Consider the following 43,201-nt stretch of genomic DNA (forward strand, 5'->3'; position numbering starts at 1 on the left):
CCGGCTGGTCTTCAAGCTGCCCCGCGACGAAGCCGCCGAGGCCCTGGACAAGTGGGTCGGATGGGCCCGCCGCAGCCGAATCCCGTCGTTCGTGAAACTTCAACGCTCCATCGTCAAGCACCGGGCCGCGATCCTTGCATCGATCGAGCACGGCCTCTCCAACGGCCGGATCGAGTCCGTCAACACCAAGATCCGGCTCCTTACCCGAATCGCCTTCGGCTTCAAATCACCCGACGCCCTCATCGCCCTCGCCATGCTCAGCCTCGGCGGCCACAAACCCGCACTCCCCGGCCGGGATTAACCCACAGAAGCAGCAGGAGAGCCGAGATTTTGCCCAAATCGGCACTGAATGGGCCAAGAGAGCNTTGCCCAAATCGGCACTGAATGGGCCAAGAGAGCGGTTACACGCGAAAATCTCCGTCGAATTGGTTTGATACCGGGTGCGGCGGGCCCAACGCAGGGTGTGGGTGTGGGTGTGGGTGTGGGTGTGAATGTGGCGGTGGCCGTGCGGTTGGTAGAGCATTGAGAGTCGGCGCGCAGGGCATCGTATTCTGTTATTTGAATCAAGCCCGGCTCAACATGCCTGCGGCGGCATTCGTCGTCGATCCGCTGCGTTTGCCCGGTCACCCCGTCGCAGGGGGCATGGCAGGAGTCCGCAGTGAGGTGCCTCGCGCAGCCTCACCGGAGTGCATACTTGATTTGCGTTCACAATTGTGACCGTGCACATGCCAACAAGGTCTTCCTGTGACTATCGATCTGCCCAAGGGGCGTGCCCCGAGCATCCGTGATGTGGCGCGCCTCGCGGGGGTCTCGCATCAGACCGTTTCGCGCGTGCTCAACGACCACCCCAGCATCCGTGATTCCACCAAGGCGAAGGTGTTGCAGGTCATGGAAGACCTGCAGTACCGGCCGAACCGGGCGGCCCGCGCACTGTCGCGCGGGCGTTCGCGCACCATCGGCCTGCTCTCGGCGGAGAGTGCCTACGGGCCGGCGAGCAGCATCGCCGCCATCCAGGACGCCGCCCAGGAAGCCGGCTATTACGTCAACACCGCGAACCTCACATCCGTCGACACGGAGTCGATCGAGGCGGCGCTGGAGCACCTGATGAACCAGTCCGTGGAGGGCATCGTCGTGATCGCGCCGCAGGTGCGGGTCTTCGACGCCCTGGAACAGCTGTCCATCGATGTGCCGTTCGTCACCCTGCAGTCCACCGGCCGCCTCGACAATTCCCTGTCCGTCGACCAGATGACCGGTGCCAGACAGGCCACGCGGCACCTGATCGACCTCGGCCATCGGAGTATCTACCACCTTGCCGGACCCCAGGACTGGATTGAGGCCGAGGCCCGAATGCGCGGCTTCCTCGACGAGATGTGGGAAATGGATGTGCCGACCATGGCGCCGATTCTGGGCGACTGGACCGCCGACTTCGGATACCGTGCCGGACGAGAACTGCTCCGGAGGCGGGACTTCACGGCCATCTTCGCGTCGAATGATCTGATGGCGCTCGGGTTCATGCACGCCTGCCGCGAGGCGGGCCTCGACCTGCCGCGCGACATGAGTATCGTCGGCTACGACGATATTCCCGAAGCGGCACACTTCTGGCCACCGCTCACGACAGTGCGCCAGGACTTTGCCGAACTCGGGCGGCGGTGCATCGCCCTTCTGCTCAGCAACCTCAGCGGCGGGGTACCGATCGAGCGGAGCGACCCGATCATTCCCGAGCTCATCGTGCGCGGCTCGACCGCACCGCCCGCGTTCTGAGTTCGGCACATGCGCGACCTCGCCTCGATCACCCGTGAAGGGTTCGCTCTCCCCCGCGACTCTCTCCGGAGTTCCTTGAGCGCATTGTCGAGCAGTTCCCTGTTTCCGCACAGCACTAAAGAAGTGGTAAGCCGCCCCGCCGGGACCGTCCGTGAGCCGGCTGGGCTCGGCGGAATGTCCTGACCTCAGACCCCGCTCAGGGGAGCAACAGCCTGTTACGCAAGCGTGACAAAACGAAACTTGACACCGGGACTATCACCGGGTCTATAGTGTCAATGTGATCGGTCACATGGACTCGATCTCCAGCACTTTTTTCCAAACGCATGACATTGAGGTCAAGCTTGTGAGCACACTTTTCCACCTGCCCGGCAGCTCCGCTGCCGCCCTGCTGAGCGGGAGCGGGATGATCCTTCGCGCGTCCATTCCGTTGTCGGTATGGGATACCTGTAGTGGCCCCCGGGCGTGAGGAGTCCAACGATGTCCACTGACCACGTAATCCTTGAGATGCGGTCCATCACCAAGGAGTTTCCCGGGGTCAAGGCCCTGTCGGACGTCTCCATCACGGTGAATCGCGGCGAGATCCACGCGATCTGCGGCGAGAACGGTGCCGGCAAGTCCACCCTGATGAAAGTGCTCTCCGGGGTCTACCCCTCCGGCACATACACGGGCGACATCATCTACCAGGGTCAGAACGTGCACTTCAAGGACATCCGCTCGAGCGAAGAAGCGGGCATCGTCATCATCCACCAGGAACTTGCGCTCATCCCGGAACTCTCCATCACCGAGAACATCTTCCTCGGCAACGAGCCGACCAAGTGGGGTGCAATCGACTGGATCACCGCCAAGAAGACGGCCCTCGAGTTGCTGGCGCGCGTCGGGCTGCGGGACGACCCCGACACCCTGATCAAGAACATCGGCGTCGGCAAGCAGCAGCTGGTCGAGATCGCCAAGGCCCTCAACAAGTCGGTCAAGGTGCTCATCCTCGATGAGCCGACCGCGGCCCTGAACGAGTCGGACTCCATGCATCTGCTGGACCTGATCCGCGGGCTGAAGGGCAGGGGAATCAGCTCGATCATGATCTCCCACAAGCTCAACGAGATCGAACAGGTCGCAGACTCGATCACGATCATCCGCGACGGCAAGACGATCGAAACCCTGAATGTCGTGGCCGACGGAGTCAACGAAGACCGGATCATCCGGGGCATGGTCGGGCGCAGCCTGGAGAGCCGTTTCCCGGACCGCACACCGCACATCGGCGAGGTCTTCTTCGAGGTTCGTGACTGGACCGTGCAGCACCCGCAGGTCGCCGAGCGCATGGTCGTGAAGGGTTCCAGCCTGAACGTGCGCAAGGGTGAGATCGTGGGCATCGCCGGCCTGATGGGCGCCGGGCGCACCGAACTGGCGATGAGCATCTTCGGGCGCTCCTACGGCAACTTCCTTTCCGGCCACCTCTATAAGGACGGAAAGGAAATCGTCCTGAAAAGCGTGGCCGACGCGATCGACCACGGCCTCGCCTACGTGAGCGAGGACCGCAAGGCACTCGGCCTGAACCTGCTCGACGACATCAAGCGTTCCGTCGTCTCGGCCAAGCTCTCGAAGATCTCGGCCGGGCAGGTCGTGAACGACTCCAAAGAATTCGGAATCGCCGAGCAATACCGCAAAAGCCTGCGGATCAAGACACCCAGCGTCAATGCGGGCGTCTCCAAACTCTCCGGCGGCAACCAGCAGAAGGTCGTTCTGGCCAAGTGGATGTTCACGGACCCTGACCTGCTGATCCTGGACGAGCCGACCCGTGGCATCGACGTCGGCGCGAAATACGAGATTTACGGCATCATCCAGCAGCTCGCCGAACAGGGCAAGGGAGTCATCCTGATCTCTTCTGAGCTCCCAGAGCTCCTCGGCCTCGCCGACCGGATCTACACGGTCTTCGAGGGTGCGATCACCGACTGCATCCCGGCGGAGTCCGCCGATCCCGAAACCCTGATGAAAAGTATGACCTCCGCACGGAAGAAGGTTCAGAGCATATGAGTGAAGACACGAGTACCCGCAGAGGCGCTCTTGGTGATCTGAAGAAGATCTTCGGCAGCGGCAGCTCGAACCTGCGGCAGTTCGGCATCCTCTTCAGCCTGATCGCCATCATTCTGCTCTTCCAGTACCTGACCGACGGACTGACGCTGTCGTCCGGCAACTTGATCAACCTGGTCAGCCAGTACTCCTATATCCTCATCCTCGCCATCGGCATGGTCATGGTGATCATCGCCGGCCACATCGACCTGTCGGTCGGATCCGTTGCCGCTTTCGTCGGCATCGTGGTGGCCACCGCGATGCGGGACTGGAACTTCCCGTGGCCGCTGGCCATCCTGCTCGGGCTGTTTGTGGGAATGCTGATCGGCGCCTGGCAAGGTGCGTGGGTTGCCTACGTCGGGGTTCCCGCCTTCATCGTCACCCTGGCCGGCATGCTCATCTTCCGCGGCGGTAACCAGGTCATCGGTAACGCCAACACGGTCCCCGTTCCTGACGGCTTCACGATCATCGGCTCCGGCTACCTTCCTGAGGTCGGCCCGAACACGGGCTACAACAACCTGACCCTGCTTCTGGGGCTCATCATCGTGGTCGCGGTCGTCTACTCCGAATGGCGTGCCCGCCGGGTTCAGAAGATCATGGGTTCGACGCCCGCACCGCTGTGGGTGAGCATCGTGAAAGTCGCCCTTCTCTGTGCCGTCATCGTCTACGCATCCGTCCTCTTCGCCGGTGGCCGCGTCGGCACAAGCTTCCCGGTCTCCGGAATCATCCTCGGAGTGCTCGTTCTCTTCTACGCGTTCGTCACTCGTAACACGATCTTCGGCCGTCACGTCTACGCGGTCGGCGGCAACAAGCTCGCCGCCGAACTCTCGGGGGTCAAGTCCCGTCGGGTGAACTTCCTCGTCATGATGAACATGTCGATCCTCTCGGCCCTGGCCGGCATGATCTTCGTGGCCCGCTCGGTGGCCTCCGGCCCGCAGGACGGCCTCAGCTGGGAGCTCGATGCGATCGCCGCCGTGTTCATCGGTGGCGCTGCCGTGTCCGGCGGAATCGGAACCGTCGTCGGCTCCATCATCGGTGGTCTCGTCATGGCGGTGCTGAACAACGGCCTGCAGCTGCTGGGTGTCGGCTCCGACTGGGTTCAGATCATCAAGGGCATGGTGCTCCTGGTGGCCGTGGGTGTCGACGTGTGGAACAAGAGCCAGGGTCGTCCATCGATCATCGGCCTCCTGACCCAGAAGAAGAAGACTGCCGAATTCCCGGCGGAGCCACCCCTGGTCGTGCCCGACACGGGCACCCCGGAGAGCGCGCGGCCGCAGGCCACGCGGCCCAACTAGCCCAGATTTTTCCCTTCACCAAACCACAACGAACAGAAAGAAATCGACAATGCGAAAGATTCTTGCGACAACTGCGATCGCCGCAGTGGCCTTGATGGCACTCTCAGGTTGCTCCACCCGCACGGACACCGCCGGCGAAGACGGCGCTGCTGCCGGCTTCGCCCAGGATTCGGTCATCGGCGTCGCCCTCCCCTCAAAGACCTCTGAGAACTGGGTTCTCGCCGGCGGGCTCTTCGAAGACGGCCTCAAGGAGGCCGGCTACAAGGGCGACGTGCAGTACGCCGGTGCCTCGACCACGGTCAAGGACCAGCAGGACCAGATCTCGGCCATGGTCACCAACGGTGCCAAGGTCATCATCATCGGTGCCGCTGACGGTGGCCAGCTCGCCACCCAGGTGCAGTCGGCCCGCGACGCCGGCGCCATCGTGATCGCCTACGACCGCCTCATCCTGAACACCGAGGCCGTGGACTACTACGTCGCCTACGACAACTTCAATGTCGGCGAACTCCAGGGCCAGGCGCTCCTGGACGGACTGGCCACGAAGAAGCCGGAAGGCCCGTACAACATCGAGCTGTTCTCCGGTTCCTCGGATGACGCCAACTCCGCCGTCTTCTTCGGCGGCGCGATGAGCGTGCTGCAGCCGAAGATCGACGACGGAACCCTCGTCGTCGCCTCCGGCCAGACCGACATCAAGCAGACGGCGACCGCCGGCTGGAAGGCTGAGAACGCTCAGAGCCGCATGGACGCGCTGCTTACCAGCACGTACGGCGACAAGACGCTCGATGGCGTTCTTTCCCCGAACGACACCCTCGCTCGTGCGATCATCACCTCGGTGAAGGCCGCCGGCAAGGACATCCCGGTCGTCACCGGGCAGGACTCCGAGGTCGAGTCGGTCAAGTCGATCATGGCCGGCGAGCAGTACTCCACCATCAACAAGGACACCCGCGTGCTCGTTGACAAGGCCATCGAGATGGTCAACGTTCTCCAGAAGGGCGACACCCCCGAGGTCAACGACACCGAGTCCTACGACAACGGCAAGATCGTCGTCCCGGCCTACCTGCTGCCCCCGGTCATCGTGACCAAGGAAAACGCGTCCGAGGCATACGCGAACGACCCGAACCTCGCCCCGCTGACCGAGTAACAAACCGGCAGTACACCTGCATCACAGCATCTCGACACCAGGGCCGGCTCCTCACGGGGGCCGGCCCTCTCGCGTGTCCGGCTCGCTGCCGCCGCCCGCAGGGTGAGGTGAGACCAAACTCCCCGACATCGTCAGCGCCCGCTTCGACGGGCTCGTCACCTATGCCGCGCTCCGGGAACGCGGCCTCAACTCACACGCCGTCGACGCCCTGATCCGCCGCGGTGAACTCGTGCGCACGCGCCGCGGCATCTACGTTTCGGGGGAGTTGCGGCGTTCCGCCGATCCCGATCAGCGCTACCGCCCGTTTGTGCTTTCGACGGTCGCGGCCGCGGGCCGGCCGCTCGTGCTGTCGCACGCGTCCGCGGCGAGCACGAGCTTTCTCGTGAGCGTCGCCATGATCGACCATGCCCTGCAGCTTCGACCGCTGGGATTGGGCGACCGCGTTCGCGGCGCGCCTCAGGGCGAGCGACACGCCGACAGGGTTTCTACAGGCTCGAGTTCTGCCTCTGCGCTGCCTGTGGATAACTTTGCCGCATTCCGCGTGATTTGGCTCGAATCGCATCCGTGGGGCTGTGCACAACCGGTGGAATGTCGGTGGATAACTACATACTTGTAACTACTGTATGTAGTGGCCATTCCTTTCGAGCATCACTAGATGTAGTATTGAAGTTCAACACACAGCGCGCCTTGAACTTCAGATTTCACATGAAAACCGATTTTGAGCACTGATGTTTGAACCGATTTTGAATACTGATCCCTGAACGACGAGAAAGGCCCTCCATGGCAATCACGGTCTACACCAAGCCCTCCTGCGTGCAGTGCACTGCGACCTACCGCGCCCTGGACAACAAGGGCATCGAATACGAAATCCTCGACCTCTCGCTCGACGAGAACGCCCTGGAAGCCGTCAAGGCCCTGGGCTACCTGCAGGCTCCCGTCGTTATCACCGACGAAGATCACTGGTCGGGCTTCCGCCCCGACAAGATCAACGAACTCGCGCAGCGCCTCGCGTAGCACCGCGGCGCCAGGGGGTGGCGTCGCAACAGTCCGTAAAAAAGCGTCGTTTGGCGTGCCGACTTCTCAGCAACAGGAGGTGTTCCATGACCGATATCGTGTATTTCTCCAGCACCTCGGGCAACACGCACCGCTTCATTGAGAAGTTGGGTCGCCCGGCCGCTCGCATCCCGATCTACGCGCGCGATGAGCCGCTCCAGGTCAGCGAACCTTACGTGCTGGTCGTGCCGACGTATGGCGGCGGCGACAGCAAGGGAGCGGTGCCCAAACAGGTCATCACGTTCCTGAACGACGAGCAGAACCGCTCGCTCATCCGCGGCGTCATCGGCGCGGGCAACACGAATTTCGGCACCGGCTACTGCCTCGCCGGGGACATCATCGCCCAGAAGTGCAAGGTGCCCCACATGTTTCGCTTTGAAGTATTTGGAACTCCGGATGATGTGCGCATCGTCCACGACGGATTGGAATCATTTTGGAAGCAACAGCCGTGAAGACCATGGCTCACCCGGCTCCCGGCCTGGCGATGGATTATCACTCCCTCAACGCCATGCTCAACCTGTACGGCCCGAACGGGGAAATCCAGTTCGAGAAGGACCGCGAGGCTGCGCGGGAGTTCTTCCTGCAGCACGTCAACCAGAACACGGTGTTCTTCCACACGTTGCGCGAACGCCTCGACTACCTCGTCGAGAAGGAATACTACGAGCAGGCCGTGCTCGACCAGTACTCGTTCGAGTTCATCACCGACCTCAACAAGCTGGCGTACTCGAAGAAATTCCGCTTCCAGACCTTTCTCGGCGCGTTCAAGTACTACACCTCGTACACGCTGAAGACGTTTGACGGAAAACGGTACCTCGAGCGTTTCGAAGACCGAGTCGTGATGACCGCGCTGGGCCTCGCTCAGGGTGACGAGCAGCTCGCGATCTCCCTCGTCGAGGAGATCATCGCGGGGCGTTTCCAACCCGCCACCCCCACCTTCCTGAACTCCGGGAAGGCGCAGCGCGGGGAGCTCGTCTCCTGCTTCCTGCTCCGTATCGAAGACAACATGGAGTCGATCTCCCGCGGCATCAACTCGTCGCTGCAGCTGTCGAAGCGCGGCGGCGGCGTCGCGTTGCTGCTCAGCAACATCCGTGAGTCCGGTGCACCGATCAAGCAGATCGAGAACCAGTCCAGCGGCATCATCCCGGTGATGAAGCTGCTCGAAGACTCCTTCAGCTACGCCAACCAGCTCGGTGCCCGTCAGGGTGCCGGCGCGGTCTACCTGCACGCGCACCACCCCGACATCATGCGCTTCCTCGATACCAAGCGTGAGAACGCCGACGAGAAGGTGCGCATCAAGACGCTGTCCCTCGGCGTGGTCGTGCCCGACATCACGTTCGAGCTGGCGAAGAAAGACGAGGACATGTACCTGTTCTCGCCCTACGACGTCGAGCGCGTCTACGGGGTGCCGTTCGCCGACATCTCCGTCAGCGAGAAGTACCACGAGATGGTTGACGACCCGCGCATCAAGAAGTCCAAGATGAAAGCCCGCGACTTCTTCCAGACGCTCGCCGAGATCCAGTTCGAGTCCGGCTACCCGTACATCATGTTCGAGGACACCGTCAACGCGGCGAACCCGATCAAGGGTCGCGTCAACATGTCGAACCTCTGCTCGGAGATCCTCCAGGTCAATACCCCGACCACCTACAACGAGGACCTGTCGTACGACCAGATCGGCAAGGACATCTCCTGCAACCTCGGGTCGATGAACATCGCCCTGTCCATGGACTCGCCCGACTTCGGCAAGACCGTCGAGACCGCCATCCGCGGCCTCAGCTCGGTGTCGGAGCAGAGCCACATCTCCTCCGTGCGCTCGATCGAAGACGGCAACGACAAGTCGCACGCCATCGGCCTGGGCCAGATGAACCTGCACGGTTACCTCGCCCGGGAGCGTATCTACTACGGCAGCGAGGAGGGCATCGACTTCACCAACATCTACTTCTACACGGTGCTGTTCCACGCCCTCCGCGCCTCGAACAAGTTGGCCATCGAGCGCGGCAATGCGTTCGTCGGCTTCGAAGACTCCACCTACGCCTCCGGCACGTTCTTCGACAAGTACACCGACCAGATCTGGGAGCCGGCCACCGCGCGCGGCGCCGAGCTGTTCGCGCAGGCCGACGTGCACATTCCCACGCAGGCAGAGTGGGCCGAGCTCAAGGCATCCGTTGTGGAGCACGGCATCTACAACCAGAACCTGCAGGCCGTGCCGCCGACCGGGTCGATCTCCTACATCAACAACTCGACCGCATCGATCCACCCGATCGCGTCGAAGATCGAGATCCGCAAGGAAGGCAAGCTCGGCCGCGTCTACTACCCGGCGCCGTTCATGACGAACGACAACACCGGGTTCTACCAGGATGCCTACGAGATCGGCTACGAGAAGGTCATCGACACCTACGCCGCTGCCACGCAGCACGTCGACCAGGGCCTGTCGCTGACGCTGTTCTTCAAGGACACCGCCACCACCCGCGACATCAACCGCGCGCAGATCTACGCGTGGAAAAAGGGCATCAAGACCATCTACTACATCCGTCTGCGCCAGATGGCCCTCGAGGGCACCGAGGTCGAGGGTTGTGTTTCCTGCGCTCTCTGAGTGAGTTTGCCCCGAGCTCCCCGAACCCGAGCTCTCCGAACGCTGAATCGCCTATGCACCGCCGACTAAGGAACAACCAATGATTGACAAGCTCAAGCTCGTCTCCCACGTTGACGCGATCAACTGGAACAAGATCGAAGACGAAAAAGACGTCGAGGTCTGGAACCGCCTCACGAACAACTTCTGGCTGCCGGAGAAGGTCCCGCTGTCAAACGACGTGCAGTCCTGGGCCACGCTCACCCCGGCGGAGCAGCAGCTCACCCTGCGCGTGTTCACGGGGCTGACCCTGCTCGACACGATCCAGGGCACTGTGGGTGCCGTGTCGCTGATTCCGGATGCGATCACGCCCCATGAAGAGGCCGTCTACACGAACATCGCGTTCATGGAGTCCGTGCACGCCAAGAGCTACTCCTCGATCTTCTCGACCCTCGCGTCGACGAAGGAGATCGACGAGGCGTTCCGCTGGTCGACGGAGAACGTCAACCTGCAGCGCAAGGCCGAGATCGTGATGAAGTACTACCAGGGCGACGACCCGCTCAAGCGCAAGGTCGCCTCGGTTCTGCTCGAGTCGTTCCTGTTCTACTCGGGCTTCTACCTGCCGATGTACTTCTCGAGCCGCGCCCGCCTCACCAACACGGCCGACCTCATCCGTTTGATCATCCGGGACGAAGCCGTACACGGTTACTACATCGGTTACAAGTTCCAGAAGGGGCTCGAGGCGTCGTCGCAGGAGCGCCGCGATGAGATCAAGGATTACACCTTCAATCTCATGTTCGAGCTTTACGAGAACGAGATCCAGTACACGCAGGACCTCTACGACGAGCACGGCCTGACCGAGGACGTCAAGAAATTCCTGCACTACAACGCCAACAAGGCGCTGATGAACCTCGGCTACGAGGCCATGTTCCCGAAGACCGTCACCGACGTGAACCCGGCCATCCTGGCCGCGCTCTCGCCGAACGCCGACGAGAACCACGACTTCTTCTCCGGGTCGGGCTCCTCCTACGTCATCGGCAAGGCCGTCAACACGGAAGACGCCGACTGGGACTTCTAGTCCCGATCGTGTGACCGCACCGCCGACGTCGACAGTTCCGGTCGAGGTCGCCCGCTATGCCGGGCGAACTCGACCGGAACTGTCTGTTTCGACGGGGTGCGGGCCGGCCACCTACTCCGTGGCCGCCGCCGGCGCGGGGTCGTCGCCCCGGGACCAGGCGATCGCGACCAGCCGACGCAGAACACCGAGGTCGATGTCGTCGAGCTTCTTCACGTAGACGCACCCCGCCCCCTCCGTGTACGCGCCGAGCCGCGGGAGGAGCGCGGCGCCCTCGGGGAGGTCTTTGAGCCAGTAGATCGACAGTTGCGCCTTGCGCGGAGAGAACCCCGTCTTCGGCCAGTCTCCGCGGTTGCGCGGGTTCGCGGGCGACACGTAGCGAAAGCTGCCGTAGCCCACGATCGATGGACCCCAGAGGACAGGGTCGGCGCCCGTCACCTCGCGGAAGAGCGCGTCGAGGGCCTTGCCGTCCGCGCGGCGGCGGGCGGGCGTCGCGGCATCCAGGAAGTCCTCGACGGAGGCATCCGTCGGCTGCGTCTTGATTTCGGCCATGGCGCCATTATGGCGCGGGCACCCCTGACCGGGCATGTGTGCCGAGGTTCTGACGCGTTTAGGGATTCAAACGGTCCTGGGACCATGCGTTTAGCTGTTTGAACGCCCCCGCCGTTCCCGAGGATCCGGCGCAGACATACCTTCGTGGGAGGGATGGCCCACCCGAGGGTCTTCCCGCCGAGCGCAGGGGCAGCCACCATGAAACGAATATTGAAGCGAACGGGTATCGCAACGACGATCACCGCCATCACGGCGGTGAGCGTCCTGGCCTTCGGTGGGGTTGCCTACGCGGACATCATTCAGGACAGCATCGAGGGTTCGGCCAGTGTCACCCTCGTTGCGGGATCGGAAACGGCCGGAAGCGCCACGATGAGGCTCAACGCCAACGGCAAGAGTGACGGCGACATCGGATGCAACATCGATGCGGGTGATAGCCCGCTGAAACTCACCGTGGTCGCACCCTCCGGCGTCACGGCCAGCCCCAACCCCGTGGTCATCACGAACTGCACCGACGATTTCCCGGTCAGTTTCACAGCGGGCACCGCTGCCCAGAGCGGTACCGTGACGGTCCTCATCCTGGCGCAGCCGGCCGGCGGCGGAGAATTCAAGAACCAGGTCGGTATCCCCATTATCATCACCCAGCCGGTTCCGACGAACACCGCGCCTTCGGTCTCGGTCAACGGGGTGAGCAACGGGGCCAGCTATGAAATCGGTACCGTGCCGACCGCCACCTGCCTGGTGGTCGACGCCGAAGACGTCAACCCCACGGCCGCCTCCGTGACCACCGGGGCGCTGCTGAATGGCCTCGGCACCCAGACCACGACCTGCGACTACACCGACGCCGGCGGGCTCAACGCCCCAACGGCGACGGTGACCTACACGGTCGTCGACACGGTCGACCCGACCATCGGGTACACGCTCAACCCGGTAGACCCCGACGGTACCAATGGCTGGTACACGACGGACTCGGGCGTCCTGGTCCACTTCGCGTGTGAAGACGTCGGAGGATCCGGCATCGCCACGTGCCCGGCCGACGTGATCCTGATGGACGGTGCGGACCAGTCGGTGACGGGTACCGCGACCGATAATGCCGGTAATACCGCGTCCGTGACAGTGTCCGGGATCACCGTCGACACCGTCGACCCGACGATTTCGTACACGCTCGACCCGGCCGACGCGAACGCCAACGGCTGGTACACGAGCTTCGTCACAGTCGACTTCACCTGCACGGATGTCGGCGGGTCCGGCATCGCCGCCTGCCCGGCCGACATCACCCTGACCGACGGTGTGAACAACGTGACCGGCACCGCGACGGACAACGCCGGTAACACCGCCGACGCGACCGCAGCGGTGGTCAACATCGACACCGTCGACCCGACCATTTCGTACACTCTCAACCCGGTCGCCCCCGAGGGCAACGACGGCTGGTACACAACGGACGCGGGCGTCATCGTCCACTTCACGTGTGAGGACGTGGGAGGGTCCGGAATCGCCACGTGCCCGGGCGACACAACCCTGCACGACGGCGCGAACCGGTCGGTGACGGGAACCGTGACCGACAAGGCCGGCAACACGACGACCGTGACGACGACCGGGATCAACATCGACTCCGTCGACCCGACCATCTCGTCCACCCTCGACCCGGCCGCTCCCAACGCCGCCGGCTGGTACGCGGCGGACGTCGTCGTCGGCTTCACCTGCCGTGATGCGGGATCCGGCATCGCCACCTGTGCGGGCGACGTGACCCTGGTCGAGGGGGCGGGCCAGTCAGTGACGGGCGCCGCGACCGACCGGGCCGGCAACACCGCGACCGCGAGCGTGTCGGGGATCGACATCGACACGACCGCACCCACCGTTGCTCTCCTGGGCGGCCCCACCGGTAGTTACCAGTACGGAAGCAACCCGGCCGCGCCCAGCTGTTACGCGACCGACGCCCTGTCCGGAATTGCCTCCTGCGTCGTGACCGGCGGCGGCACCAGAGTCGGGGATCACTCGTACCTGGCGACCGCCACCGACACGGCCGGCAATACGAGCACGTCGAGGGTCGCGTACACGGTGCTGGCCTGGTCCCTGAAGGGCTTCTACGCCCCGGTCGATATGGGAGCCAACGTCTGGAACACGGTGAAGGGCGGCAGCTCCGTCCCGCTGAAGTTCGAGATCTTCTCCGGTGCCGAACTCACCAGCGTCTCGGCCGTCAAGAGCTTCACCGCCACGGCCGTGACCTGCCCGGGTTCGTCCGCGGTGACGGATGCGATCGAACTCACCACCACGGGTGGCACGAGCCTGCGGTATGACTCGACGTCGGGGCAGTTCATCCAGAACTGGCAGACCCCCAAGAAGCCGGGTACCTGCGCCGTGGTCACCATGACCGCCCAGGACGGTTCCACGATCAGTGCCAACTTCATGCTGAAGTAGGCACCGAGCGCAAGCGGAACACGGAAGGCCCCGAGCGGAACTCGGGGCCTTCCGTCCTGCGCCCCCAGACGCGGGAATCGTGCCGGCCGCCGCGGCCCGCCAGGCTCTACGACCGAGGTGAGCCCCGCTCGCCGCGTTCGTCACGGAGCCGCTCGAAAGCGCTCTCGCGGTCCGTGAGGGCGAGCTTGCGGAGCACAGCCGAGACGTGCACCCGCACCGTCGTCGGCGACACGAACAACCGGGCGGCTACCGCCTTGGTGGAGTTTCCCTCCGCAAGCAACTCCATCACCTCCCACTCCCGCGCGCTGAGCTTGCTCGCGGCCACGGAGCGGCGCAGGAAGCGGCGCCGCGCGGGCGCCCGGAACTCGCCGAGCACCCGCAGCATGAGCTCCGGCGCCATGGCCGCCTCGCCCGCCAGAACAGCCCGCAGCGCACCCGGCAGAGCGCCGGGATCGGTATCCTTGAGCAGGTAGCCTGAGGCACCCGCGCGCAGGGAATCGAAGAGGTCGTCGTCGTCCTTCGACATCGTGAGCATCACGATGGGCGTCTCCGGCAGGCTCCGGCCGATCTCCCGGGCGGCGTGGATCCCATTCCCCGGCATGTTGATATCGAGCAGCACCACGTCGGGGCGGTGATCGAGGGCGAGCCGGATCGCATCCGCTGCGCTTGCTCCCTCGCCGCAGATTTCGCAGCCACCGGCCTCGAGGGCCTGGCGGATCAGCGATCGTATCGGGGCATGGTCATCGGCGATGACGACGCGGATGCCGGTGCCGTCTACCACTGGACCGTCACCACGCTTCCGCCCGCGGGTCGTGCCTCCACGTTGAACGTGCCCGGAAGCGCCCGCGCCCGAGCCTGCATGCTGACCAGGCCGTAACCGGTTGTGTCGGTGCCGGCCGGCACATCGAACCCCACCCCGTCGTCCGCAATCGCGAGGCGCCGACGGCCTCCGGCCTCGCTGAGCCGGATGTGCACCCCCATGGCTTTGCCGTGGTGCACCGCGTTGGACACCGCCTCCCGGGTGATGCGCATCAGCGCGTGTTGCTGCTCCGAATCGACGGTGATGGCCTCATCGAGGTCGACCCGCAGGTCGATTCCGTACCTCGCGGCCAGCTCCGTGGCCGCCCGGTGAACGGTGAAACTCAGCGGCTCATCGCTCGTGCGTCCGAGCGCCTGCACGGCCGCCCGCGCCTCGTCGAGGGCGCGATCACAGGCGTTGACGATACGGATGCCGGATGCGACATCCACGGGAATGGCGTGGCTTTCCGCGCGGATATAGGCGAGCTCCTGAATCACTCCGTCGTGCAGCTCGCGGGCGAGCCGCCGCCGATCATCGAGCACCGCCGCGGTGACCTGCGCCCGCCAGTAGGTCCGGATCTCCCGCGCCGCGCCGACCAGCAGCAGCAGGTAGCAGCCGGTGCGGAGAAGATCCCCGGTGTAGAGCCAGTCCGTGTACAGGGATGGGAAGAGCACGTAGTTCAGGCGGGCGAACGCCCCGAGCGCACAGGCCGGGCCGAGCCAGCGGAGCAGTTCGTCGTCCCGTTTGGCCGACTGTGACGCAAAGGCCACCGAGGCGATGAAGAAACTCATGGCCGCCGCGCCCTGGGCGAGGAGCAGCACGGGATGGCCCGTCAGGAGCGCGTTCTCCGCGGACACCGGGGCGGAACCCGGGTCGAACGCCACGGGGAGCCGGTCCCGGCCGGTCCAGAGGGCGAGGTAGACCGCGGCCACCAGGGGGAGGGGAACCAGCGCCAGCAGCCGGCGCCGGAGCATCCGTTTCGCGGGTCGCGTGTGCGCCAGGGCAGCGGCCAGGATCAGCAGGGCGCCCACGACCCGGATGGCCAGCGGAAGCCAGATGTCGAGCGTTTCCGCGCGGATTCCGCCGAGCACCTCGGTCAGGTAGGTCAGGCCCAGGCCCGCCGCGGCAAGCAGCACGAGACCCTGGAAGAGCAGCAGATCCTGCAGCCGGCCGTGCCGCAGGAACCGACCGAACACGAGGGACGCCACCAGCAACGCCACGCAGGCGTCGACCGAGTCGAGAACGAGGTGAGCCGAGGGATTGCGGACCCCGAAGACCACGGCGGGGCTCCACAACAGGGCGCTGGTGACGGCCAGCCCGACGAGCCAGGCGGCGATGGTGAGTCGTGAGCGACCCGCCCACGCCCCGAGCGCGTGCACTCGCCGGTCAGGCTCTGCGCCGCGGGAGTCGTCCTGCGGATGCCCGGCCGGGGACAGCGGCGGGGCAGCGAAAACCGCGGGGGAGCGAAAACTTCGGGGTCCTGTGGTGCCCATGAGAATCGCCTTGGGAACGCGTTGCCGGAGCTGTCGGGTCAGCCGCTCGGGTGAGGCGATCCTAGCCGCGCCGCCTCCGGGCGGTCAGTCCCCGAATGGGGGACAAGGCAGACGGATGCCCGAACGCGCACTGCGCGTCCGGGCATCCGTTCTAATGCGGGTGCTAGTTTCCGGCGTGAATGTCCGCGCCGGCACCGGCCCCCGCGTCGGCACGGGCACCGGCGTCAGCCTCGGCAGCCACGTGTGCCTGGACCCGCTCGGCGATCTTCTGGACCACGCTGCCGTAGTCGCCGCTGAGGGCGGATTCTTCGAGCTTCTGCGCGGCGGCCTCCTGCTCGGCGGCGGGCGCGTTCTTCAGCTCGGCCAGGTCGGCCTGCAGGTCGGCCGGCAGGTTGTCGAGGAGCGCGGGGTTGTCCGCCAGCTTGAGGGCCAGTTCCGTCACCGAGGATCCGGCGTCCGCGGTCGGGTCGGTGTCCGCGGTGCCCGGCGCGGTGCCGAGGTCACTGCCCAGGGCGGCCTCCATGGCGGCGGTCAACGGGTGCTCCGGGTTGTCCCGCACGGCCTCGGCGATCTTCGTGATCTCCTCGCCGTAGCCGCCGGCCAGCGCGGTGGTGCGCACGGTGTCGACGGCGGCGGCCCGGTCGGTCGCCCCGGAGGCGTCCGTGAGCGCGGTCAGGTCATCCTGCAGGTTCGCCGGCAGGGTGTCGAACAGCTCGGCGTGCTCGGAGAGGGTGGTGGCCACCTTCTGGGCCTTCACATTGCCGCTCTGCCCGTGGGAAAGGTCTGCGCGAAGTTCGGCCGAAAGCGACGCCAGGAATTCGCCGTTCGCCGTGGCGCCGGCATCCCCGCGCGTGCCGGCACTCGAGCTGAAACTCGTTGTGGGCTCGGCGCTCTGAGGGGCGGCGGTGGCGCCCTGCGCGCCGACGCCGAGAAGGGCTCCGGCGGTCAGCACGGAGGCGGCGCCGAGGGCGACGCGCTTGGTGCGGGAGGTGTCGGCTGCCGGGGAGATCGTGTGCTTGTTCAAAGTGGATCCTTTCGATTGCGGCGGCCGGTCGGCGAAAAACCCGATCGACCGTTCGTAGTCATCGGAGGAGTTTAGGTACCGGGAGTGGGGGGCCGGTCCGTGCGGGCTGGGAATCGGGTTGGCTGCCCAGCTGTTCCGGTCGGGTGTGTCACCGGGCCCCGTCACCGTCCGGTGCGCGCACATTCGGGCCAAGGATACCGCCTGATCAGGGATTGAGAGTGCCAGGTCACGGGTGTTCGCCCGGCCGGGCGACCGGACCCGGCGGAGCCCCGGGACCTCGGGGCGATTACGCTCTGCGCGGAGAAACCGGCGGAGAAACCAGCGCGGAAACGCGAACCGTCGGGACCGCTCAGGGCGTCGGCAACAGCCCGTGCTTGCGGCAGGGCTGGCCGCCGACGAGGTTCAGGCACGAGTTGAACGCCGTGGGATAGCCCACGGCCTCCGACGCCCCGAACCACTGGTTGTAGAACCGCCAGAAGTTCAGGTTGCCGTGCGTCGAGCATCCGTCGCCGTCGGTGCCCGGGCGTGCCAGCGCGGCGGAATTGGGCTGGTACGGCGTGTAGTTGTAGAGGTTCGCGGTGGCCTGGTTCTCGATGGTGACGGAGGACACCCCGCAACTCGCATCCGGATTGAAGCCCACGCGCACGGTTCCGATCTTGTAGGCGCGCTCGGGCTCCTGGGTGTACTGCCGGAACTGCCAGGCGGCACGGTAGACCTGGTTGAAGAAGCCGAAGTACGCCGTGTCGCAGTCGGCCGTGTCGGGGCAGCCGTAGCCGGTGGCGCGCAGATAACCGGATGCGCTCGGCCGGGTAAGCAGGGACTGCTCCTTCTGCAGCAGCACGAGCAGCACCTTCGGGCTGATGGAGCAGGCCGCGGACACCTTCGCGATGATGCGGGCGGCCGACTCGTTGCGGCCCCCGGGGTAGGCGGTGCAGTGCCCCTCGCCGTGGGCCGGCTGGGAGATCGTGTTCTCCTCGTAGTCGGCCAGGCACGGTGAGCCGTCACGGGGGATGCAGGAGCGCTCCCCCAGGAACGACTGGATCTCGCCCTCGTTCAGGGAGTCGGCGTTGTAGAAGTTGTAGTCGCTGATGATCGCACCGGGGGCGAAACCGGTAGGCGCGGCTGCTTCGTCGGTGGTGTGCACCGACGCGGCCAGCGCCAGACCAGCGCCCAGCACGGCCAGAGTGACGACCATCGCCAGTGCGGTCTGTCGTCGACGCGGCGTGCCCAGGTACGTCATAGGGGAGACCTTACCGGGGCACTGCGGGAAGGGGCTGGGAGCAGGCGGCCGACACGCAGCAGCGCGCGCGTCGCGACCCGGGCCCCCGGAGTAGCTTGGGGTCATGCCTGACACACAGCCAGAACAGACTCCCGTTTCCAGCGACAGCATCGTCGTCGGACACGACGGATCGGGTCACGCCGATCACGCCGTGACCGTGGCGCTCGACCTCGCCGAGCAGCTGCACGCACCGGTCGTGCTGGTGCGCGCGTGGTCCATCGACACGGCGCCGCGCCCGGCCAACTGGGAATTCGGCTATGTCGCGTCGATCGAGGACTATGCCGACGCGGTGCGCATTGAGCTCGGCGAGGCCGTGATGGCCGAGGTGGCCAAGCACCCCGACGTGAAGGTCACCTACCGGGCTGTCTACGCCAGTCCGTTGAAGTCCCTGATCGACGTGTCCCGAGGCGCACGGATGCTCGTGGTCGGCTCCCGCGGCCGCGGCGGCCTCAGCGGCATGCTGCTGGGTTCCGTGAGCGAACAGTGCGTGCGGCACGCCAAGTGCCCGGTGCTGGTCGTGCGCCCGAACACCTGAGCCGACCGCTGGCGGCGGTCGGCTCCAGTCAGCTCTGGTCGGCGTCGATCCGGTTGCCGACCGCGAACCAGGCGACCGCCCCGAAGACCGGCGCGCAGACGACGGCCAGCACCCAGCTCGCCCGCGCCGCCTGCCGCAGGTGGATGGCCCGGCTGATCTGTGTCAGGGCGGCGGCGATCAGCGCCGCGCTGCCCAGAACGGCGAGGCCGCCGAGTCCGAGTGCTGCCGTCTGCACCATGCCTGCACTATCGATCATTACGACCTCCCCTGTTGAACCCCCTGAGACGCCCGTTTTCCCCAATCACAGCGTCCCGTGCCTAAACCATACCAAACGGTATCTTCTGTGGGGTCGATTGAGGCAGATTGGTGCCGATTGAGGCAGAGACGATACAACGGATGCGCGGGGCCGTGTGCGACCCCGGTTCGGGCAGTCGCTACGCTGGAAACCGGAATAACCGAGGAGTGGAATGGCGCAGCAACAACGGGCGATCGGAACGCGGGCCGCGATCATCCGAGGTGCGGCGGTCGCCTTCCGGGAGCACGGGTACGGCAGCACGACCCTGGCCGGACTGGAAGTCGCCGCCGGAGTGAGCAAGGGCGCACTCTATTTTCATTTCGCGTCCAAGGAGGCGCTCGCGCTCGCCGTGATCGAGGCGCAGCACGAGGCCTCGATCGGCTTGGGCCAGAGGCTGCTGGACGGCACGATGCCCGGGTTGCAAGCCCTCATCCTGATGACTTTTGAGCTGGCGGCGCAGGTGCGGGACGAGCCGGTGGTGAGTGCCGGCATCCGTCTCACCATGGAGGCCTCCAATTTCTCGGTGCCGGTGGTCGGTCCGTTCCATGACTGGATCGATGTCTGCGGGAAGGTGCTGCGACGCGCGATCGATGAAGGCGACGTTTCGGCCGATCTGAATGTAGAGGCCGCCGCGCACTTCATCAGCCCCGCTTTCACGGGCGTGCAGACCGTCTCCCAGGTGCTCACCGGGCGGGCGGACCTCTTCCAGCGGGTGGAGGAGATGTGGGCGCTGGTGCTGCCGGGCCTGCTCCCGGCCGGGCTTCCGGACGAGCGGCGGGCGAATCTGACCGCCCTGCCGGCCCAGGTACGGGCGAGCTGCGCCGCGGGCCCGGGCGCTGCGGGCGGGGTAGTGGATCGGGCCTAGGACCCAGCCGAAGCGGTCGACCCTCCGGCGGACGCGCGTGCCCGGCGGGAGCGCCACCACGCCCAGACCGTAGTCAGGATGCGCTTGAGGGCCACCGCGATGCGGTGCGCAGTGGGGAATTCCGTGCCCAGGATCGCGATTCCGAGGAAGACGACCAGCCAGCCGGGCCCCGGCAGGGGCACCAGGAGGAGCCCGATGACGGCCACCGTGGAGCCGAGCACGCCGACCACAGTGCGGTAGAGCCAGCGCAGCCGCGGATGCTGGTCCACCCAGGCGCGGCTCCGGCGCAGGAAGCGCCGGATCGGGTGCGCGGAAGTGCGTTCGCTGGCGATATCGCGCTGCAGGATGACGGTCATTCGCTCAGGTTAAGCGGGGTCGCTGGGAACCTGCTGCGCGGGCATCCGTCGCCGCTGTCGCCCCCATCTCCGCGGCGTGGCACGGGCCTCGGGGGTACTGTGCGTGGCATCTGGAGCAACATCCGGGTAACCACATCCGGGTGACTACATTCGGGCAACACGGAGGAGACGAATCATGGCTGCACTTGCAAAACGCGAGCGTTTCGAAATGCCGGAGCCGGTGCGGCGCTTTTTCGAGGGCGACTGGGACACTCCGGCCCTGCGGGTGGAGGAATTCCGCGACGGCGGCAGCCTGGTTGTGAGGGCGGAATTGCCTGGAATCGACCCGGAAAGAGATGTCGATGTGTCGGTCAGCGACGGCGTGCTGCACATCCAGGCCGAGCGGCAGGAAAAGACCGAGCACAAGGACAAGGACGGTTACCGGACCGAGTTCCGGTACGGCTCGTTCACGCGCGACATTGCGCTGCCCCGCGGAGCCAAGGAAGAGGATGTGACGGCGTCCTACCGGGACGGCGTGCTCGAGGTGCGCGTGCCGGTGCCCGAGGGTGCCGAGGAGCCGAAGAAGGTGCCGATCGCGCGAAGCTGAGCCGGTCGGGCGCCCGCGCGCCCGGCGAAAGTCGCCGATTGTGCCGAGAGTCCCCGTTGCACGGGCGATTCTCGGCACACGAGGCGACTCTCGACGATGCGGGGACCCTCCACCCCGAATGGGGGACGCAATGCGCCACTTCTCTTGACTCGCGTCGCCTTAACCGGTTTAGTTAGCTGTACCAAACCGGTTCAGGCTGAACCAGGAGAGAAGAAATGACGTACAACGCTGTTCGCTCACAGTCCCCCCGCCCGCGATCTCTGAAAGCCGTGGCCCTCACCGCCGCGGTCTCGCTGCTCCTGCTCGGAGCCGGCACCGCCGCGGCCGCCGCGGCACCGCCATCCGGTGCAGCCGGCGCATCCGGTGCACCGGCCGGAGTCGTCGCCACCCGGCCCGCCGCCGCGGCGTCTGCGCCGCTGACCAACCTGTCCCACCTCACGTTCCTGCTCGACACCGTGCCGCTGGCCACGGTGGAGGGGCACACCACCTACGAAATCGACGCGCAGCCCACCGCCCAGGCGCCGTGGACCTACGCCGATAAGCAGGCCGACGGCAGTTACGGCAGGGTCGGCGGCGGGTCGCTCGACCCCTCGACCGGGCACTGGAGCCAGGGCGCGTACAACGCCGACGACATCGCCCGCACCGCGGTCGTCTACTTACGCCACTGGCAGCAGACCGGTGACGAGACCAGCCGCGAGCACGCCGTGCAGACGCTGCGCTCCCTCACCTACCTGCAGACCACGACCGGTCCGAACGCCGGAAACGTCGTGCTCTGGCAGCAGCCCGACGGCACCCTCACCCCCAGCGCCAGCCCGGTGGAACTGCCCGACCCGAGCGACTCGGCCGAGTCCTACTGGGTGGCCCGCACCGTCTGGGCCCTCGGCGAGGGCTTCGCCGCCTTCCAGGATGCCGACCCCGAGTTTGCCGCGTTCCTGCAGGACCGCCTGCGCCTGTCGCTCGACTCCCTCGAGCGCCAGTCGCTCGGCAAGTACGGCACCTTCGATGTGGCCGACGGCGTCAACGTGCCGGCCTGGCTCATCGCGGGCGGGGCGGATGCCTCCGCCGAGGCCGCGCTCGGCCTCGCCGCCTACGTCACAGCCGTCCCGGACGACGACACCGCCCGCACCGCGCTGACCCGGCTCACCGAGGGGGTCGCCGGGATGTCCTCCGGCTCCGCCACCGAGTGGCCGTTCGGCGCGATCATGCCGTGGAACAAGTCGCAGACCCTGTGGCACGCCTGGGGCGGACTGGCCCCGGCTGCCATCGCCACCGCGTCCACGGCGCTCGGACGCACGGACTTGCTCGGCGCCGCCGTGCAGGATGCTGCCCGCTTCACCCCTCAGCTGTTGGCCGCCGGCGGACCGGACAACGCCTGGAGCCCCACCCCGGGTGAGGCGCAGATCGCCTACGGCGTCGACTCTCGCGTGCAGGGGCTCGTCACCACCGCCGCGGCCGCGAACGCCCCGGGGCTGCTCGACCTCGCCGCAGTGACCGCCGCCTGGTTCTTCGGCGCCAACCCGAACGGCGCTCCGGCCTACAACCCGGCAACCGGTACGGCCATCGACGGCATCGAAACCGACGGCCGGATCAACCCCAATTCGGGTGCCGAATCCACCATCCACACCCTGATGACCATGCTCACCCTGGACGCGAATCCGTCGCTGAAGGTCAAGGCCCTCGGCATCGACGAAACCGTCTCCACCGTCGGGCTCAGTGTCGTCGAGGCCGAGTCCGGCACCATCACGGGCGGCGGGTCAGTGGTCACGCCGCCGTCGTCCTGGACCGGCGAGGCCAACCTCTCCGGCGGCGCCTACGTGGCGCTGGGCGCGGGCGACTCGCTGAGCATCCCGGTTCCCGCTGCCGACCAGGCTCGCAATGTCTTCCCGATCGTGAATCAGGCCGAGGCGGACTCCGGGGCCACAACCTGGGCGTCGGCGACGTCGATGCTGGGCAGCACGAGCAACGGCGGCGCGGGTGCTCAGGGCATCACGGATGCCCCCGGACGCCTGTTCCCGCTCACGCTCGAGCTGGCTCTGCCGGGGGCGGACACCGCGGTCGTCGGCATGGCCGACGGGGCGGCATCCGTTGACGCGCTGCTGATCCAGCCGCTGATCTCGACGATCACGGTGACCGGTTCGGCGGGGGAGTCCACGGTGTACGTCAGCGCGGCGACCGAGACCAGCGTGCGCACGGTCGGCGTGCCACGTGGCTACCGGCTGGCGCAGGAGGCGTTCGATGCGACCGGCCAGCTCGTCGCATCCGTCGACAAGAAGGCGCCGAAGAAGGGAACCGTGACGGTCGCCGCCGGCGGGTTCACGGTGGCGAAGCTGGTGCGCAAGTAGGGGCCGGCGCCCTCGGGCTTGCCTGCGCGCCCGTGCCCGCGCGACGAGAGTCGCCGTTGATGCCGAGAGTCCCCGTTGCAGGGGCGACTGTCGGCAGAAACGGCGACTCTCGGCGGTGGCGGTGGTGGGGTGGCAGGGGCAGGGGCAGGGGCTAGGGGAGCGGCAGTGGCTCGGGGTCGACACCGAGGGTCGTGAGCATGGCCTCGACCTGATGCCGGATCTGGTCCCGGATGCGACGCACCTCTGGGGTCGGCTGACCGGCCGGGTCGGCCAGCTCCCAGTCCTGGTAGAGCTTGCCCGGATAGACCGGGCAGGCGTCGCCGCAGCCCATGGTGACGACGACGTCGGCGGCCTGCACGACGTCATCCGTCAGCGGTTTCGGGAACTCTTCGTCCAGGTTGAGGCCGAGTTCGGTCATCACCGCCATCACCGTGGGGTTCAGTCCCTTTGCCGGCGCTGAACCGGCCGAACGCACGTGCACCCGACCGCCAGACAGGGCCTGGGTCAGCACCGCCGCCATCTGGGACCGCCCCGCGTTCTGCTCGCAGACGAACAGGACCTCGGGGACGTCCTTCGCGATCGCGCCCTTTGCCTGGGCCAGAGCGGTCAGGCGGTCGGCGGCGTAGCGCCCCGTGTTGGTCACGAGGAACGCCGTGACCGTCGACGTGCGCAGGAGCGACGTGTACGACTCGAGCACGTACCGTTCGATCGTTTCGGCGCCGAACACGCCCGAGAACCGGTCGGTGAGGTGCGCGGCCAGCCGTCGCAACGACTCCTCGGGGAAGGCCAGTCCGGGCAGTGACCGACGCGCGCTCAGATCGCTCATGGCGGGTCGGACCTAGACCTGGGCGGGGAGGATTTCGGCGAGCAGGCCCTGGATGCGGGCCTTGATCTCGTCGCGGATCGGACGCACGGACTCGATGCCCTGGCCGGCCGGGTCGGCGAGTTCCCAGTCCTCGTAGCGCTTGCCGGGGAAGATCGGGCAGGTGTCGCCGCAGCCCATGGTGATGACGACGTCCGACTCCTTCACGGCCTCGGTGGTGAGGACCTTCGGCACATTGTTGGCGATGTCGATGCCTTCCTCGGCCATGGCCTCGATCGCGACGGGGTTGATCTGGTCCTTGGGCGCGGAGCCGGCAGAGAGCACCTCGACACGGCCCTCGGACAGGGCGGTCATGTAGCCGGCGGCCATCTGAGAGCGGCCCGCGTTGTGCACACAGACGAAGAGAACGGTGGGCTTAGCGGTCATGATCGGTGGTTCCTTCTTGATTTTCGGGGGGTGGACGGCGGGGCGGTGTACAGAGATCAGACCCGGTCGGGAAGCGGGTCGGCGGTGACGTCGGTGACGGCGGTGACGTCGGTGTCGGCTGCGACGGATGCCGGCGCCGCGGCCCCTGAGAACAGCCGCGGCCGCAGCCACAGCGCCACATAGACGAGGGCGACGAGCGCCGGCACCTCGATCAAGGGGCCCACGATGCCCGCCAGGGCCTGGCCGCTGGTGGCGCCGAAGGTGCCGATGGCCACCGCGATCGCCAGCTCGAAGTTGTTGCCCGCGGCGGTGAACGCCAAGGTCGTGGTGCGCTCGTAGGAGAGCCCGGTGAGCTTGCCGGTGGCGAATCCGGCGGCGAACATGACAGCGAAGTAGACCAGCAGCGGCAGGGCGATCAGGGCCACGTCGAACGGGCGGTCGATCACCTGGCGGCCCTGCAGGGCGAAGAGCAGCGCGATCGTGAACAGCAGCCCGTAGAGGGCGAACGGGCTGATTTTCGGCAGGAACCGGCTCTCGTACCAGTCGCGGCCGCGGGTGGCCTCGCCGACCCGGCGGGACAGGTAGCCGGCTAGCAGGGGAATGCCGAGGAAGACGAGCACGCTGACGGTGATCGCCCAGATCGAGAACTCCGCGCTCGTGGTAGACAGGCCGAGCCAGGCGGGGAGCACCTGGAGGTAGAACCAGCCCAGCGCGGCGAACGCGATGACCTGGAAGACGGAGTTGAGGGCCACCAGGAAGGCGGCGGCCTCGCGGTCGCCGCAGGCCAGATCGTTCCAGATCAGCACCATGGCGATGCAGCGGGCAAGGCCCACGATAATGAGGCCGGTGCGGTATTCGGGCAGGTCCGGCAGGAAGATCCAGGCAAGGGCGAACATCAGGGCGGGCCCCAGCAGCCAGTTCAGCACCAGCGAGGAGACCAGGAGGCGGCGGTCGCGGGCGACTGCGCGGGCATCCGTGTAGCGAACCTTGGCCAGCACCGGGTACATCATCACGAGCAGCCCGATCGCGATGGGCACGCTGACCGAGCCGATCGTGAACGCAGCGAGCAGGTCGCCGACGCCGGGTGCGACGACCGCCAGTAGCAGGCCCAGGGCCATTGCCGCGAGGATCCAGACCGGCAGGAGACGGTCGACGGCCCCGAGCCGCGCCGGGGCGATGGCGTTTTGCGCGGCAGCCGGCTGCACGTTGGGCGGGGCGGTGGGGCGGGAGGAGGTCGATTCGGGGAAGGGCATGTGGCTCCGTGAGCAGGTAAGACAAAAATCGGCGGGTGGGACATAAAATCAGAGGTGTCGATAGGGAGTCTTCCCCAATGCATCGATGGATGTCAATTTATGGGAGATACTGTTCAGATGTCGTTCACCGAGACCCGTGCCGTGCCTGAGGCGTCGACCGCTGCGGTCGCCGTGGATCTCGTGACGGATGGCGCGGTTGCTTCGGATGTCGCGGTTGCTTCGGATGTCGCAGATGGCACGACGGATGCCGCTGGCGCGGCCGCTGCCTGCTGCGCCCCTGCCGCGCGCGAAGCGATCGGCGCCGATGAGGCGGAGCGGCTCGCCCGGTTGCTGAAGGCCGTGGCCGACCCGGCCCGATTGCGTCTGGTCTCGCTGGTGGCCGCGCACGACGATATGGAGGCCTGCGTCTGCGACCTCACCGAACCCCTCGGGCTCAGTCAGCCCACCGTGTCACACCACCTCAAAGTGCTGGTGGATGCCGGTATCCTGACCCGCGACAAGCGTGGCACCTGGGCGTACTACCGGCTCGTGCCGGGCGCGCTCGGCACGCTGGCGGATCGGGTGCTCGGGCTCTGAATTTGCGGCTCTGCGTTTGTAGCTCTGCGGGTGCTGCTGTGCGTTTGTGGCTCTGCGTTTGTGGCTCTGCGGGTGCTGCTCTGCGGTTGCGGAGCAGAGTTTGCGGCTCCGAGGTTGCTGTGCTGAGTTTGCGGTGCTGCGCGTGCGGGCTAGGCTCAATGGTTGAGCTTTCGGGCGATCGCGCGTGGCGTCGATCCTGGGCCGCCGGCCGGAACATCCGTGACCGAACTGCGCAAGCCCATTGCTTTATCAGGATACCGAGATATCCTCAACGCTTGTGCGCGAAGCCCCACGTCGTGCGGCGCACTTGGACACTTCCTCCGAGGGAGCGTCGTTCCCCGTGGGATTGCTCTGCGCTGTGAGCGCATTCTCCGTCTGAGTGAGGTTCCGGCCCCACACACCCGAACCGCGTAACCGCGCCGACGAGAGCTCTCACCATGCCCATTTTTCTCCTGTTCCCTGCCCGCCGCGTTTCGGCGGAAGGTGCCTATGCAGACGCCTAGGCTCAACAGGTTGCCCAGGCTCACCAGATTCACCCTGATCCCGCGTCAGGCCGCCGCCGGCGGATTCGCGATGCTTTTCGCCGGACTGCTCACGGTGGTCCTCGGCATTCCCGCACAGGCCTCGGAACTCGATGTCTACGGCTGGCTGCCGCCGGCCGCCGTGGAAGATTCGGTGCGGGCCTTCGCGGATGGCTCAGCGCGTGCCGCCGAGTCCGATCCCGCCGCGCGTGCCGCCGCCGCCCCTGATGCCTCCGCCGCCGAAGCGTCGCTACAGAGCCTGATGCCGAGTGCGGCGGCCACCGCCACCGTGCAGCGCGACGGTTTCACGGTCACTGATGCGCCGAAGCCCGAACCCATACCTGCCGCCCCTGCTGCGGTTCCGAGTGCCGACGATGCGGCCGCTCCGGCCGCCGCTGGTGCAGCCGTGCAGTGGCCCTTCCCGGGCTCGGTTCGCCTCTCCGATCCCTATGGTGCGCGCGATGCACCCTGCGGGGGCTGCTCGACGTTCCATAAGGGGCTCGATATGCTTCCCGGCGAGGGTGCACCTGCCCAGGCGGTTGCGGACGGCGTCGTGCGTGAAGTCTCCGCCACGGACAACGGCGGCTTCGGCGTCTACGCGATCGTCGACCACACCGTCGATGGACAGCTCGTCAGCAGCGTCTATGCGCACTTCCAGGCCGGCTCGCTGCAGGTCTCCGCGGGACAGTCCGTGGGCGTGGGCACGCACCTGGGCAACGTGGGCAGCACCGGCGAGAGCACCGGCCCGCACCTGCATTTCGAGATCCTGATCGACGGGATCACCCCGACGGATCCGTACGCCTGGCTGTCGGAGCGCGCCGGCCCGATGTAGTCGCGAGGGGCGCGCAAGTTCCTCGGAATGCTCGGGTTGCGCCGGTTGCGCGGTTCGCGCGGTCTGCGCGGGGGTCGCTGCGTGCCGGCTGGAGCCCGTGCGGGGGTGGAAGGCCTGGCTCAGGCCGGCCAGTGCCCGGCTCAAGCCGGCAAGTGCCCGGCTCAGGCCGGCAAGTGCCCGGCTCAGGCCGCCTCGCCGGTTCAGTTCTGCGGCATTGTCCTGCTTGGCCCGCAGCATTTGCCCCGAACGAATTCGACGGAGATTTTGCCGATTCACCCCCGAAATCGTCGAAACCGGCCTACGGGCAGCAAAATCTCCGTCGAATTGGTTCCCACCCGGGATCCTGGGTGCCGAAGTGGGTGGCGGTAGCGGTGGCGGTGGCGGTTGCGATGGTGGGGGTTGCCGTGGGTTGTGGGCTCGTGCGGCAGCGACTCAGGCCGGCGTTGCCGGGAGGTCGAAGTAGAGATGGGCGTGAGCGCGGCATCCGTCGTTGAAGGCGGCGCCGCACGCAGGGCACGCGGTGGTTGCCCGGTAGTCGGCGATCGAGAGTGTGCCGCGGCAGACTCCGCAGAGGATGGCGTGCTCGGCCCAGAGGTCGGCCGGCCAGAGCCGGGCGACATGGGTCTCACCGGCGGAGTGGCACTGGTAGCACGGGTAGAAGCGCCCGCAGCAGAAGAATCTGATCGCCACGACGTCGAGCGCGGAACGGTAGTGCACGCAGCGGGTCTGGGCGTCGACGGTCTGTCCGTGGATCTGCATGGTGGTCCTTCGTGCGAGAGACGATCGCGACTGCACGTGGGGGCGGGGCGGCGCCGGGGGTGAGGCCGGGGCGTCGGGGGTGAGGCCGGGGCGTCGGGAGTGAGGCTGGGGCACCTCGCGGTGCCCCGAACCCCAGGCGCTACTCGGCGGTGGCCTGCGCTGTGACGAAGGCCTCGAAGGCGGCCGGGTCGTCGAGGGTGCCGGGGTAGGAGACGCCGTTGACGAGCACGGTGGGCGTGCCCTTGACCTGCTCGATGTCGGCGTTGGGAAGAGGGCCGTCGAGGGCGCGTTTAGTGGCGGTGCCGACCCAGGCGGCGAAGGTGTTCTCCGTGATGCAGGTGGCGACCTTCTCGTCGGTGACGCCCGAACTCGTGGCCAGGCTGACCAGGTCTTCGTCGGTCAGGCCCTCGGTGTTCTCCGCCGGCTGGTTCGCGAACAGGGCCGCGTTCAGGGCGAGCACGTTCTCGGGCTCATGGTTGGCGACGCACGCGACGGCGGCCGCGGCCCGGGTCGGGTACTTGCTACCGGCCGAAACCGGATCGAGGATCGAGATCGGGTGCAGCTCGAGGGTGGCGGTGCCCGCGGCGACCCAGCCGGCGATCTGCTCGCCGTTCGTGGTTTCGAACTGGCCGCAGAAGGGGCAGAGATAGTCCGCGTAGACCACGATGTTGGCGGTGTCGCCGAGGGTTGTCGGGTCGGTTGCGATGGGGTCCTCGTCGGCGGCCACGGAGACGGTCTCGACCGGGACGATGTTGGTGCCGTCGCCGCCGAGCAGCACGCCGTCGCTGGCCATGTTGAGCGGGCCCGGCGCCGCAGGTCCCTGGCTGCCGACCACGACGAGGGCCACGACCACGGCAGCCGCGATCAGGCCGGCGCTGATGCCGCCGCGCAGAAGCCAGCGGTTGCGCTTCTCCTTTTTCTGCTGCTCCTCGCGGAGCTGGCGGGCGCTTTCACGCGCCATCTCGCGGCGATCCTTCTTGGGGGGGACAGGTTTGCCGTAGACATTGCTCATGAACTAATGCACCGTTTCGTTGCGACTGGCAGGTAGCTCCAAGGTTAGAGGGTCCGTCTCCGGGGGAGGTGCAGCGGGGCTGTGAGGGGGCTGTGAGCGCCGTGCGGAGAACCGAGTCGTCGCCCGCGCGGTCGATCCGCGGTGGTTGGGGCTAATTCAGGAGAAAACGGATGCCGGCGGCTGGGCGCCGCGGGAATCGGGGGCCCGGATCGCGGCATCCGTCGATTCTCCTGAGTTAGCCACACCGCTGCGCCCGGTTCCCGTGGCCGGCCACCCCGAGTACGCGGGTGACCTGGCTGACACGCTGACCCCTGTTTTCCCGGGCGGCCCGGCTGTGCGTGCGATCGAGGTCGCGAACCCGGTGGACGGTCCGGCCGAGACCGTCACGGTCCCCGACCGGTCGAGTCCGGCGGCCGGGCGGACCCCCTCACGGTGCACAACGGTTCGCCGACACCGTTCCGAGCTCGGCGGCCGGGCGCCGGCACCGCGGCATCCGTTTTCGGAACGGCGACACTCACCCTGATGACCAGTGGAAATGCTGACTACCGCGACCCCGGACTCGTTTTCCCCGAGGGGTTCCTTTTCGGTTTGCCACCGCGAGCAGCCAGATCGAGGGTGCCTTCAACGAGGACGGCCGCGGCCCGTCGATCTGGGACACCCTCAGCCGCACCCCCGGCAAGGATCTGAACGGCGACACCGGCGACGTAGCCTCCGACCACTGCCACTGCCACTGCCACTGCCTCGACGAAGACCTCGATCTGATGGTGTCGCTCGGTCTGCACGCCTACCGGTCCTCGATTGCGTGGTCCCGCATCCAGCCGACCGGCCGCGGTCCGGCGAACGAGAAGGGGCTGGCGTTCTCTGGGCGTCTCGTCGACGGGCTGCCGGCCCGGGGCATCCGCCCGATCGCGACTCTGTATCACCGGGACCTGCCGCAGGCGCTCGAGGACGAGGGCCCGGAGTAGGTCCCAGCTTCCGGCAGTGGACCGGTGCACGATCGGGCGGATTTCTGCAACTTCCGCGGCGTTCTGTGAATGGGGGAATAGGTGCCGGTGTGGTTGCCTTGTCAGTGAGGGCGGTTCCGTGTTCCGCTGCTGGTGCTGACGCCCGTGATGCGGTGCCGCTAACGAAATCAGACCAGCACGCAGAGCCCCATCGATACCGAGGATCAACACTTTCGTGAGCACCGCCGCCATCACCGTCATTACCGCTGCCGACCTGAGGTCGGCCGCGAAGCATCCCGGGGACGCCCTCTCCCGCGGCCAGCGCCTCGTCTACATCATCGTGCTCGGCGCCCTCACGGCGCTCGGCCCGTTCACGATCGACCTGTACCTGCCGGCGTTCCCGACCCTGGAGCGTGAGTTCGGCGTATCGGCGGCCGCCATCCAGCTGACCCTCACCGGCACCATGATCGGGTTCGGGTTCGGCCAGCTTGTGGTCGGCCCGTGGAGTGACAAGGTCGGGCGTCGCCTGCCGCTGATGCTCGCGACCGGCTTCCACATTCTGGCGAGTGTCGGCGCCGCCCTCTCCCAGGACATCGTCTGGCTCGGGGTCTTCCGTCTGCTGCAGGGCTTCGGCGCCGCGGCCGGCGCGGTCGTCGCCCTGGCGATGGTGCGCGACCTGTTCGGCGGCAAGCCGCTCGTGAAGATGCTTTCCCGCCTCGCGCTGATCAGCGGCCTGGCCCCCGTGCTGGCCCCGGTCATCGGCTCGCAGCTGCTGCTGGTGATGAGCTGGCGCGGCATCTTCTGGGTGCTCGCCGCCTACGGTGCGGTCGTGATCCTGGCCGTCGCGTTCTGGATCGTCGAGACTCTGCCGGATGCTGAGCGCCACACCAAGGGGCACAGTTCCCTCGGTCAGCGCTACCGTGCGGTGCTCAGCGACCGGATCTTCGTCGGCGTCGCGATCATCGGGGCGATGACCTTTACGGGTCTTTTCTCCTACCTCTCGGCGTCGTCGTTCCTGTTCCAGCAGGTCTACGATTTCAGCCCGCAGCAGTACGGCGTGCTCTTCGCCGTCAACTCGCTCGGCATCGTGATGGGTGTGCAGCTCAGCTCCCGACTCATGCACCGCTTCAACATCGGCCCGCAGTGGATCATCTCGGTGTCTACCGTGGTGCTCCTGATCACGGCCGCGGCCATCGTGCTGCTCGACCTCGCCGGCGCGGGACTCTGGGGCACCCTGGTGCCGCTGTGGTTCTTCATCGCGGCTTGCGGTTTCACCCTCCCCAGCGTGCAGGTCATCGCCCTGAACGCGCACGCGCATGAGGCCGGAACCGCCGCGTCGCTGCTCGGCGCCGCGAACTTCGGCGTCGCCGGACTGATCTCCCCGATCGTCGGCGTGCTCGGCGTCGGGACAGCGGTTCCTATGGGCGCCGTGATGGGCGTCACCGCCATCGTGTCGATCTTCGCTCTGTGGCTCATCGTGCGCCCCCGGTCGGTGCCCGCGCTGGAGCACTGAGGCCAGATGGGCGCCGGGTAACGGCATCCTTCAGCCTCCGGTCAGTGGTCAGTGGTCAGTCGTCAGTCGTCAGTCCTTAGGCGTCAGTTGCCGCCGGTGGCTAACTCAGGAGATTTCCGATGGTGTGGCCGAGGTGACGACGGATGCCGCGTGATTCCGGCATCCGTCGCCACCGGCTTCGCAGATCTCCTGAGTAAGCCCCCGGAGATGCGCGGCAAATGGCCAGGGCGGGAAGCCGCACGCCCGCACCGATCTAGCATGGACAGATGATGAGCGAGCGCGCCCCCGAGACCGCAGCCACCTCCGCCACCCGACGCATCGCCCGCCGGTGGCCTCTGGTCAGCGGGTCCGCAGCGCTGTTGCTGGCCGTGGGGCTCGGCGCCCTGATCGTGCTGCGCGGCAACGGCCGCCCGCTGGAGATCGACGCCGAGTGGATGGATGAGATCCTCGAGCACCGGGCGCCCGTCTGGGAGTATCTCTCGCTCACGATGAACTACCTCGGTGCCGGAATCGCCGGCGTGATCGTGATCCCGGTGCTGATTCTGGTGGCGCTGCTGCTGCTAAAACGGCCGTGGGCGGCCGGCTACTTCGTGGTTGCCACGATCGTGAGCTCGGGACTGGTGCAGGTACTCAAATCACTGTTCGGTCGGGATAGGCCGGAAGACATGCTGGTCATGTCAGATTTCGGATCCTTTCCGTCCGGCCATGTCGCCAATGCGGCGACCATGGCGGTTTGTCTCGGCATCCTCTTCCCGCGCGTCTGGGTTTGGCTGGCCGGCACCCTCTACACGGTTCTGATGATGGTCAGCCGCACCTATCTGGGCGCACACTGGCTCACGGATACGATCGGCGGGCTGCTGCTCGGTGCGTCCGTCGCCGTGCTGCTCTGGGCCCCGGTCGCCGCGAAGCTCCAGGGAGAGCGCGAGTTGGCGGCGCAGCATCCGTCGCCCTTGCGAATTCGACGGAGAAATTCCGCGTAGAGCCCTTAATCGGGGCAAAATCGCGCGTTTTCGGCAAAATCTCCGTCGAATTGGTTCGGGCGGAGCGCACGGGCGCACGGACGCGCGTGCGCATGGGCGCGTCGGCAGCCGCATCGGCAGCCGCATCGGTAACGGATGCCCCGGGGTAGCGTCGACGCATGAGAATCCTCCTTGTCGGGGCGGGCGGCGTAGGAGACGCGTTCGCGAAGATCATCGCCAGGCGCACGTTCTTCGAGCACGTCATCGTGTGCGACTACGACCTGGCCCGGGCGGAACGCACCATCGTCGCAATCGGCCTGAAGCACGGGCACGCGGCGGCAGCCCGGTTCTCCGCCGAGCAGATCGACGCCGGCGACCCGGACATGGTCGCCGCCGTTGCGCTCAGGCACGGCGCCACCCACGTGATGAACGCGGTCGAGCCGAAGTTCGTGCCCACGGTGTTCGCCGGGGCGCTCGCTGCCGGCTGTGACTACCTCGACATGGCCGTGAGCCTGTCCGAACCGCACCCCACGGACCCCTACCTCCAGACCGGGGTCATGCTCGGCGACGACCAGTTCGCGCAGGCCGCCGACTGGGAGACCGCCGGCCGCCTTGCCCTGGTGGGCATGGGCGTCGAGCCGGGGCTCTCGGATGTCTTCGCCCGCTACGCCTCGGACCACCTGTTTCGGCAGATCGAGGAGCTCGGCACGCGCGACGGTGCCAACCTGGTCGTGCACGACGACGCCGGTAACGAGATCTTCGCGCCATCATTCAGCATCTGGACCACGATCGAGGAGTGCCTGAACCCGCCGTTGATCTTCGAGAAGGACCGCGGCTGGTTCACCACCGAGCCGTTCAGTGAACCGGAGATGTTCGACTTTCCGGAGGGCATCGGCCGGGTCGAATGCGTGAACGTGGAGCACGAGGAGGTGGTGCTGATGCCGCGGTGGCTCGACGCGAATCGGGTCACCTTCAAGTACGGCCTCGGTGAGGAATTCATCGGCGTGTTGAAGACCCTGCACCTGCTCGGCCTCGACCGGGTCGACCCGGTGCGGGTGCGCAGCGCGTCCGGCCCGGCGCTGGTCGCCCCACGCGATGTGGTGGCCGCCTGCCTGCCTGACCCGGCCACGATCGGCCCGCGGATGACCGGCAAAACCTGCGCGGGAGTGTGGGTCACCGGCACGGGTCCGGGCGGCCTGCCGCGCGAGGTCTACCTCTACCACGTCGCCGAAAACGAGTGGACGATGCGCGAATACGACACCCAGTGCGTGGTTTGGCAGACCGCCCTGAACCCGGTGATCGCCCTGGAACTGCTGGCCGCTGGCACCTGGACCGGCATCGGCGTGCTCGGCCCGGAGGCCTTCGATGCGAAGGTGTTCCTCGACCTGATGAGCGCGCCCGAGACCGAGGGCGGCTACGGCCAGCCCTGGGGGATGGAGGACCGGCTGGCGTCCTGAGACGCACTCGACCTTCCGACGTGCCAGGCGGATGCCCGAGCGCATAGCTGCGGCCGCGGCGCGGGTGGTGCGCCGCTACGCGCGTGGCGTGCCATCCGCGCAACGGCGTACCATCCTCGCGACGCGAATCCCGGCAGGGGGGATCGGGATTGCCGCCCGATCGAGCCGGATGCGAGATGATGCTGTGACTGAGCGCGAAACATCCGTCGGAACGAAAGCGGTGCGGGAATGATCAATGGTGATGTCTCCTTCTGGTGGAACCAGCTCGGCCGGCCGGCCAACCGCGACCCGCTGCCCGGGCCGACGACGGCCGATGTGTGCATCGTGGGTGCCGGCTATACCGGGCTGTGGACGGCCTATTACCTGAAGAAGGCGGCCCCGGCGCTTCGGATCGTGATTGTGGAGCAGCGCTTCGCCGGCTACGGAGCGTCAGGGCGGAACGGCGGCTGGCTGACCAACTCGGTCACCGGCGGCCGCGAGCAGTACGTGAAGTCGCACGGCCGGGACGCGGCGGCCCGGTTCCAGACCGGCATGAACGAGACCGTGGACGAGGTGATTCGGGTCGCCGAGGCCGAGGGCGTCGACGCCGACATCGTCAAGGGCGGCGAGTTCACCGTGGCCTACGACCAGCCGCAGCAACGAAGGCTGGAGGCATCCGCTCGGTCGGAGCAGGCCTGGGACATGACGGATGTCGAACTCCTCTCCCCGGCGGCTGCGCGCGCCCGTATCGACGTGGCCGGTGCCACCGGGGCGATGTGGCACCCGCACTGCGCGCGCATCAACCCCGCCAAACTCGCGGCCGGGCTTGCCCGGGTGGTGGAGGGCCTCGGCGTGGAGATCTTCGAGAATACCCGGGTCAGCGAGATCACGCCGCACCGGGCGATCACCGACCGCGGCGCCGTGGAGGCGGAGTTCGTGGTGCGCGCGACGGAGGGGTTCACGGCGGGCCTGAAGGGACTGCACCGGGCGTGGCTGCCGATGAACTCGTCGCTGATCGCGACCGCGCCGCTCAGCTCGGACGTCTGGCAGAGCATCGGCTGGGCGGGCCGGGAGACCCTCGGTGACATGGCGCACGCCTATATGTACGCGCAGCGCACCATTGACGACCGCATCGCGATCGGCGGTAGGGGCGTGCCGTACCGGTTCGGGTCGCAGACGGATTCCGACGGGCGGACTCCGGCGAGCACGGTGGAGGCGCTGCGAGGCATCCTGACCCGGTTCTTCCCAGTGACGGCTGGCGCGCAGATCGACCACGCCTGGTCGGGGGTGCTCGGCGTGCCGCGCGACTGGGCGGCGACCGTGGGGCTGGACCCGGCGACCGGGCTGGCCTGGGCCGGTGGCTATGTGGGCACCGGGGTGGCGACGACGAACCTCGCCGGGCGCACGCTGACCGACCTGATCCTCGGCAACGACACAGGCCGCACCCGGCTGCCGTGGGTGAACCACCGGGTGCGTAACTGGGAGCCGGAGCCGCTGCGCTGGCTCGCCGTGCACGCGCTCTACCGCGCCTACTCCCTGGCCGACCATGCCGAGCTGACCCGGCGGCGGACGACATCGCCGATCGCGTCGGTCGCGGACGTGGTCTCGGGTCGAGGACACTAGCGCGGGCGCTCGTGCCGCGCGGCTGTCCCGGTGCGGCCCGGTGCGTGCCCGGTGCGTGAACCAATTCGACGGAGATTTTGCCGATAACAGCTGGTTTGGGGCCGAAAACCTGTCTTCCGGGCAAAATCTCCGTCGAATTAGCACGGTGGTCGGCTGCCGGGGACCGGGCCTGGTGTGGTCTACTCGACGCATGAGCGTTGAGCCGGGGGTTTCGCAGCAAGCCGTGCGGCAGGCGGAGGCCGCCGCGGATGCAGCCGCCGAGGCTGCCGGGGTGACCGTGCGGCAGGCTGAACCCCGCGACCTGGCCGCGGTGATCGGCCTGTTCGAGCGCACCTGGGGCGTGGGCCACAGCCCCGACAGGTCGATGCTCCTGGCGCTCGACTTCGCCGGCAACACCGTGATGGTGGCGACCAAGGCCGGCAAACCGGTCGGCGCGACGCTCGGCTTCCTCGGCTGGACCGACGGCATCCACCTGCACTCGCACATGGCAGCGGTCGTGCCGTGGCAGCGCGGCAGTGGGGTCGGCTACGCGCTCAAACTGTTCCAGCGGGCACTCTGTCTGCAGCACGGCGTCGCAGACATGCGCTGGACTTTCGACCCGCTGATCCGCCGCAACGCGCACTTCAACCTGGTCAAGCTGGGCGCCGAGGTGGTGCGCTTCCTGCCGGATTTCTACGGCCGGCTCGACGACGTCATCACCGGCAGCGACCGGAGTGACCGGTTCGAGGTGCGGTGGCGACTCGATTCTCCGCGCACCCTCCGGGCACTGGCCGGCGAACTCCCCCCAGTCTGGTCGGGCAGCGACTCGCTGTCTCTTGACGTGGACTTCGAGCGGCTGCGCGCCGACGACCCGGCCGAGGCCGTCCGGCGCCGGGACGAGTCCCGGACACTGTTCCAGAACAACCTGTCTCGCGGGATGCGCCCCGAGCTCACTGAGAACAACGATTACATCTTCACACCGGATGTCCCCGATCGCCGGCCGGCCCCCGACTGAGCCTCGTCGGCCCTGCCCGCCCTGCCCGCCCTGCGCGCCGTGCGAATTCGACGGAGATTTTGCCCGTAAACCCGGTTTTCCGACCCAAAACATCCGTTTCGGCCAAAATCTCCGTCGAATTGGTTCGGGAGCGCAGCCCCCGCGCCAGACAAGGCGGCGCACTCCGCGCCAGCCGTCACTCCGGGCCAGACGAGGCGGCGCACTCCGCGCCAGCCGTCACCCCGGGCCAGCCGTCACTCCGTCCCAGATCGAGATGGCGATCTTGCCTCGGGTGTGTTCCTCGCCGAAGTGGTGCAGGGCGTCGGCGGTCCGGCTCAGTGGGTAGGTCGTCTCGATCCGGGGAGCGACCTTGTCCGAGTCGATCAGCTCGCGAATCACATCGAGATCGGTGGCGCTGGCCGACGCCACGAGCGGGCGGAGGCTCTGGCGCGAAAAGACTCCCAGGGCCGATGCGGCGAGGATGCGCCCGATCGGGCCGAGCAGACGACCGCCTGCAGCGGAGGACAGCACCAGCGTTCCGCGTGGGGTGAGCGCGCGGCGGCAGTCGGACAGGGAGCGATTGCCGATGAGATCGAAAATCACCTCGTACTGCCGACCCTTGGCCGTGAAATCCTCGGAGGTGTAGTCGATCACGTGGTCGGCGCCCAGGCCGCGGGCCAGCTCGGCGTTCCGAGTGCTGCAGACGGCCGTCACCTCAGCCCCGAAGGCTTTCGCAAGCTGCACGGCGAACGATCCGACCCCGCCGGATGCGCCGTTGACCAGAATCCGATCGCGCGGCTGCAGGTTCGCGGCATCCCGGAGTCCCTGCAGCGCCGTGGTCGCGGCGATTGGCACCGTCGCCGCCTGCTCGAAGGTGAGCGTGGCAGGCTTGCGGGCAACCACCTTCTCGGTCGCCACCGTGAATTCCGCGAAGCTGCCCGCATTGACCTCCGCGTAGACCTCATCATTCACGGCGACGCGTCGCACGGCGCTGCCGACGGCCACGACCACTCCCGCGGCATCTCGTCCCCGGACCGCGATGCGGGGTGCCCGCAAACCGAACGCGAGCCGCACGAGATAGGGCTCGCCGTGCATCAGCAGCCAGTCGGCCGCATTCACGGATGCCGCGTGGACGCGGATCAGCACTTCGTCGGCACGGGGCACCGGCATGGGGACATCGGTGTACTCGAGGGTCTCGGGCCCGCCGTAGGCCCGCTGGATGATCGCTTTCATGGCACCCTTTCTGGTGTAACACTATAGTGTGTGATACACAGTACAGTGCGACTTACAAAACCGAAACCCGACAACACCAAATCCCCACACACCAACCCTCGGAAAGGATCCGATCCCATGATGCTGCTCACTCCACTCCCGCGGCCCGTGCTGCTCTCCACGCTCTGGATCGTTCTGCTGTTCAACTACCTCTACTGCGACGTGCTCGGGCTCTACGACCCGGCACACCTCGTCGACCTCGAGACCGGCACCCTCGGCGGCGGGCCCTTCACACCCGGCAAGCTGGTCGCGGCCGGGGTGCTGATGCAGATCCCCATCGCGATGGTTCTTCTCGCTCGCGTGGTGCGGCACGGACTGAACCGCTGGATCAATGTGGGCGCCGCATCTGTTATGGCCGCGGTTCAGGTCTCCACGCTGTTCCTCGGCACACCGCCCACGCCGGTCTACCTGTTCTTCTCCGCGATCGAGATCACGCTGCTGCTGGCCATTGTCGTCCTCGCGGCATCCTGGAGACGCTCCAGGGAGCGGGCGGCGCACGACCGGGCCCTTGCGGGTGTGTGACGCACACTAATGTGTACAAGTGCTCAACGAAGAAGAACTCGCCACCCACCGGCAGGAGTTGCGGCGCGGCACCATCGTGCTCGCCTGCCTGGTGCTGCTAACGCAGCCCAACTACGGCTACGCCCTGCTTACGGCCCTCGAATCCCAGGGGTTCGCGGTGGATGCCAACACCCTGTACCCTCTGCTGCGGCGCCTGGAGAAGCAGGGTCTCCTCACGAGCGAGTGGAACACCGACGAGTCCCGACCGCGCAAGTTCTACGTCACGAGTGAGGAGGGGGTGGGTCTCGCCGCCACCCTCACCACCGACTGGAACGAATTGAACATGGCCTTCCGATCCCTCACGGAGACATCATGACCACCCCGTTCACCCCGTCCACCCTCACCGACCGCTTCGTCACCGAAGCGCTGCGCGGCCTGCCTGCGCGGCAGCGTGCTGACATTGAAGCCGAACTGCGCACCCTGATCGCCGACGCAATCGAGGATCGCCTGGAGGCGGGAACGGATGCCGTGGCCGCCGAACACACCGTGCTCGCCGAGCTGGGCGCACCGCGCCGGCTGGCCGCCCGGTACTCGGAGAAGCCCACCTACCTCGTGGGACCGGATCTCTACTTCGACTACGTGCGCGTGCTCACGGTGCTGCTCTCGACCGTGGTGCCGATCTGGTTTCTGTTCAGCGGCATCGTCACTTTTGTCGCCGGCTCGTCGGCTGGTGAAACGGTGGGCGTCGCCGTCACCGGCGCAATCGAGACGGCCATGTCGATCGCGTTCTTCACGACGGTGATCTTCGCGATCATCGAGCGCACATCGGCGATGCGGTCAAGGCGCACAGTGGTCTGGGATCCGGCATCCCTACCCGAGGTCCTGGACAAGCGCGGCTATTTCACGGAGCTCGTCGGCGGAATCAGCTTTCTCGTGATCATCGCCAGCGTGCTGATCTGGCTGCAGACGGTGGGTGCGGTCGAGGGGCGGGACAGCGCACTCATCGGTCCGATTGCGACGGAATTGTGGACATCCGGGGCGTTCTATATCGCACTTTTCTATGCCGCTGTCAGCATCAGTTTTCACCTGTTCGCGTATTACACGGGATGGTCGGTGTCGAATGCGATGGCGACCATCGTGCTGGACGTTCTCTTCGTCGTTCCAGCGGTCTGGCTCACGGCGAGCGGCCGGCTGCTCAACCCGGACTATTTCGATGCCGTCGGCTGGCCGCAGGGCGTCGGGGTCGTCACGGCCATCGTGGTGGTCGTCGTGCTGCTGTTCTCCGCCCTGGACTCCATTGACGCAATCGTGCGCGCGACCCGGAAGCGGCGCACTCGCTGAGCCGTGATTTGCAGAGCGCGAAGAGCGGATGCCGCGCTACTCCCCGCGCCGGGTGAAGCGTCGCTCGAACCAGTAGAGCAGTTCGGGGCGCACCCGGTTCAGGTCCTGCAGGGTCATCGGTTCGGGCACCCGCACCATGGGTACGCCGAGCTGATCGACCACCGTGTCCATGGCGCCGCGCGAGTAGTACTGCCCGCGCATGCGCACCAGCAGTCGGCCGTCGGTGCCGGTGACGAAGAGCTGCGGCTGCGTGTCGAGCGCCCCGCTCCGGTAGAGGTCGAGCAGCACGACGCTGCCGATCTCGTCCGAGGAGAAGTCCTTGACCAGGCCCATGAAGCCGCGCTCCGAGATGCCCTCGGCATCGACACGGATGATGGTGCGAGTGTAGGCGAGATAGGCAAGGCCGCAGATGCTCAGGAGCACAACCTGGGCGATGGCAACCGGACGCCAGGTGCCGTTGGGGATGCTGAGCCAGAAGAGCACGGCGGAGATGGGTGCGACAAGGGCCAGGACGGAAAGCCCCGACTGTACCAGCAACCGGCCGTGGGGCCGCAATGCGTGCGTGTGCATACGCACACCCCCGTTGAATCTCACCCTTGGTTCCCCCTCGCCGGTGTACACAGATTATCTCGGATTTTGCGTGAGTGCGGCAGTCACCGATAGGGGGGGGTGCCGTGTCGAAACCGGAACAGACGACGGATGCCCGTGAACCGTATAGTGAGCGGGTGCCATCCTTGTCTCTCCGAAGAAGCGGTCCGCGCGTGCCGCGCGCCCGGCTGCATCCGGCGCAAGTCGTGGTCGCCGGATTCGCCGCCGCCATCCTGATCGGCACGGTGCTGCTGATGATCCCGATCGCGACCCCCGGCCCCGGCGGCACCCCGCTCCTGATCGCGGCTTTCACGGCCACGTCGGCCGTTTGCGTGACCGGGCTGACCGTCGTCGATACCGCGACGTTCTGGACGCCGTTCGGCCAGGTCATCATCCTGGCCCTGATCCAGGTCGGCGGCTTCGGGATCATGACGTTCGCCTCGGTCATCGGGCTCGCCGTGATCCGCAAGATGTCCCTTCGGTCCCGCATGACGGCGGCCGCCGAGGTTAAGAGCTTCGGGCTCGAGGATGTCCGCGGGCTGGTTCTCGGCGTCGTGCGCATCTCCCTGATCGTGGAGTCCATCGTGGCGGTGCTGCTGAGCCTGCGGTTTTGGATCGGGTACGGCGAAGCGCCGGGCCGGGCCATCTGGCTCGGCGTGTTCCACTCCGTGTCCTCGTTCAACAACGCGGGCTTCGCCCTGTTCAGCGACAACCTCATCTCCTATGCGACGGACCCATTCATCTGCCTGCCCATCGCCGCCGCCGTGATCCTCGGCGGCCTGGGCTTCCCGGTGATCATGCAGCTGCGCAAGCACCTCCGGAACCCGCTGAAGTGGTCGATGAACACCCGCATCGTGCTGGCCGGAACGATCACACTTCTGGTCGCGGGCACTGTCTACATCACCAGCGTGGAGTGGAACAACCCGGGCACGCTCGGACCGCTGGACTGGCCGAGCAAACTCCTGGTGGGATTCTTCCAATCGGTGCAGACGCGCACAGCCGGGTTCAACAGCCTCGACATCGGGGCGATGGATTCCGCGAGCCTGCTCGGCATGGACGTGCTCATGCTGATCGGCGGAGGCCCGGCCGGCACCGCCGGCGGCATCAAGATCACCACCTTCGCTGTGCTGTTCTTCATCCTGCTGACCGAAATCCGTGGCGAGGTGGCCGTGAACGTCTTCGGCAAGCGCCTCTCCCGGGCCGTGCACCGTCAGGCGATCACCATCGTGCTCCTGGCGGTTGCGGTGATCACGGTCTCCACGGTCGCCCTGATGCTGATCACCGATATCGGCCTCGATGCCCTTCTGTTCGAAGCGATCTCCGCGTTCGGCACGGTGGGGCTCTCCACCGGGATCACCGCGGGTCTGCCCCCGGCCGGTCATATCATCCTGATGCTGCTCATGTTCATCGGTCGTCTGGGTCCCATCGCCTTCGCCTCGGCGCTCGCCCTGCGGGACCGCCCCACCGGGTATGAATTACCGAAAGAGAGGCCCATCATTGGCTAAATTTTCCCTGTTCGGGCACCAGCAGCCTGCGCGTATGGCCGAAGAGGATGCGATCGTCGTGATCGGCCTGGGTCGGTTCGGCAGCGCCCTTGCACTCGAGCTGATGGCCAGCGGCAGCGAGGTGCTCGGCATCGACGGAGACGAGGAGATCGTGCAGGCGCACAACGGCCTGCTCACCCACGTCGTGCGCGCCGACTCGACCAAAGAGGAGACGCTCCGCCAACTCTCGGTGCCGGACTTCAGCAGCGCGGTCGTCGCGATCGGCGGCGATATCCAGGCGAACATCCTCACCGCGAGCCTGTTGCTCAAGCTGGGCATCCCGAATATCTGGGCCAAGGCGGTCAGCGACCCACACGGTGAGATCCTGCGCCAGATCGGCGTCAAGCACGTCATCTACCCCGAGAAGGACATGGGCAAAAGGGTGGCCCACCTCGTGCGCGGGGTGATGCAGGACTACATCGAGATCGACGAGAACTTCGCCCTCGTGAAGACGAACCCGCCGCAGGAGATCATCGGCGTGCCGCTCGGAAAATCGAGCGTGCGCACCATCCACGGGGTCACCGTCACGGCATTCAACCGCCCCGGCAAGGGCTGGAGCTACACGACCCTTGACACGACGTTGGAGGCCGACGACGTCATTCTGATCGCCGGCGACGTGCGCAAGGTGGAGTCCTTCAGCCGCCTCAGGTAGCGGATGCCGTCGGCCTTCCCGGTCGGCGAGGAGCTGGGTGCGGCGGGGCTGGGTTGGGTTGGGTTGGGTGCGGCGCGGTGCGGCTGGGCCGGGCTGCGTGCGGCGCGGCGCGGCTGGGTGCGGCTGGGCCGGGCTGCGTGCGGCTGGGTGCGGCTGG

41 protein-coding genes and 1 pseudogene are annotated in these 43,201 nt (G+C 66.9%); 28 read left to right on the plus strand and 14 right to left on the minus strand.

The features are described 5' to 3' along the window. The 10 genes from E3O54_RS05735 to nrdF form a co-directional block, all read left to right on the plus strand. On the plus strand, positions 1 to 301 hold a 301-nt coding region (locus tag E3O54_RS05735), incomplete at its 5' end, for a transposase (RefSeq protein ID WP_166805205.1). A gap of 443 nt (positions 302 to 744) precedes the next feature. After that, a complete protein-coding gene (locus tag E3O54_RS05740) occupies positions 745 to 1,761 on the plus strand; it encodes a LacI family DNA-binding transcriptional regulator (protein ID WP_104170404.1) in 1,017 nt (338 codons plus the stop codon). A 477-nt stretch (positions 1,762 to 2,238) separates the two neighbouring features. Continuing rightward, entirely contained in the window at positions 2,239 to 3,789 is a 1,551-nt protein-coding gene (gene mmsA / locus E3O54_RS05745) for a multiple monosaccharide ABC transporter ATP-binding protein (protein ID WP_104099279.1), read from the plus strand. Next, positions 3,786 to 5,120 carry a multiple monosaccharide ABC transporter permease gene (gene mmsB / locus E3O54_RS05750; protein ID WP_134371968.1) on the plus strand — a complete coding sequence of 445 codons (1,335 nt, stop codon included), beginning with the start codon at positions 3,786 to 3,788 and terminating at the stop codon, positions 5,118 to 5,120. Before mmsA ends, mmsB begins: the two co-directional genes overlap by 4 nt. Before the next feature lie 49 nt (positions 5,121 to 5,169). Beyond that, a complete protein-coding gene (locus E3O54_RS05755; RefSeq protein ID WP_104099277.1) occupies positions 5,170 to 6,261 on the plus strand; it encodes a sugar-binding protein in 1,092 nt (363 codons plus the stop codon). A gap of 127 nt (positions 6,262 to 6,388) precedes the next feature. After that, positions 6,389 to 6,877 carry a type IV toxin-antitoxin system AbiEi family antitoxin domain-containing protein gene (locus E3O54_RS17320; RefSeq protein WP_134401157.1) on the plus strand — a complete coding sequence of 163 codons (489 nt, stop codon included), beginning with the start codon at positions 6,389 to 6,391 and terminating at the stop codon, positions 6,875 to 6,877. 164 nt (positions 6,878 to 7,041) lie between these two features. Further along, positions 7,042 to 7,275: a glutaredoxin-like protein NrdH gene (gene nrdH / locus E3O54_RS05765; RefSeq protein ID WP_104099275.1), complete on the plus strand. Its 234-nt coding sequence runs from the start codon at positions 7,042 to 7,044 to the stop codon at positions 7,273 to 7,275. Between the two features lie 86 nt (positions 7,276 to 7,361). Next, a complete protein-coding gene (nrdI, locus tag E3O54_RS05770; protein WP_104099274.1) occupies positions 7,362 to 7,766 on the plus strand; it encodes a class Ib ribonucleoside-diphosphate reductase assembly flavoprotein NrdI in 405 nt (134 codons plus the stop codon). A gap of 5 nt (positions 7,767 to 7,771) precedes the next feature. After that, positions 7,772 to 9,904 carry a class 1b ribonucleoside-diphosphate reductase subunit alpha gene (gene nrdE, locus E3O54_RS05775; RefSeq protein ID WP_104099283.1) on the plus strand — a complete coding sequence of 711 codons (2,133 nt, stop codon included), beginning with the start codon at positions 7,772 to 7,774 and terminating at the stop codon, positions 9,902 to 9,904. 79 nt (positions 9,905 to 9,983) lie between these two features. Then, complete coding sequence (gene nrdF / locus E3O54_RS05780; protein WP_104099273.1) at positions 9,984 to 10,958, plus strand: class 1b ribonucleoside-diphosphate reductase subunit beta; 975 nt, start codon at positions 9,984 to 9,986, stop codon at positions 10,956 to 10,958. A gap of 111 nt (positions 10,959 to 11,069) precedes the next feature. Here nrdF and E3O54_RS05785 read toward each other — a convergent pair whose 3' ends face one another. Next, positions 11,070 to 11,507 carry a DUF1801 domain-containing protein gene (locus E3O54_RS05785; RefSeq protein ID WP_134401145.1) on the minus strand — a complete coding sequence of 146 codons (438 nt, stop codon included), beginning with the start codon at positions 11,505 to 11,507 and terminating at the stop codon, positions 11,070 to 11,072. 198 nt (positions 11,508 to 11,705) lie between these two features. Here E3O54_RS05785 and E3O54_RS05790 point away from each other — a divergent pair, with 198 nt between their 5' ends. Next, on the plus strand, positions 11,706 to 13,922 hold the full coding sequence (locus tag E3O54_RS05790; RefSeq protein ID WP_134401146.1) for a PxKF domain-containing protein: 2,217 nt from the start codon (positions 11,706 to 11,708) through the stop codon (positions 13,920 to 13,922). A 106-nt stretch (positions 13,923 to 14,028) separates the two neighbouring features. Here the strand turns inward: E3O54_RS05790 and E3O54_RS05795 are convergent, their stop codons facing one another. The 4 genes from E3O54_RS05795 to E3O54_RS05810 form a co-directional block, all read right to left on the minus strand. Continuing rightward, positions 14,029 to 14,703, minus strand: coding sequence for a response regulator transcription factor (locus E3O54_RS05795; RefSeq protein ID WP_134343221.1), 675 nt, complete (start codon positions 14,701 to 14,703; stop codon positions 14,029 to 14,031). After that, positions 14,697 to 16,214 carry an ATP-binding protein gene (locus tag E3O54_RS05800; RefSeq protein WP_134401147.1) on the minus strand — a complete coding sequence of 506 codons (1,518 nt, stop codon included), beginning with the start codon at positions 16,212 to 16,214 and terminating at the stop codon, positions 14,697 to 14,699. The genes E3O54_RS05795 and E3O54_RS05800 overlap by 7 nt, the downstream gene beginning before the upstream one ends. A 163-nt stretch (positions 16,215 to 16,377) precedes the next feature. Beyond that, positions 16,378 to 17,238 carry a hypothetical protein gene (locus E3O54_RS05805; protein WP_134401148.1) on the minus strand — a complete coding sequence of 287 codons (861 nt, stop codon included), beginning with the start codon at positions 17,236 to 17,238 and terminating at the stop codon, positions 16,378 to 16,380. Positions 17,239 to 17,587: 349 nt separating this feature from the next. Beyond that, positions 17,588 to 18,478, minus strand: a complete 891-nt coding sequence (locus E3O54_RS05810; RefSeq protein ID WP_174720192.1) for a hypothetical protein — start codon at positions 18,476 to 18,478, stop codon at positions 17,588 to 17,590. Between the two features lie 103 nt (positions 18,479 to 18,581). Between E3O54_RS05810 and E3O54_RS05815 the strand changes: the two genes are divergently transcribed. Continuing rightward, complete coding sequence (locus tag E3O54_RS05815; RefSeq protein WP_104099266.1) at positions 18,582 to 19,052, plus strand: universal stress protein; 471 nt, start codon at positions 18,582 to 18,584, stop codon at positions 19,050 to 19,052. Between the two features lie 28 nt (positions 19,053 to 19,080). Here E3O54_RS05815 and E3O54_RS05820 read toward each other — a convergent pair whose 3' ends face one another. Then, a complete protein-coding gene (locus E3O54_RS05820; protein ID WP_134401149.1) occupies positions 19,081 to 19,308 on the minus strand; it encodes a PLDc N-terminal domain-containing protein in 228 nt (75 codons plus the stop codon). A 211-nt stretch (positions 19,309 to 19,519) separates the two neighbouring features. Here E3O54_RS05820 and E3O54_RS05825 point away from each other — a divergent pair, with 211 nt between their 5' ends. Beyond that, a complete protein-coding gene (locus tag E3O54_RS05825; protein WP_134401150.1) occupies positions 19,520 to 20,212 on the plus strand; it encodes a ScbR family autoregulator-binding transcription factor in 693 nt (230 codons plus the stop codon). Here the strand turns inward: E3O54_RS05825 and E3O54_RS05830 are convergent. After that, positions 20,209 to 20,568: a TIGR02611 family protein gene (locus E3O54_RS05830; RefSeq protein ID WP_134373943.1), complete on the minus strand. Its 360-nt coding sequence runs from the start codon at positions 20,566 to 20,568 to the stop codon at positions 20,209 to 20,211. The genes E3O54_RS05825 and E3O54_RS05830 overlap by 4 nt on opposite strands. 175 nt (positions 20,569 to 20,743) lie before the next feature. On the opposite strand from E3O54_RS05830, the gene E3O54_RS05835 reads away from it, so the two are divergent. Continuing rightward, the gene (locus E3O54_RS05835; RefSeq protein WP_104099262.1) at positions 20,744 to 21,154 is read left to right on the plus strand and encodes an Hsp20/alpha crystallin family protein; all 411 of its coding nucleotides are present in this window, start codon (positions 20,744 to 20,746) and stop codon (positions 21,152 to 21,154) included. A gap of 215 nt (positions 21,155 to 21,369) precedes the next feature. Continuing rightward, complete coding sequence (locus E3O54_RS05840; RefSeq protein ID WP_134401151.1) at positions 21,370 to 23,496, plus strand: hypothetical protein; 2,127 nt, start codon at positions 21,370 to 21,372, stop codon at positions 23,494 to 23,496. Positions 23,497 to 23,647: 151 nt separating this feature from the next. Here the strand turns inward: E3O54_RS05840 and E3O54_RS05845 are convergent, their stop codons facing one another. From E3O54_RS05845 to arsB, 3 genes are read right to left on the minus strand one after another with little or no spacing between them, the layout of a single operon-like run. Further along, entirely contained in the window at positions 23,648 to 24,322 is a 675-nt protein-coding gene (locus E3O54_RS05845) for a three-helix bundle dimerization domain-containing protein (RefSeq protein ID WP_134401152.1), read from the minus strand. Positions 24,323 to 24,334: 12 nt separating this feature from the next. After that, entirely contained in the window at positions 24,335 to 24,745 is a 411-nt protein-coding gene (locus tag E3O54_RS05850) for an arsenate reductase ArsC (RefSeq protein WP_104099282.1), read from the minus strand. Positions 24,746 to 24,801: 56 nt separating this feature from the next. After that, positions 24,802 to 25,998 carry an ACR3 family arsenite efflux transporter gene (gene arsB, locus E3O54_RS05855; protein WP_134401153.1) on the minus strand — a complete coding sequence of 399 codons (1,197 nt, stop codon included), beginning with the start codon at positions 25,996 to 25,998 and terminating at the stop codon, positions 24,802 to 24,804. A 180-nt stretch (positions 25,999 to 26,178) separates the two neighbouring features. On the opposite strand from arsB, the gene E3O54_RS05860 reads away from it, so the two are divergent. Continuing rightward, positions 26,179 to 26,574, plus strand: a complete 396-nt coding sequence (locus tag E3O54_RS05860; RefSeq protein ID WP_241976770.1) for a metalloregulator ArsR/SmtB family transcription factor — start codon at positions 26,179 to 26,181, stop codon at positions 26,572 to 26,574. Between the two features lie 513 nt (positions 26,575 to 27,087). Further along, positions 27,088 to 27,927: a M23 family metallopeptidase gene (locus E3O54_RS05865; RefSeq protein WP_241976766.1), complete on the plus strand. Its 840-nt coding sequence runs from the start codon at positions 27,088 to 27,090 to the stop codon at positions 27,925 to 27,927. Positions 27,928 to 28,359: 432 nt separating this feature from the next. Here the strand turns inward: E3O54_RS05865 and E3O54_RS05870 are convergent, their stop codons facing one another. Further along, positions 28,360 to 28,686, minus strand: a complete 327-nt coding sequence (locus tag E3O54_RS05870; RefSeq protein WP_134342265.1) for a CHY zinc finger protein — start codon at positions 28,684 to 28,686, stop codon at positions 28,360 to 28,362. A gap of 139 nt (positions 28,687 to 28,825) precedes the next feature. Then, the gene (locus tag E3O54_RS05875) at positions 28,826 to 29,647 is read right to left on the minus strand and encodes a thioredoxin domain-containing protein (RefSeq protein ID WP_134401154.1); all 822 of its coding nucleotides are present in this window, start codon (positions 29,645 to 29,647) and stop codon (positions 28,826 to 28,828) included. 573 nt (positions 29,648 to 30,220) lie between these two features. Between E3O54_RS05875 and E3O54_RS05880 the strand changes: the two are divergent. The 6 genes and pseudogenes from E3O54_RS05880 to E3O54_RS05905 all read left to right on the plus strand — a co-directional run. Then, positions 30,221 to 30,654 (plus strand): annotated as a pseudogene (locus tag E3O54_RS05880) (family 1 glycosylhydrolase); the annotation flags it as partial. Between the two features lie 223 nt (positions 30,655 to 30,877). Continuing rightward, positions 30,878 to 32,155, plus strand: a complete 1,278-nt coding sequence (locus E3O54_RS05885) for a multidrug effflux MFS transporter (RefSeq protein ID WP_241976767.1) — start codon at positions 30,878 to 30,880, stop codon at positions 32,153 to 32,155. Between the two features lie 266 nt (positions 32,156 to 32,421). After that, positions 32,422 to 33,135, plus strand: coding sequence for a phosphatase PAP2 family protein (locus E3O54_RS05890; RefSeq protein ID WP_233191097.1), 714 nt, complete (start codon positions 32,422 to 32,424; stop codon positions 33,133 to 33,135). A 158-nt stretch (positions 33,136 to 33,293) separates the two neighbouring features. After that, positions 33,294 to 34,571 (plus strand): saccharopine dehydrogenase family protein, encoded by a 1,278-nt coding sequence (locus E3O54_RS05895; protein ID WP_134373961.1) that lies wholly within the window; start codon positions 33,294 to 33,296, stop codon positions 34,569 to 34,571. A 228-nt stretch (positions 34,572 to 34,799) separates the two neighbouring features. After that, positions 34,800 to 36,173, plus strand: a complete 1,374-nt coding sequence (locus tag E3O54_RS05900; protein WP_134401155.1) for an FAD-binding oxidoreductase — start codon at positions 34,800 to 34,802, stop codon at positions 36,171 to 36,173. Positions 36,174 to 36,363: 190 nt separating this feature from the next. Next, the gene (locus E3O54_RS05905; RefSeq protein ID WP_104099225.1) at positions 36,364 to 37,167 is read left to right on the plus strand and encodes a GNAT family N-acetyltransferase; all 804 of its coding nucleotides are present in this window, start codon (positions 36,364 to 36,366) and stop codon (positions 37,165 to 37,167) included. A 216-nt stretch (positions 37,168 to 37,383) separates the two neighbouring features. Here E3O54_RS05905 and E3O54_RS05910 read toward each other — a convergent pair whose 3' ends face one another. Beyond that, positions 37,384 to 38,379, minus strand: coding sequence for an NAD(P)-dependent alcohol dehydrogenase (locus E3O54_RS05910; protein WP_104099224.1), 996 nt, complete (start codon positions 38,377 to 38,379; stop codon positions 37,384 to 37,386). 117 nt (positions 38,380 to 38,496) lie between these two features. Between E3O54_RS05910 and E3O54_RS05915 the strand changes: the two genes are divergently transcribed. From E3O54_RS05915 to E3O54_RS05925, 3 genes are read left to right on the plus strand one after another with little or no spacing between them, the layout of a single operon-like run. Further along, a complete protein-coding gene (locus E3O54_RS05915) occupies positions 38,497 to 38,940 on the plus strand; it encodes a DUF6326 family protein (protein WP_174720193.1) in 444 nt (147 codons plus the stop codon). Between the two features lie 19 nt (positions 38,941 to 38,959). After that, entirely contained in the window at positions 38,960 to 39,295 is a 336-nt protein-coding gene (locus tag E3O54_RS05920; RefSeq protein ID WP_134373967.1) for a PadR family transcriptional regulator, read from the plus strand. After that, on the plus strand, positions 39,292 to 40,260 hold the full coding sequence (locus tag E3O54_RS05925; RefSeq protein ID WP_134342281.1) for a permease prefix domain 1-containing protein: 969 nt from the start codon (positions 39,292 to 39,294) through the stop codon (positions 40,258 to 40,260). The genes E3O54_RS05920 and E3O54_RS05925 overlap by 4 nt, the downstream gene beginning before the upstream one ends. Positions 40,261 to 40,296: 36 nt before the next feature. On the opposite strand, the gene E3O54_RS05930 is transcribed toward E3O54_RS05925, so the two are convergent. Next, a complete protein-coding gene (locus tag E3O54_RS05930) occupies positions 40,297 to 40,830 on the minus strand; it encodes a hypothetical protein (RefSeq protein ID WP_134401156.1) in 534 nt (177 codons plus the stop codon). Positions 40,831 to 40,985: 155 nt separating this feature from the next. On the opposite strand from E3O54_RS05930, the gene E3O54_RS05935 reads away from it, so the two are divergent. Together E3O54_RS05935 and E3O54_RS05940 are read left to right on the plus strand one after the other, a co-directional pair. Beyond that, positions 40,986 to 42,353: a TrkH family potassium uptake protein gene (locus E3O54_RS05935; RefSeq protein ID WP_241976768.1), complete on the plus strand. Its 1,368-nt coding sequence runs from the start codon at positions 40,986 to 40,988 to the stop codon at positions 42,351 to 42,353. Between the two features lie 34 nt (positions 42,354 to 42,387). Beyond that, positions 42,388 to 43,044, plus strand: coding sequence for a TrkA family potassium uptake protein (locus tag E3O54_RS05940; RefSeq protein ID WP_134342282.1), 657 nt, complete (start codon positions 42,388 to 42,390; stop codon positions 43,042 to 43,044). Positions 43,045 to 43,201: the final 157 nt, after the last annotated feature.

The sequence above is a fragment of the Cryobacterium sp. TMT2-4 genome (genome assembly GCF_004402575.1).
Taxonomy (GTDB): Bacteria; Actinomycetota; Actinomycetes; order Actinomycetales; family Microbacteriaceae; genus Cryobacterium; species Cryobacterium sandaracinum.

Excerpts from the sequence above, each read along its gene's own strand:
- mmsB (WP_134371968.1), top strand. The coding sequence starts at position 3,786 with ATGAGTGAAGACACGAGTACCCGCAGAGGCGCTCTTGGTGATCTGAAG.
- E3O54_RS05830 (WP_134373943.1), bottom strand. The coding sequence starts at position 20,568 with ATGACCGTCATCCTGCAGCGCGATATCGCCAGCGAACGCACTTCCGCG.
- E3O54_RS05825 (WP_134401150.1), top strand. The coding sequence starts at position 19,520 with ATGGCGCAGCAACAACGGGCGATCGGAACGCGGGCCGCGATCATCCGA.
- nrdE (WP_104099283.1), top strand. The coding sequence starts at position 7,772 with ATGGCTCACCCGGCTCCCGGCCTGGCGATGGATTATCACTCCCTCAAC.
- nrdH (WP_104099275.1), top strand. The coding sequence starts at position 7,042 with ATGGCAATCACGGTCTACACCAAGCCCTCCTGCGTGCAGTGCACTGCG.
- E3O54_RS05820 (WP_134401149.1), bottom strand. The coding sequence starts at position 19,308 with ATGATCGATAGTGCAGGCATGGTGCAGACGGCAGCACTCGGACTCGGC.
- E3O54_RS05925 (WP_134342281.1), top strand. The coding sequence starts at position 39,292 with ATGACCACCCCGTTCACCCCGTCCACCCTCACCGACCGCTTCGTCACC.
- E3O54_RS05870 (WP_134342265.1), bottom strand. The coding sequence starts at position 28,686 with ATGCAGATCCACGGACAGACCGTCGACGCCCAGACCCGCTGCGTGCAC.
- E3O54_RS05900 (WP_134401155.1), top strand. The coding sequence starts at position 34,800 with ATGATCAATGGTGATGTCTCCTTCTGGTGGAACCAGCTCGGCCGGCCG.
- E3O54_RS05890 (WP_233191097.1), top strand. The coding sequence starts at position 32,422 with ATGATGAGCGAGCGCGCCCCCGAGACCGCAGCCACCTCCGCCACCCGA.
- nrdI (WP_104099274.1), top strand. The coding sequence starts at position 7,362 with ATGACCGATATCGTGTATTTCTCCAGCACCTCGGGCAACACGCACCGC.
- nrdF (WP_104099273.1), top strand. The coding sequence starts at position 9,984 with ATGATTGACAAGCTCAAGCTCGTCTCCCACGTTGACGCGATCAACTGG.
- E3O54_RS05845 (WP_134401152.1), bottom strand. The coding sequence starts at position 24,322 with ATGAGCGATCTGAGCGCGCGTCGGTCACTGCCCGGACTGGCCTTCCCC.
- E3O54_RS05800 (WP_134401147.1), bottom strand. The coding sequence starts at position 16,214 with ATGGGCACCACAGGACCCCGAAGTTTTCGCTCCCCCGCGGTTTTCGCT.
- E3O54_RS05840 (WP_134401151.1), top strand. The coding sequence starts at position 21,370 with ATGACGTACAACGCTGTTCGCTCACAGTCCCCCCGCCCGCGATCTCTG.
- E3O54_RS05815 (WP_104099266.1), top strand. The coding sequence starts at position 18,582 with ATGCCTGACACACAGCCAGAACAGACTCCCGTTTCCAGCGACAGCATC.
- E3O54_RS05810 (WP_174720192.1), bottom strand. The coding sequence starts at position 18,478 with ATGACGTACCTGGGCACGCCGCGTCGACGACAGACCGCACTGGCGATG.
- E3O54_RS05785 (WP_134401145.1), bottom strand. The coding sequence starts at position 11,507 with ATGGCCGAAATCAAGACGCAGCCGACGGATGCCTCCGTCGAGGACTTC.
- E3O54_RS05835 (WP_104099262.1), top strand. The coding sequence starts at position 20,744 with ATGGCTGCACTTGCAAAACGCGAGCGTTTCGAAATGCCGGAGCCGGTG.
- arsB (WP_134401153.1), bottom strand. The coding sequence starts at position 25,998 with ATGCCCTTCCCCGAATCGACCTCCTCCCGCCCCACCGCCCCGCCCAAC.
- E3O54_RS05915 (WP_174720193.1), top strand. The coding sequence starts at position 38,497 with ATGATGCTGCTCACTCCACTCCCGCGGCCCGTGCTGCTCTCCACGCTC.
- E3O54_RS05930 (WP_134401156.1), bottom strand. The coding sequence starts at position 40,830 with ATGCACACGCACGCATTGCGGCCCCACGGCCGGTTGCTGGTACAGTCG.
- mmsA (WP_104099279.1), top strand. The coding sequence starts at position 2,239 with ATGTCCACTGACCACGTAATCCTTGAGATGCGGTCCATCACCAAGGAG.
- E3O54_RS05940 (WP_134342282.1), top strand. The coding sequence starts at position 42,388 with ATGGCCGAAGAGGATGCGATCGTCGTGATCGGCCTGGGTCGGTTCGGC.
- E3O54_RS05905 (WP_104099225.1), top strand. The coding sequence starts at position 36,364 with ATGAGCGTTGAGCCGGGGGTTTCGCAGCAAGCCGTGCGGCAGGCGGAG.
- E3O54_RS05910 (WP_104099224.1), bottom strand. The coding sequence starts at position 38,379 with ATGAAAGCGATCATCCAGCGGGCCTACGGCGGGCCCGAGACCCTCGAG.
- E3O54_RS05895 (WP_134373961.1), top strand. The coding sequence starts at position 33,294 with ATGAGAATCCTCCTTGTCGGGGCGGGCGGCGTAGGAGACGCGTTCGCG.
- E3O54_RS05790 (WP_134401146.1), top strand. The coding sequence starts at position 11,706 with ATGAAACGAATATTGAAGCGAACGGGTATCGCAACGACGATCACCGCC.
- E3O54_RS05875 (WP_134401154.1), bottom strand. The coding sequence starts at position 29,647 with ATGGCGCGTGAAAGCGCCCGCCAGCTCCGCGAGGAGCAGCAGAAAAAG.
- E3O54_RS05850 (WP_104099282.1), bottom strand. The coding sequence starts at position 24,745 with ATGACCGCTAAGCCCACCGTTCTCTTCGTCTGTGTGCACAACGCGGGC.
- E3O54_RS05755 (WP_104099277.1), top strand. The coding sequence starts at position 5,170 with ATGCGAAAGATTCTTGCGACAACTGCGATCGCCGCAGTGGCCTTGATG.